The sequence below is a fragment of the Arthrobacter sp. MYb229 genome, from assembly GCF_002975405.1.
Taxonomy (GTDB): Bacteria; Actinomycetota; Actinomycetes; order Actinomycetales; family Micrococcaceae; genus Glutamicibacter.
On sequence record NZ_PCPS01000001.1, the window covers coordinates 1,259,484 to 1,317,154 of the forward strand.

General features: G+C 57.8%; 46 protein-coding genes and 1 pseudogene (1 of these 47 only partly in view). 13 read left to right on the top strand and 34 right to left on the bottom strand.

What is annotated here, in order from left to right:
- Nucleotides 1-62 precede the first annotated feature (62 nt).
- The gene (locus CQ019_RS05965) at nt 63-1,586 is read right to left on the bottom strand and encodes a SulP family inorganic anion transporter (RefSeq protein ID WP_105569148.1); all 1,524 of its coding nucleotides are present in this window, start codon (nt 1,584-1,586) and stop codon (nt 63-65) included.
- A 189-nt stretch (nt 1,587-1,775) separates the two neighbouring features.
- Between CQ019_RS05965 and CQ019_RS05970 the strand changes: the two genes are divergently transcribed.
- Together CQ019_RS05970 and CQ019_RS05975 are read left to right on the top strand one after the other, a co-directional pair.
- On the top strand, nt 1,776-2,171 hold the full coding sequence (locus tag CQ019_RS05970; RefSeq protein ID WP_105554622.1) for a MerR family transcriptional regulator: 396 nt from the start codon (nt 1,776-1,778) through the stop codon (nt 2,169-2,171).
- A 91-nt stretch (nt 2,172-2,262) separates the two neighbouring features.
- Nucleotides 2,263-3,054, top strand: coding sequence for an acyltransferase (locus CQ019_RS05975; protein ID WP_258134050.1), 792 nt, complete (start codon nt 2,263-2,265; stop codon nt 3,052-3,054).
- Between the two features lie 9 nt (nt 3,055-3,063).
- On the opposite strand, the gene CQ019_RS05980 is transcribed toward CQ019_RS05975, so the two are convergent.
- The 3 genes from CQ019_RS05980 to CQ019_RS05990 all read right to left on the bottom strand — a co-directional run bounded on the left by CQ019_RS05980 (nt 3,064) and on the right by CQ019_RS05990 (nt 5,599).
- The gene (locus tag CQ019_RS05980) at nt 3,064-3,312 is read right to left on the bottom strand and encodes a hypothetical protein (protein WP_105569149.1); all 249 of its coding nucleotides are present in this window, start codon (nt 3,310-3,312) and stop codon (nt 3,064-3,066) included.
- A gap of 46 nt (nt 3,313-3,358) precedes the next feature.
- Nucleotides 3,359-4,618: a hypothetical protein gene (locus CQ019_RS05985; protein ID WP_146113330.1), complete on the bottom strand. Its 1,260-nt coding sequence runs from the start codon at nt 4,616-4,618 to the stop codon at nt 3,359-3,361.
- Between the two features lie 111 nt (nt 4,619-4,729).
- A complete protein-coding gene (locus tag CQ019_RS05990) occupies nt 4,730-5,599 on the bottom strand; it encodes a VOC family protein (RefSeq protein ID WP_105569151.1) in 870 nt (289 codons plus the stop codon).
- A 232-nt stretch (nt 5,600-5,831) separates the two neighbouring features.
- Here CQ019_RS05990 and CQ019_RS05995 point away from each other — a divergent pair, with 232 nt between their 5' ends.
- Together CQ019_RS05995 and CQ019_RS06000 are read left to right on the top strand one after the other, a co-directional pair.
- Nucleotides 5,832-6,923 carry a thermonuclease family protein gene (locus tag CQ019_RS05995; protein WP_181148264.1) on the top strand — a complete coding sequence of 364 codons (1,092 nt, stop codon included), beginning with the start codon at nt 5,832-5,834 and terminating at the stop codon, nt 6,921-6,923.
- Between the two features lie 220 nt (nt 6,924-7,143).
- The gene (locus CQ019_RS06000; RefSeq protein ID WP_105569152.1) at nt 7,144-8,856 is read left to right on the top strand and encodes an AMP-binding protein; all 1,713 of its coding nucleotides are present in this window, start codon (nt 7,144-7,146) and stop codon (nt 8,854-8,856) included.
- 1 nt (nt 8,857) lies between these two features.
- Here the strand turns inward: CQ019_RS06000 and CQ019_RS06005 are convergent, their stop codons facing one another.
- Nucleotides 8,858-9,874, bottom strand: a complete 1,017-nt coding sequence (locus CQ019_RS06005) for an iron chelate uptake ABC transporter family permease subunit (protein ID WP_105554618.1) — start codon at nt 9,872-9,874, stop codon at nt 8,858-8,860.
- A complete protein-coding gene (locus CQ019_RS06010) occupies nt 9,871-10,818 on the bottom strand; it encodes an iron ABC transporter permease (protein ID WP_258133774.1) in 948 nt (315 codons plus the stop codon). The genes CQ019_RS06005 and CQ019_RS06010 overlap by 4 nt, the downstream gene beginning before the upstream one ends.
- Before the next feature lie 206 nt (nt 10,819-11,024).
- Here CQ019_RS06010 and CQ019_RS06015 point away from each other — a divergent pair, with 206 nt between their 5' ends.
- Entirely contained in the window at nt 11,025-12,026 is a 1,002-nt protein-coding gene (locus CQ019_RS06015; protein WP_105569153.1) for an ABC transporter substrate-binding protein, read from the top strand.
- A gap of 126 nt (nt 12,027-12,152) precedes the next feature.
- On the opposite strand, the gene CQ019_RS18695 is transcribed toward CQ019_RS06015, so the two are convergent.
- Entirely contained in the window at nt 12,153-12,281 is a 129-nt protein-coding gene (locus tag CQ019_RS18695; protein ID WP_258133772.1) for a hypothetical protein, read from the bottom strand.
- 456 nt (nt 12,282-12,737) lie between these two features.
- Between CQ019_RS18695 and CQ019_RS06020 the strand changes: the two genes are divergently transcribed.
- Complete coding sequence (locus CQ019_RS06020) at nt 12,738-14,015, top strand: Fic family protein (RefSeq protein ID WP_105569154.1); 1,278 nt, start codon at nt 12,738-12,740, stop codon at nt 14,013-14,015.
- 45 nt (nt 14,016-14,060) lie between these two features.
- Here the strand turns inward: CQ019_RS06020 and CQ019_RS06025 are convergent, their stop codons facing one another.
- From CQ019_RS06025 to ffh, 5 genes are all read right to left on the bottom strand, one after another.
- Nucleotides 14,061-14,246: a hypothetical protein gene (locus tag CQ019_RS06025; protein ID WP_146113331.1), complete on the bottom strand. Its 186-nt coding sequence runs from the start codon at nt 14,244-14,246 to the stop codon at nt 14,061-14,063.
- Nucleotides 14,247-14,276: 30 nt separating this feature from the next.
- On the bottom strand, nt 14,277-14,495 hold the full coding sequence (locus CQ019_RS06030) for a DUF6308 family protein (RefSeq protein ID WP_105569156.1): 219 nt from the start codon (nt 14,493-14,495) through the stop codon (nt 14,277-14,279).
- Nucleotides 14,496-14,955: 460 nt separating this feature from the next.
- The gene (locus tag CQ019_RS06035; protein ID WP_105569157.1) at nt 14,956-16,164 is read right to left on the bottom strand and encodes a hypothetical protein; all 1,209 of its coding nucleotides are present in this window, start codon (nt 16,162-16,164) and stop codon (nt 14,956-14,958) included.
- 252 nt (nt 16,165-16,416) lie between these two features.
- Nucleotides 16,417-16,545, bottom strand: coding sequence for a hypothetical protein (locus tag CQ019_RS18700; protein ID WP_258134051.1), 129 nt, complete (start codon nt 16,543-16,545; stop codon nt 16,417-16,419).
- Nucleotides 16,546-16,729: 184 nt separating this feature from the next.
- Nucleotides 16,730-18,295, bottom strand: coding sequence for a signal recognition particle protein (gene ffh, locus CQ019_RS06040; RefSeq protein ID WP_105569158.1), 1,566 nt, complete (start codon nt 18,293-18,295; stop codon nt 16,730-16,732).
- Between the two features lie 1,010 nt (nt 18,296-19,305).
- Between ffh and CQ019_RS06045 the strand changes: the two are divergent.
- Nucleotides 19,306-19,970: pseudogene (locus CQ019_RS06045) on the top strand (transposase); the annotation flags it as partial.
- Nucleotides 19,971-20,162: 192 nt separating this feature from the next.
- On the opposite strand, the gene CQ019_RS06050 reads toward CQ019_RS06045, so the two are convergent.
- The 14 genes from CQ019_RS06050 to CQ019_RS06115 form a co-directional block, all read right to left on the bottom strand.
- Nucleotides 20,163-20,489 carry an EthD family reductase gene (locus CQ019_RS06050; protein WP_105569159.1) on the bottom strand — a complete coding sequence of 109 codons (327 nt, stop codon included), beginning with the start codon at nt 20,487-20,489 and terminating at the stop codon, nt 20,163-20,165.
- Between the two features lie 47 nt (nt 20,490-20,536).
- On the bottom strand, nt 20,537-21,610 hold the full coding sequence (locus tag CQ019_RS06055) for an ABC transporter substrate-binding protein (RefSeq protein ID WP_105569160.1): 1,074 nt from the start codon (nt 21,608-21,610) through the stop codon (nt 20,537-20,539).
- Nucleotides 21,611-21,698: 88 nt separating this feature from the next.
- Entirely contained in the window at nt 21,699-22,481 is a 783-nt protein-coding gene (locus CQ019_RS06060) for a GntR family transcriptional regulator (RefSeq protein WP_105569161.1), read from the bottom strand.
- A 63-nt stretch (nt 22,482-22,544) separates the two neighbouring features.
- The gene (locus CQ019_RS06065; protein WP_105569162.1) at nt 22,545-23,345 is read right to left on the bottom strand and encodes an SDR family NAD(P)-dependent oxidoreductase; all 801 of its coding nucleotides are present in this window, start codon (nt 23,343-23,345) and stop codon (nt 22,545-22,547) included.
- A complete protein-coding gene (locus CQ019_RS06070) occupies nt 23,345-24,835 on the bottom strand; it encodes a pyruvate carboxylase subunit B (RefSeq protein WP_105569163.1) in 1,491 nt (496 codons plus the stop codon). The genes CQ019_RS06065 and CQ019_RS06070 overlap by 1 nt, the downstream gene beginning before the upstream one ends.
- A gap of 8 nt (nt 24,836-24,843) precedes the next feature.
- Nucleotides 24,844-26,220, bottom strand: coding sequence for an acetyl/propionyl/methylcrotonyl-CoA carboxylase subunit alpha (locus CQ019_RS06075; RefSeq protein ID WP_105569284.1), 1,377 nt, complete (start codon nt 26,218-26,220; stop codon nt 24,844-24,846).
- 5 nt (nt 26,221-26,225) lie between these two features.
- Nucleotides 26,226-26,771: a biotin/lipoyl-containing protein gene (locus tag CQ019_RS06080; RefSeq protein WP_146113332.1), complete on the bottom strand. Its 546-nt coding sequence runs from the start codon at nt 26,769-26,771 to the stop codon at nt 26,226-26,228.
- Nucleotides 26,772-26,786: 15 nt separating this feature from the next.
- On the bottom strand, nt 26,787-28,853 hold the full coding sequence (locus CQ019_RS06085) for an acetate--CoA ligase family protein (protein WP_181148266.1): 2,067 nt from the start codon (nt 28,851-28,853) through the stop codon (nt 26,787-26,789).
- A 28-nt stretch (nt 28,854-28,881) separates the two neighbouring features.
- Entirely contained in the window at nt 28,882-30,018 is a 1,137-nt protein-coding gene (locus tag CQ019_RS06090) for an acetyl-CoA acetyltransferase (protein WP_105569166.1), read from the bottom strand.
- A complete protein-coding gene (locus CQ019_RS06095; RefSeq protein ID WP_105569167.1) occupies nt 30,015-30,410 on the bottom strand; it encodes a Zn-ribbon domain-containing OB-fold protein in 396 nt (131 codons plus the stop codon). Before CQ019_RS06095 ends, CQ019_RS06090 begins: the two co-directional genes overlap by 4 nt.
- Before the next feature lie 2 nt (nt 30,411-30,412).
- Entirely contained in the window at nt 30,413-31,237 is an 825-nt protein-coding gene (locus tag CQ019_RS06100; protein ID WP_105569168.1) for an ABC transporter permease, read from the bottom strand.
- The gene (locus tag CQ019_RS06105) at nt 31,237-32,283 is read right to left on the bottom strand and encodes an ABC transporter substrate-binding protein (protein WP_105569169.1); all 1,047 of its coding nucleotides are present in this window, start codon (nt 32,281-32,283) and stop codon (nt 31,237-31,239) included. Before CQ019_RS06105 ends, CQ019_RS06100 begins: the two co-directional genes overlap by 1 nt.
- Nucleotides 32,280-33,311, bottom strand: coding sequence for an ABC transporter substrate-binding protein (locus CQ019_RS06110; RefSeq protein ID WP_181148267.1), 1,032 nt, complete (start codon nt 33,309-33,311; stop codon nt 32,280-32,282). Before CQ019_RS06110 ends, CQ019_RS06105 begins: the two co-directional genes overlap by 4 nt.
- Before the next feature lie 59 nt (nt 33,312-33,370).
- Entirely contained in the window at nt 33,371-34,171 is an 801-nt protein-coding gene (locus CQ019_RS06115; RefSeq protein WP_105569171.1) for an ABC transporter ATP-binding protein, read from the bottom strand.
- A 267-nt stretch (nt 34,172-34,438) separates the two neighbouring features.
- Between CQ019_RS06115 and CQ019_RS06120 the strand changes: the two genes are divergently transcribed.
- Both CQ019_RS06120 and CQ019_RS06125 read left to right on the top strand, forming a co-directional pair.
- Complete coding sequence (locus CQ019_RS06120) at nt 34,439-35,668, top strand: aconitase X catalytic domain-containing protein (RefSeq protein ID WP_105569172.1); 1,230 nt, start codon at nt 34,439-34,441, stop codon at nt 35,666-35,668.
- Nucleotides 35,665-36,114 (top strand): aconitase X swivel domain-containing protein, encoded by a 450-nt coding sequence (locus CQ019_RS06125; protein ID WP_181148268.1) that lies wholly within the window; start codon nt 35,665-35,667, stop codon nt 36,112-36,114. The genes CQ019_RS06120 and CQ019_RS06125 overlap by 4 nt, the downstream gene beginning before the upstream one ends.
- A 264-nt stretch (nt 36,115-36,378) precedes the next feature.
- On the opposite strand, the gene CQ019_RS06130 is transcribed toward CQ019_RS06125, so the two are convergent.
- Both CQ019_RS06130 and CQ019_RS06135 read right to left on the bottom strand, forming a co-directional pair.
- Nucleotides 36,379-36,579: a hypothetical protein gene (locus CQ019_RS06130; RefSeq protein WP_105569174.1), complete on the bottom strand. Its 201-nt coding sequence runs from the start codon at nt 36,577-36,579 to the stop codon at nt 36,379-36,381.
- A gap of 101 nt (nt 36,580-36,680) precedes the next feature.
- A complete protein-coding gene (locus tag CQ019_RS06135; RefSeq protein WP_105569175.1) occupies nt 36,681-36,875 on the bottom strand; it encodes a hypothetical protein in 195 nt (64 codons plus the stop codon).
- A gap of 190 nt (nt 36,876-37,065) precedes the next feature.
- On the opposite strand from CQ019_RS06135, the gene CQ019_RS06140 reads away from it, so the two are divergent.
- The gene (locus tag CQ019_RS06140; RefSeq protein ID WP_105569176.1) at nt 37,066-38,223 is read left to right on the top strand and encodes a hypothetical protein; all 1,158 of its coding nucleotides are present in this window, start codon (nt 37,066-37,068) and stop codon (nt 38,221-38,223) included.
- A 177-nt stretch (nt 38,224-38,400) separates the two neighbouring features.
- Here CQ019_RS06140 and CQ019_RS06145 read toward each other — a convergent pair whose 3' ends face one another.
- Nucleotides 38,401-39,621, bottom strand: coding sequence for an ammonium transporter (locus tag CQ019_RS06145; protein ID WP_105569177.1), 1,221 nt, complete (start codon nt 39,619-39,621; stop codon nt 38,401-38,403).
- A gap of 551 nt (nt 39,622-40,172) precedes the next feature.
- Between CQ019_RS06145 and CQ019_RS06150 the strand changes: the two genes are divergently transcribed.
- On the top strand, nt 40,173-40,814 hold the full coding sequence (locus CQ019_RS06150) for a DNA-3-methyladenine glycosylase (RefSeq protein WP_105554606.1): 642 nt from the start codon (nt 40,173-40,175) through the stop codon (nt 40,812-40,814).
- Between the two features lie 201 nt (nt 40,815-41,015).
- On the opposite strand, the gene CQ019_RS06155 is transcribed toward CQ019_RS06150, so the two are convergent.
- Nucleotides 41,016-42,344 (bottom strand): M23 family metallopeptidase, encoded by a 1,329-nt coding sequence (locus tag CQ019_RS06155; protein WP_146113333.1) that lies wholly within the window; start codon nt 42,342-42,344, stop codon nt 41,016-41,018.
- A 731-nt stretch (nt 42,345-43,075) separates the two neighbouring features.
- Here CQ019_RS06155 and CQ019_RS18225 point away from each other — a divergent pair.
- Both CQ019_RS18225 and CQ019_RS06160 read left to right on the top strand, forming a co-directional pair.
- On the top strand, nt 43,076-43,693 hold the full coding sequence (locus CQ019_RS18225) for a hypothetical protein (RefSeq protein ID WP_146113334.1): 618 nt from the start codon (nt 43,076-43,078) through the stop codon (nt 43,691-43,693).
- A gap of 439 nt (nt 43,694-44,132) precedes the next feature.
- A complete protein-coding gene (locus CQ019_RS06160; protein WP_181148269.1) occupies nt 44,133-45,980 on the top strand; it encodes a glycosyltransferase in 1,848 nt (615 codons plus the stop codon).
- Nucleotides 45,981-46,090: 110 nt separating this feature from the next.
- Here CQ019_RS06160 and CQ019_RS06165 read toward each other — a convergent pair whose 3' ends face one another.
- From CQ019_RS06165 to CQ019_RS06180, 4 genes are all read right to left on the bottom strand, one after another.
- Complete coding sequence (locus tag CQ019_RS06165) at nt 46,091-51,586, bottom strand: peroxidase family protein (protein WP_105569179.1); 5,496 nt, start codon at nt 51,584-51,586, stop codon at nt 46,091-46,093.
- 339 nt (nt 51,587-51,925) lie between these two features.
- Nucleotides 51,926-55,792, bottom strand: coding sequence for a CDP-glycerol glycerophosphotransferase family protein (locus CQ019_RS06170; RefSeq protein ID WP_105569180.1), 3,867 nt, complete (start codon nt 55,790-55,792; stop codon nt 51,926-51,928).
- Nucleotides 55,793-56,095: 303 nt separating this feature from the next.
- Complete coding sequence (locus CQ019_RS06175; RefSeq protein ID WP_105569181.1) at nt 56,096-57,148, bottom strand: XcbB/CpsF family capsular polysaccharide biosynthesis protein; 1,053 nt, start codon at nt 57,146-57,148, stop codon at nt 56,096-56,098.
- Nucleotides 57,132-57,671 carry the final stretch of a glycosyltransferase gene (locus CQ019_RS06180; protein ID WP_181148271.1) on the bottom strand. Its footprint extends 825 nt past the window's final position, so the window shows 540 of its 1,365 coding nt (coding positions 826-1,365); the start codon falls outside the window, past its right edge — the gene reads right to left on this strand; it ends in the stop codon at nt 57,132-57,134. The genes CQ019_RS06175 and CQ019_RS06180 overlap by 17 nt, the downstream gene beginning before the upstream one ends.

Sequence of the window (57,671 nt, forward strand, 5' to 3'; positions counted from 1 at the left end):
CATCACGCCATTTCCGGCTGCGCCCCGCGGGCGCCGACGGGCTGTGGAGAACTTCGGCCGGGCTAGTGCCCGCCGCCGAGCTTGCCGCCCAGGCGTTCGCGCATCTTCAGGCTCGCCGCGTTCAGCCCCTCGATTTCCACGGTCTTGCCGTACTTCTCGTACTTCGCGCCGATGGCGTCCAGCGCGGCGCTGGTGGAGGCGTCCCACAGGTGCGAGTTGTGCATGTCGATGACCACGCGGTCCGGATCCTCGGCGTAGTCGAACTGGGTGTAGAGGTCGTTGGAGGAGGCGAAGAACAGCTCCCCGTTGACCTCGTACTTGGCGATCTGCACCCCGAAGTGCTCCTCCAGGCGGCGTTCAACGGTGACCAGGTGGGCCACCCGGTTGGCGAAGAGCACCATCGCGGTGAGCACCCCGACACCCACGCCGATGGCCAGGTTGTGCGTGGCGACGGTGACCACGACGGTGGCCAGCATGACGGTGGTTTCGCTCTTGGGCATCATGCGCAGGGTGGCGGGCTTGATGCTGTGCCAGTCGAAGGTGGCCACCGATACGAAGATCATCACGGCCACCAGCGCGGCCATCGGGATCAGCGCCACGATGTCGCCCAGGACCACCACCAGGATCAACAGGAACACCCCGGCGAGGAAGGTGGAGATGCGGGTGCGCGCCCCGGAGGCCTTGACGTTGATCATGGTCTGCCCGATCATCGCGCAACCGCCCATGCCGCCGAAGAAGCCGGTGATGATATTCGCCGCGCCCTGCCCCCAGGACTCGCGGGTCTTATTCGAGCGCGTGTCGGTGACGTCGTCCACCAGCTTGGCGGTCATCAGGGATTCGAGCAGGCCGACGAAGGCCATGGCCAGCGCGTAGGGGAAGAGCACCTGCAGGGTTTCGAGGTTCAGCGGCACATCGGGGAAGAACAGCGCCGGCAGGGATTCGGGCAGCTGACCCTTGTCCCCCACGGTGGGCACGGCCAGCGAGGCCAGCACGGTGATCAGCGTGAGCACCACGATGGCCACCAGCGGGGCCGGGACGGCGGTGGTGAGCCTGGGCAGGCCGAAGACGATGAGCAGGCCCAGGGCCACCAGCGGGTAGACCAGCCAGGGCACGCCGAGCAGTTCGGGCACCTGGGAGAGGAAGATCAGGATGCCCAGGGCGTTGACGAAGCCGACCATCACCTGGCGCGGGATAAAGCGCATCAGCTTGGCCACGCCGAGCAGCGCGAGCAGCACCTGGAAGATGCCGGCCATGATCACCGCGGCGATGAAGTAGTCGATGCCGTGGCTGGCCACCAGCGGCGCGATGACCAGCGCGATGGCGCCGGTGGCCGCGGAGATCATCGCCGGCCGCCCGCCGAGGAAGGCGATGGACACCGCCATGGTGAAGGAGGCGAAGAGCCCGAGGCGCGGATCCACCCCGGCGATGATGGAAAAGGCGATGGCCTCGGGGATCAGCGCCAGGGCCACCACCAGCCCGGCGAGCACCTCGGTCTTGAGCAGCCGCGGGGATTTGAGCGTGCGCAGCACCGATTGGCGCTCTTCCGGCGTGGGAACCGGGGGTGCTGCCGTGGTTTTTGTCGCCATTACCGGCTCCGTTCAGGAAAGGGGGCGAGCGCGGTGGCACCGCGTTGCATAGAATCAGTGGGGTGTGCGCGGCCCTGGCCTCGGGCAGACCAAGGCCGAGACCGGGAATGGCCCCGGCGGCGCAGCAACCGATTCAAACTTACCTTAACGTAAGGGTAGAGTTTAAATCCGAGGGACAAGGAGCACCACATGGACGAATCCACCCCGGCCCCGGCCGAGGCCGCACCGAGAATGCACATCGGGGACATCGCCGAGGCCACGGGCCTCTCCCAGCGCACCATCCGCCACTATGACGAGGTGGGCCTGCTTCCGGCGACCACACGCAGCGAGGGCGGCTTCCGGATCTACACCCCCGCCGACCTGGCGCGCATGCTGGTCATCCGCTCGATGAAGCCGCTGGGCTTCACCCTGGAGGAGATGGGCTCGCTGCTGGACACCGTGGACACCCTGGCCGGCGATCCGCAGAACGCGCCCGCCCGCGCCCTGCTCGCCGACTACCTGCAGCGGGCCACCGAGAAGCGCAATAAGCTCGCGCTGAACCTCGAACGCGCCGATAAGTTCATCGAGGACCTGCGCGGCCGCTAGCCTGCACGCCAAGGGTGAGACAGCTGGCAGTGCCCTGCGAATCAGCCGGGTTCCGGCCCGCCGGCCGGGTTGAGCGCCTAGAGTCGTGAGCGTGATTGAACTTACCGCGCTCAGTAGCTACGAGGACGAGCTGGGCAACCGGATCGAGTCCCCCACCGTTTTCGAGAAGAACATAGCGATCAAGATCCGCGGGAAAAACAACCGCGTGCTGGTCGACCCGGACGCCAAGATCGGCCGGCTGGACCTGGTGTTCGACTGCGACAACGGGACGCTGCTCATCGGCCCCAGCAAGAAGAAGGGCTGGCAGCTGAACATCCGCATCGGGCAGGATGCCACGGTGCAGATCGGCCGCGACCTGACCACCACCGCCAAGGCCTTGGTCAGCGCGGTGGAGGGGGTGACCGTGCGCTTCGGCGATGATGTGATGATCGCCAGCGGAAACCAGTTCCGCGCCGATGACGGGCACCCGATCTTCGACGTGAAAACCGGCAAGCGGATCAACCCGGCCAAGGACATCACGGTCGGCAGCCATGTCTGGATCGGCGCGCAGGCCGCGCTGCTGGCCGGGGCCAGCATCGGGGACGGCTCGGTGATCGGCTACCGCAGCCTGGTCACCGGCAAGATTCCGAACAATGTCATTGCCGCGGGCACCCCGGCGCGGGTGCTGCGCAGGAATATCGCCTGGGAGCGCCCGCACCTCTCCTTCCACAAGCCGCCCTATAAGCCCGATGCCTCCACGGTCACCAAGAGCGAGGCGTACTGGAACGACACCGTCGAAGCGCAGGAACACGCGGCGATCGCGATGCCGCAGGTGCAAAGCCAGCTGCCGAAAAACCTCATTCGGCGCGCCGCGGCGAAACTCGGCCGGATCACCGGCGCCTAGCCCCTTGCGCTATTCGACGGTCCAGCCCTGGGCCTCGGAGCTTTCGCCCGCCGAGAGCCCTCCCAGCTTTTCCATAAGCTCCACGTACTCCGCGACGCTGTCCAGATCCTTGTATACGCCTTCGATGGGCATCTTCCGGTAGCTGTCAACGAGATGGGCCGCGTGATTGTCGAGAGTGGATTCGGCGTAGGAGATCGCCAACTGGTTGCTGCTCTGCGGCAGTCCGGTTTCCGGGTCCATGCTGGGCAGAGGGCTCATGGTGATCTCCTTTCGGCTACCTTCAGCATACGAGCTTTGTCCTAGTTCAACCATGGCCGCGGGGAGAAAATTTCCTCGGCTTGCGCACGGCCCGCTCGGCCAACCAGAACCCCAGCGCGAAGGCGCCAAATGCGTAGGCAATCAGCCAGAGCAGGGTCCACATCCGCGGCGACCACTGGACGGATAGGGCTCCGGCCATGGTCAGCATCGACAGGGCCAGGAGAATATTGATCAGGCGGAGCCGGTATAGGGCCCTGGCCACAACCCCCGGCTCGGGCGCCCGTGCCATCCAGGACATGAAAAGCGCCGGCGCAACGAGTATCACCGAGGAGGAAATTGAGCCCGACCAATTCCGGCTCAGGTAGTAATCGGTCGGACCCAGCCAAATCGCGAAGCTGGCGAGGATGAATACCCAGACTAGGAGCAAGGCCCACCGGGTGAACGCGCGGATCCCCGTCGGAGCGGGCCGGATTCGGAATTCCACTCCGGCTTTGGCGAAACGCGGAATGAAAATCAGGTTCTGGATATGGGATATCGGACCCAGGGTGGTTGCAGTGGCAATGCTTCTGACCACGCGTCCGGTCACGCTGCCGTGCTCGAGGCTGGTTTCGAAAATCGCAAGCTCTGGCGGGACCAGCACCTCATGATGCAGGCTTCGCGAAAAACCGGGATCGGACACGTCGAAACTGTAGACGTCGTTGTCTTGGAGAATCCTTGGCGGTGGAACCGGGTTCATGGGCAGGTCGTACCCATAGCTGAGAATGGTTCGCTGCCCCAAGGCGCCCTCGGGGACTTCCACGAGCACAACCCATGAGTTCGCGAGCAAATGGATGAAGTCGTTGATGAACCGGATCGTGGGATTGGCCGCCTGCAACTGCGGATAGGCCTCAAGCAATGCGGTCGGTGGAACCGGAGCAATGGCTTCGGAATTATTGACAAATTTTAGCTGCGCCCGGCGTTCGGCAGCATTGGACGTGAATTCGATTCCCGCCTGTTCAACGACGCTGACCAGCATGTCCGCCACCAGTCGGGTTGACCGTTCCTGATTAATCACGGCCAGCGGAGCTCCCGAACTGTCCCTGACCCAGAATCCGGTTAACACCTTCTTATCGAGGATCGCGATGGGAATGACCACCCGGGAAGTACTGCCGGCTATTCGTGCCGAAGCCGGCGGGGTCAAATCCAGGGAATTCTTCAGCAGTACCCGGCCAGGTGTTGTGTGGTCACTGGTCTGGATTCTGCGGTGCACCCACTTGGGCGAGGCGATAACCATGCTCCGAAGCCTGTCACCCTCATTCGAGGCCATCGCCGGTCACCCCTCTCCGCATCCGATGACTGGAGATTACCACCGCGCAACGAATCTGGATATGCGCAAGGCGAAAACGGCCGGTACTCCGCCGATCCGGCGGCGAAATAGTTAGCCGACCGCCACGCGCAGCTGGTTGTTCCAGGGATCCATGAAGCGCAGTTCGGCTCCGGTGTGGTGGTTTTCCACCTTTGCGAAGCTCAAGCGTTCGGCTAGCTTGCCGACCTCCTCCTCGGTCGGGACGTTGATCAGCACCTCTCCCAATCCGAGGGTGTCCTTGCGCGGCCCGGCGCCGCGCGAATTCCACACGTTCATCGCCATGTGGTGGTGGTAGCCGCCGGCGGAGACGAACAACGCCTGGTTGCCCAGGGAGGTGGTCTCATCGAAGCCCAGGGTATTGACGTAGAACGCCCGGGCGGTGGCCACGTCTCCTACCTGCAGGTGCACGTGGCCGATTTCCGCCTCCGCGGTGCGCTGCGCGGCAATGGCCTGCTCGCTCAGGTGCGAACTGAGGAACGCGTTCGGGTCCAGGTGCACGGTGTCCATGGCCACCTGGCCATCGGACCACGACCACGCCTCGCGCGGGCGGTCCCAGTACAGCTCGATGCCATTGCCTTCCGGATCGGTGAAGTAGAAGGCCTCGGAGACCAGGTGGTCCGAGCTGCCCACGAAGCGGCTCTGGTCGAATTGCGCGGCGGAAAGCACCGTGGCCGCGAGATCCGCCTGGGTTTCGAAGAGCAGTGCGGTATGGAAGAGGCCGGCCTCGCCGGCGGCCGGCAGCTGGAGCCCCGGAGCGTGCTGCAGGTTCACCAAGGTCTGCGTGCCGCGTCCGAGGCGCGTGCCCTGGGCCGATTCGCCCAGCACCTCAAGCCCGAGGGCCTGCTGGTAGTAGCCGCTCATCGCCTTCATGTCCCCCACCTTGAGCTGCACGGCGTTCATCTGGAGGTCTGCGGAGAGCTTGTCTGCTTGGAGGATCGTCATGGTGAGAGGCCTTTCTGGGTACCGGTCGACTGTTCTTGATTACTACCCTACTCCAATTTAGTTGAAGCTTCAAGTGTTTTGCCGATTGCTCGCAAGTGATCTCCAATACCCTCGGGCCCGCCACCCGCGGTTCACAATCGGATTTAAGTTGACGCGACAATGTTTCTCTTCTTGAATGAGCGAAGGGAGCTCATCACCCCACCCCACTCGCAGCTTCAAAAGGAAGTCATCAATGAGCAAGAAAAGAACCGCCTGGATTTCGATCGGCGTAACGGCCGCCCTGGTCACCGGCGGCGCGGTATACGCGGGCACCTTGAATAGTGACTCGCGCGGCACGGTAGTCCGCGTGATCGACGGGGACACCGTGGATATGCGCATCGCCGGCGAGGAAACCCGCGTGCGGCTCCTGAACATCGACACCCCAGAGACGGTGGACCCGGATAAGGCCGTCGAATGCATGGGCCCCGAAGCCTCCGACTACCTCAAATCGCTGCTCGCCCCGGGGGACAAGGTGAAGCTCGAGTACGACATCGAACGCACCGATAGGTATGGACGCACACTGGCCGGTGTCTACAAGGATAAAAGCCTGATAAATGCCGAGATCGCGGCCGCCGGTCTTGGCATCGCGGTCAAATATGAGCCGAACGTCCGATTCTATGACGAAGTGCTTCGGGCAGAGAAGGAAGCATCGACCACGACCGCCGGGCTCTTCGACCCAAACGCCGAATGCACTATCCCAGCAAAGCTGGAAGAAGCCACGCAAGCTCTGGGCCAGCTTGGCGACGCTCCGGCGGACTCGATCAACGAAGCCGAAAGCCTGGCCGGAGAGGCCGCTGCCGCCATAGCACTCGGACAAGGCGCCAAAAGCGCACTGGACAAGCTCACGCCGAACACGCATCCCGTTGCTTATGCGCTACTCGCCACGCACTTTGCCAAGAACGTAGCGAATCTCGATACATCAATATCGCGTGCAAACGGCATCGAACAAGCACATCAAGACCATAAGACCGCTCTGATCAAGGCCGAGGAAGAGCGAAAGGAAGCCGAAAAGAAGAAAAAAGAGGAAGCAGCAAAGAAAAAGAAGGCAGCGGAAGAAAAAGCAGCCGAAGAACAGCGTCGCGCAGCCATAGAGCGACAGCAACAAGCTGCCGAACAAAAGGCCGCCGAGCAACGTCGCCTCCAGCAGCAGAAACCGAAACCGGCCGCACCCAAGGTTCAGCAGCCGCGACCGAAAACTCAGCAGCCGCGCCAGCAGGGACCCAGCAACTACACCGGTCCGCGCTGCTACGCACCCGGTGGCAAGTCATGGAAGCCGTGCCCCTAGAGCCCGCCACGGCGGCCTGGCTTCACCCAACCCCTCGGATTCCCCGCTGGTACGCGGTGGCCCCGAGGGGTTTGCCATCTCCATTCCCCTCGGACCCGCCACTCGGCTGCCGCGAATTCAAAAAGCAGCGCGCGGGTGCTTTGAAATGCTTTGACATCCAAGTAGATTGGCACGTAACGCAGGTCACCTTTTGAAACCACACGGAAGTTGGAGGACATCTATGAACGTCAGCGAGGAATTCCGCGCCGCCCGCAATCAACTCTTGGAGCTCCGCAAGGACTACTCGAAGGCCAAGGAGTCCTTCAGCTGGCCCGAGTTCACCCACTTCAATTTCGGCACCGACTGGTTCGACCACCTCGCCGCGGATCCGCAGCGAGGCGAGGAACCGGCCCTGATCATTACCGAACTCGATGGCAGTTCGACGCGGCGCACCTGGCGAGAACTCTCGGCCCGCTCCACCCAGCTCGCGCGCTGGCTCAGCGACCAGGGAGTGCAACGCTCGGATTCGATCGCCGTGATGCTCGGCAACCAGGTTGAGCTGTGGGAAACGATGCTTGCCGGCATCAAGCTCGGGGCGGTGCTCGTCCCCTGCACCACCCAACTGACCCCGGCTGACCTCGAAGACCGGATCGAACGCGGCCACGTGTCCTGGATGATCACCAATGAGTCGGAAATGCACAAGTTCGAGACGGTGCGCGGAGACTACCGGCTGATCCAGATCGGTGGCGCACCGGACGCCGGGATCCTCAGCTACGAGGACTCGCTCACCGCCGAGGCCGAGTTCGAATTGAGCGAGCCGACCCGGGCCGATGAGACCCTGCTGCGCTACTTCACCTCGGGCACGACCTCCAAGGCAAAACTCGTTGAGCACACCCACACCTCCTACCCGGTGGGGCATCTGAGCACGATGTTCTGGATCGGCCTGGAGCCAGGCGACGTGCACCTGAATGTGGCCTCCCCGGGCTGGGCAAAACACGCCTGGTCAAATCTGTTCACCCCGTGGATCGCCGAGGCCACGGTCTTCATCTACAACTATGAACGATTCGACGCCGCGGCGCTGATGGGCCAGATGGCCAAGGAGCAGGTCACCAGCTTCTGCGCGCCGCCCACCGTGTGGCGGCTGCTGATCCAGGCGGACCTGTCGCTGCTTCAAACTCCCCCGATCAAGCTGGTCTCCGCCGGGGAACCGCTCAACGCCGAGGTCATCGATCAGGTGCAGCGCGCCTGGGGCCAGGTGATCCGCGACGGTTTCGGGCAAACCGAAACCACCGTGCAAATCGCCAACCCGCCCGGAGAGCGCATCACCATCGGCGCGATGGGCCGCCCGATGCCCGGATACGAGGTGGTGCTCCGCGATCCGGCCACCGGCGCGGAAGGCGATCTCGGCGAGATCTGCCTGGTAACCGCTCCGCGGCCGCTGGGGCTGATGAAGGGCTACTTCGAGGACGCGGAGAAGACCGCCGAGGTGTTCCGGGACGGGGTTTACCACACCGGAGACATTGCCGAACGCGATGAACACGGGGTTCTCACCTATGTGGGCCGCGCCGATGACGTGTTCAAGTCCAGCGACTACAAGCTCAGCCCCTTCGAGCTGGAATCGGTGCTGATCGAGCACCCCGGCGTCGGCGAGGCGGCGGTGGTCCCGGCGCCGGATGACCTGCGCTTGACGGTGCCCAAGGCGTATATCGTCCCGGCGGCGGGCTATGAGCCCTCCCCCGAACTGGCGGAGAGCATCCTGGGCTTCTGCCGCGAGCATCTGGCGGCCTACAAGCGCATCCGCCGGATCGAATTCGCCGACCTGCCCAAGACGATCTCGGGCAAGATCCGCCGGGTCGAACTGCGCCGGGCCGAGGAAGACCGGCACCGCACCGGCGTAGTCGCGGGCACCGAATTCCGCGATTCGGACTTTCCCGCGCTGCGTCCGCGCGCCTAGCTCAGGCGCTGCGCACCCGCGTCTGGCGGATCACCAGATAGATCAGGTACGGCGCGCCGATCACGGCGGTGGCCACGCCCGCGGGAAGCACCACGGAGAATAGCCGGGCCGCGGCCAAATCCGCAAGCAGCACGAAGATGGCACCGACCAGCGCGCTATGCGCAACCGGCGGCACGGTGCTGCGCGCAATCAAGCGCGAAGCGTGCCCGCTGGCCAGCGCGACGAAGGCCAGCGGCCCGGCAATCACCGTCGCGGCCACCGCCAGCGCGGTGGCCAGGCCCAGCATGATGATGCGGTCCCGGCCCAGGTCCATGCCCAGCGCGCGGGAGGTATCCGAGTCCAGGGCGAGCACTTCGCGCTGGTTGCGCAGCGCCGCGGCCAGCGCGACGCCTATGGCGATGACCAGCGGGGCGATGGCCAGATCCGCCCAGGAAACGCCGTTGACGGTGCCCGCCATCCAGGTCAATGCCTGCTGCGCGTTGTACACGTCGCCCAGGGTCAGCATCCACGAGGTCAGCGCGGCGCAGAGCCCGCTCATGCCCAGTCCCACGAGCACCAGCCGGTTGCTCTCCAGCGAGCTGTGCCAGACCAGCGAGAAGACCAGCGCCGAGACCAGCAGCCCGCCCAGCGTGGCGGCGATCGGCAGCCCGTAGGCGTGCAGGAACATCGGCAGGCCCTGCACCTGGCTGGTGAGCGCCAGCAGCGCGACGGCGCCGAGCGCCGCACCGTTGGTCACGCCGAGGATATCCGGGCTGGCCAGCGGGTTGCGCGCCACGGTTTGGGTCAGCGCACCGGCCACGCCGAAGCCGACGCCGGCGCATAAGGCCGCGAGGCTGCGCGGCAGCCGGAATTCCATAATGGCCAGCTCGGTGCGTGGATCCGGGGATATGCCGAGCAGGCTGCCGACCACGTCGGGCAGCGGAATTGGGGTGCCGCCGATGGAAAGATGCAGGCAGAGCACCGCCAGCGTGGCCAGGAACAGCAGCAGCGCCGTCGGCGCGGTGCGTCGGGCGCTCATACGGTGACCGGCTTGCGTCGTCGGGCCACGTAGATGAAGAAGGGCGCCCCGAGCATGGCCACCACCACGCCGACCGGGAGCTCGCCGGGACGCGCCAGCATGCGCCCGAGCACGTCGGCGACCACCAGCAGCAACGCTCCGCAGACCGCGGAGCCCGGGATCACCCAGCGGTAGTCCGCGCCGAAGATCCGCCGCGCCACATGCGGCACCAGCAGGCCGAGGAAGGCGATGGGCCCGGCGAGGGTGACGGCCAGACCGGAGAGCATCACGATCGCCGCCAACCCGATGCCGCGCGCCCGGGGCGCGGTGATGCCCAGGGCCCGGGCCGAATCTTCACCGAGGGTCAGGGCATTGAGCCCGCGCGCATTGGCCATGGCGAGCCCGGTCCCGGCCAGCAGCAGCGGCCAGAGCGCCAGGAACGAATCGTAGCCTTGGACCACGGAACCGACCTGCCAGAAGCGCAGCGTCTCCAATGCCGCCTCGCTGAGCAGTACGATGGCGGAGACCACTCCGGCGCACAGCGCGGTCACCGCCGCTCCGACGAGCACCAGGGTGATCGGCGAGGCGCCGCGTCCGTCCACCCGGCCGATGCCGAAAACTATCAGGGACGCCGCCAATGCGCCGCCCAGCGCCAGCAGTGCCTGCGGCCAGGGCTGCAGCGGTCCGGAGAACACGGCCACCGAGACGATGGCCAGCGCGGCTCCCTGGTTGATGCCCAGCAGGCCCGGTTCGGCAATGGGGTTGCGGGTATGGCCCTGGATCAGGGTTCCGGCCATGCCCAGCGCGGCCCCGGCGGCCAGCGCAGTGACGGTACGCGGCCAGCGGATCTCCCGGATGGCGATGTCGCTGACCCGCTCATCGGGGCTGAAGAGGGCATGGCGCAGTTCGGCGATGCTCGAGGTGCTGCTGCCGATCCAGAGGCTCAGCAGCACCGCGGCGATCACACCGAGGGAAAGGGCGAGGAGGCTGGCGGCCCGTGCTGTGCTACGTGAAATGACTCATTACCCTTCGTGCGACGCGGGATGTTGCCCAAGTGGGCCAGAACCATGCTACTGTACATTTCGCAGATTGAGTTTACCCTTACCTAAGCTCGCGTCTAAGAATTAGACTATGCGCCAATAAGTAAATCATCTTCACGGAAAGCACTCGCATGCATACTTCGCGCTTGATCGGCCTCACTGCAGCCTTGGCCGCCGCAACCCTCACCCTCGCATCCTGCGGCGGCGCCGCAACCTCCGAGACTCCCGCCAAGGAAAATGCATCCGCAGATTCCGGCTTCCCGGTCACCATCGAGCACTTCCGCGGAAAGACCGAGCTGGCCGAACGCCCGCTGCGCGTGGCGGCGCTGGATCCGTCCTATGTGGACGCCACGCTGCTGCTTGGCGCCGAACTGGTGGCGTACACCGAGTACCGCAAGTCCGGCAATCCCTTCCCCGAATACCTCGGCGACGTCACCGAGCTGACCGAGGACGCGGTGAACGTTGGCACCACCACCGAGCCGGATCTCGAAAAGTTGCTGGCCGCAGACCCGGACATCATCATCTCGGCCGACGTGCGCCAGGGCGGCATGTATGACCAGCTGAACAAGATCGCCCCGACCGTCTTCTCCGAGTCCACCGGACCGACCTGGAAGGAGAACGTCGTGCTGCTGGGCGAGACGCTGGGCAAGAAGAGCGAGGCGGAGCAGGCAGTGGCCGACTACGAAACCCGCGCGGCCGCCGTGGGCAAGGAAATCCTTGCGCAGCAGGCGGATACCACCTACTCGCTGGTGCGCTTCGCCGGCGAAGACACCGCCCGGCTCTATGCCACGGATTCCTTCATCGGTGAAATCATGGCGGATATGGGCATCCCCCGCCCCAAGGACGCTCCGGACACCACCGAGTCCATCTTCGTACCGCTGTCTTCCGAGGAGATCCTGAAGGCCGACGCAGAGGTCATCTTCCAGTCCACCTGGGCACCGGAAGGCGCCGAGGGCGACGCGTCGCGGGATCAGGAAAAGAAGTTCACCTCCAACCCGCTGTGGAAGAAGCTCACCGGCGAGGTACTGCCGGTGGACGACTCGATCTTCCTTTCCTCGGTCTCGCTCCAGGGCGCCAACGAGGTCATCACCCAGGTGGCCGAGCACTTCGACGTGGATCCGCAGCTGTCCTAAGGCTGCTTGCCGCCAGCAGCTGGCGGCAGAACGCCATCGAGCCCCTGCCCGGCGATCATTCGCTGCGGTACAGGGGCTCGATTGGTGTTTAGTGCTTAGTGCACAGCGCTCATGGCTGGCTCTTAATTATTTGGCTGACTTCCGCACCGGCTCGGTGACCGTATCAGCGTGCTTCAAGCGCTTTTCGGCGCGCTTTTCCTTGATGGACTTGCCGGGTTTTTTCGCATCGCTCTTGCGTGGTGACTTGTTCGACATAATGTGCCGTCCTTGCCGGAAATGCCGCGCATTTCCAAAAATGGGGAGGGTACCCCGTTAGCCCTAGCCTAGGATATGCGGCAGTTTTTCTCTAGCTTTCGTCCGCCAGCGAAATGCGAATGTACGGTGTTGCAGCTGGATACCGGAAAAGCAGTCCGTAGAAAATCCCCATCCGGCATTCGGGTTCGGACCTGCATCGGCGGATTCAACACAAGACGCTTGCGAGTTCTTTCCCCTGGGGATCCAGAATTCTTCGAGACCGTCGGGAAGATATCCCTAAATGATAACCGGTGGGACACTTTCTATCAGATAACCGGATAAACGATAGAAGGTACGCCGCCGGCAACCAGATAGCAGGGTCGCAGAGACTAGAGGTGAAAGCCAGGAAGGACTTTTCTATCAGATAAATTACTAAGTGATAGAATCCAACTAGAAGAGTTGCAGATGGAGGCATCGATGAATCAGCAATCACGCCATATGGATGGGAAGTTCGGTCACAGCCACAGAGACGAGGCCAACAACTCGCTATCGTCCAGCAATTCATGGCCAGAGGCCGAATATGACGAGGTCACATGGGAGGGTGGGGCCCAGGATTTCAACGATCACAGATTCATGTCCGGAATGCGGGGCCAGAACTACAAAGCCTTCGTCTCTCCGACCATCGCAGAAACTGGCTATGCACCCTCGCCTCAGATCGCATCTCTCGCCGAAGAAGCGAGCCGGGAAATCAGCCGCTTCGATGAAAAGTATGGTGCGCGGGTCGGTCCATTTGCAACGATCATGCTCCGGTCCGAATCCGTTGCCTCGTCGCAAATCGAGAACCTGACGGCTAACGCCCGCAGCCTGGGCGAAGCCGAGCTCGGCGTCGAAGAGGAACTGAACGCCACACTCGTGGTGCGAAACGTTAGGGCGATGGAATCGGCTCTGGCGGCCTCGGAAAATCTTGACACTGGTAGCATCCTCGACATGCACAGAGCGCTGATGAAAGGTACGAGAGACGAGGCTACTGCAGGCTCATGGAGGCAGCAGCAAGTCTGGATTGGAACCAGCTCAAGCAGCCCTATCGGCGCAGAGTTCATCCCACCCCATCACGACCGAGTCCCTGCATTGATGGAAGATTTGATGGTCTACGCCCGACGAACTGACGTGCCCGCGATGGCTCAGGCAGCTATAGCTCACGCCCAGTTTGAAACCGTCCACCCCTTCACGGACGGAAACGGCCGAACTGGGAGGGCTCTGATCCACTCGATGCTCAAACGCCACGGCGTCGCGCGCAACGTGTCAACGCCCGTTTCTGCTGGTCTCCTGGCGGACATCGGCGCCTACCACCGCTCCCTTGATGCGTACCGCGCTGGAAACCCCGAGCCGATCATCACGCTCTGCGCGGAAGCCTCATTCCGGGCAATCTGGAACGGCACACAACTTGCCGAGGACGTCACATCGATTGCAGACTCCTGGAAAGCCAAAATCAAGGCTCGCAAGGACGCCGCAGTGTGGCGAGTCCTTGAGCTTCTGGAAAGCCGACCCGTGGTAAATGCCGCGGTGCTGGAAGCAGAGCTGGGACTGGACTACCTCAGGTCCAAGCGAGCCATGGACCTTCTAACCGAAAATGGGGTGGTTATCGGTGTCGACAAATACAAACGGGGCAGATTCTGGCGCGCTCCCGAGATGCTCAATGCCCTGGATGCCTTCGCAGAACGGGCAGGCCGCCGACGGCAGTCAGGTTCCGTCTAGGGCACTTACGCGATCAAGAGGACTGCACGAGCTACGGCCGGACACTCAACCGCTGCGCGGTGCTCGGCCCAGATCCCAGCCCACAATATCGAGGGCACGAAGCACCGTGATGGGCACCGAGGGGTCGACCATGGTTACGATTTCTTCCCACACGGGCAACTGCTGCAGCACGTCCCGTTGTAGTGCCGGCAGCCAGGCCTCGGCGAAGTCACGATGAGTCTGAGTCTTCACCGGTGGCACCGGTGCCTCCCCGATCAGGCATTAGCAGCGGCGAATATTCTCGTCGAAGAACGGGATGAGCTCGGGACGTTTGCGGTGCAGCACTTTCATCGGCTTGGTCTTTCCGACGTGCTTGGTTGGCTTGTCATTCAGGATCCCGAACAGGTCGGCGATGACGTCGAGGGTTTCTGATGATGCCTCAGCAAAAGACTCCTCTTTTGGGAGACGCGAAAGGACGGGCGGCCCCCGGGAAGTGGACACCGGGAGCAAAAACGCTAAGCAGCGAACTCCACCACAACCCGAAAATCACCCTCAAAATCAACAGGCGACTTATAGCCTAACGCCGAATGCTTCCACCTACGGCGCTTTTTGTGGCAGCTTGCTCGTATCGAAACGCAGATCGACAGCTCCCGATCTAGTTGCCCGCAATAAATTGCTGTATCTCGCACAGCAATCGACGTGGCCAATCCCGATCCGCGGGTAAGCTCATCCACCGCGAAATGCTCCGTTTCAATCCGGGAAGTCACATAGGACCGCGGCTCCATGCAGCCGTTGGAAATGAACTTGAGAAGGCGCGAATCACAGCGCACGGTGACTTGCTGGATCACTCCCGCAGATCTGGGATCCCACTGACTGCGACCTTGCCTTCCAGTCCTCGCAGCTTCAGTACCCGTCTACGGGTGGCTAAATCAGGCTGGGATTCGACGCCGAACCAGTCGATTCAGGAAGACATGGCTTTCTGCAGTTTCGGTTCCAACGCTTCCTTGACTCCCCTGGCAAGGTAATACACACCGTCCGAGTACCAGAAGAACATGAGACCCCGGCGCAGCGGCTTAGGTATACGGGACAGGCTTGGCGAAGTCTTCATCGCCCGGTTTGCGATGGCTCCGGCGGCCAGGACGGCCACGCTGGAGGAAATCAACGCCCGCGGGCTCCACCCGGTGCGGGAGAGCAAACCCATCAGGCCGGTGGCCTCGCGTTCGAACTCTTCGAAGGTGACTCGGATCGAGTTCAGCACCCCGTGGACATGGATTTCCCGTGCGTCCTCGGGAACCGGTGCGCCCGAGAGGAAGTCGATGCTCCGCGGGTCATAACCATGAAGAGTCAGGAACCTTTTGAGATTGTTCGCCGAGCGTGGCGCGCGCAGAATCGATTTTGCTTCTTCCCGCGCCGGTCCGGCTGCCAGCAGCTGATCCACGATCTCATAGTCGTCCGCGTAGACCCCGTCGTTCCACTCGTCCATAGCATGCAACAGCAACTGCGCATCGCTGCCGGTACTGGCCTCCAGGATCCTCATGCGTTCCAGATCGATCTGGTAGGACACGTGGTCGGGCAAGAGCTGCGGACGCAGCGGGCCTTTGGAGTGGATCGATGCGGTGAGCACGCTGCCGCTGCGCGTCAGCGTCAGGTACGGCCGGCTGGACCGCGAGATGTTGGGCTCTTCCAATGGATTACTGGGCAGGACCGTCAGCCCGGCGAGATTTCTGAACACCGTGAAGGTATTGCCTTCGAGGCGCGGGGAAAGTGTCAGATCCGAGACTTTCAGGGTAGCGCCCTGGAATAACTGCGCGTCCGGAGCGTACTGGCCAAGCTGTTCTTCTCCCGGGACCGGGCCGTCCAATTCCTCGCCGTTGATCAAGACGAATCGCGCACCGCTTGCCGCCTTGAGGTTATGGGCCAGCTCCGTGAGCCGCGGGCCTTGGATAAGTGCAGCTTCCGGGCCGATCTGGCACAGCACCGGGTCCCGGGCATCGTTCAATGTCGCCAGTTCGGCGAGCACCTCCGTGGCGTGCTCCCGGGATCTCGCACCGTCGATAAAACCGACGAGCCGGTGTTCGGCGAGGACGGCGTGGACATCGGCGGCCGCTTCAGGCTTTGAACCGGTGAAGATAAATTCAAGGTTGATAAAGCTGAACTCATTATCGTCCACGATCTAGGACCCCTTTTTCACGCTTTGATCAATCGATTTCTCACTAGTTTAGGCATGGGCAGGAATCACGCGAAATCCTGTCTCATTCGGGCATGGCCTCGGGGTGAAGCAGATTCGGCCCGCGCTGCGTGCTCGAGAAAATCTTGGAAAGCAGCAAGCCTCCGCCGGACGGTGGCTGACCGAGAGGCAGAGGCTTGGCTGGGCGCTGTTCTTAGGCCGCTGATTCGCTACCTAAGGATCGGACGCTGATGCTTATTTGGCGTTTTTACGTGCTGATGCGGTGATGGAATCAGCACTCTTCAGCCGCTTCTCGGCGCGTTTTTCCTTGATGGATTTTGCGGGCTTCTTCGCTTCGCCCTTGCGTGGTGACTTGTCGGACATGATGTGCCGCCTAGCTGGAAATGCCGTGCACTTCCAAAATACGGGGAGAGTACCCCTGCCTTCCATCCTACGGCGCGTGAACTGGCGCCGAAACCAGTGGCTCTGAATACTGGCGTAGCGCAAAGAAAACTGCGCCCCACGAACCGAAGGTCCACGAAGCGCAGTCTGGTAAAAAACCGAAGAATTACTTGTTGCCCAAGTACTTCTCAAAACCTGCTGGCAGGTTCAGGCTCGACGGATCGAAGTCCTGCTGGGCGCCCTGGCCGAAGGCCGAACCGGCAGGTGCCGAGGCCTTCTTGTTCTTGGCTTCCAGCTCGGCCTGCGCGGCCTTGGCCGGGTTGCCGAACTTCGCCTGCTTCTTGCCCTTGCCCTTGGCTTTCGCCTTGCGCGCGGCGCCCTTTCCGGCGCCAGGCATTCCCGGCATGCCGCCGCCGGCGGCCATTTTCTTCATCATCTTCTGTGCTTCGGTGAAACGCTCGAGCATCTGGTTGACCTCGGAAACCGCGACACCGGAACCCTTGGCGATACGTGCACGGCGCGAACCGTTGATGATCTTCGGAGCCACGCGCTCGTGCTGGGTCATCGAGCGGACGATGGCCTCCACGCGGTCGATCTGGCGCTCGTCGAACTGCTCTAGCTGCTGGCGGGAAATCTGCGAGCCGGGCATCATGCCCAGCATCTTCTTCATCGAGCCCATCTTCTTGATCTGGGCCATCTGGGCGAGGAAGTCGTCCAGGGTGAAGTCTTCCTGGTCGGCGAACTTCTTCGCCATCCGCTCGGCTTCGCCCTTGTCCCAGTTCTTCTCGGCCTGCTCGATGAGCGTCATCACGTCGCCCATGTCCAGGATGCGCGAGGCCATGCGGTCCGGGTGGAAGATCTCGAAGTCGTCCAGGTTTTCGCCGGTGGAGGCGAACATGACCGGCTTGCCGGTGATCGAGGCGACCGAGAGGGCCGCGCCGCCGCGGGCGTCGCCGTCCAGCTTGGAGAGCACCACGCCGGTGAAGTCGACGCCTTCGTGGAAGGCCTGGGCGGTGTTGACCGCGTCCTGGCCGATCATCGCGTCGATGACGAAGAGGACTTCATCCGGGTCGATGGCCGCGCGGATGTTCGCGGCCTGGGCCATCATCTCGGTGTCCACGCCCAAGCGGCCGGCGGTGTCGACGATGACGATGTCGTGCAGCTTGGCCTTCGCCTCGGCGACACCATCGCGGGCTACGGCGACCGGATCGCCGGTGGCGGTATCGAACTCCGAGGAGACGCCCGGGTGCGGGGCGTAAACCGGAACGCCTGCGCGCTCACCGTTGATCTGCAGCTGCTTGACCGCATTGGGGCGCTGCAAGTCGCAGGCCACCAGCAGCGGGGTGTGCCCTTCGGACTTCAGGTGCTTGGCGAGCTTGCCGGCCAGGGTGGTCTTACCTGCACCCTGCAGGCCGGCGAGCATGATCACCGTCGGAGGGTTCTTGGCCAGGTTCAGGCGGCGGGTTTCGCCGCCGAGGATGCCAACGAGTTCCTCGTTGACGATCTTCACAACCTGCTGTCCCGGGTTCAGCGACTCGGAAACCTCCAGGCCCAGTGCGCGTTCCTTCACCTGGGCTACGAAGGCGCGAACCACCGGTACGGCGACGTCGGCGTCCAGCAGGGCGCGGCGAATTTCGCGAGCGGTACCGTCAATGTCGGCCTCTGTCAGGCGACCCTTGCCACGCAGGTTCTTGAAGGTAGCTGTCAGGCGATCGGAAAGTGAATTAAACACGTGCCGGGCACTTCTTTCGATAGGTCTTACGGTGCGCATAGAAAATCACACAGGACTCGACTTATAAGAATATCAACAAACGAGCCATCGGCTAACCGAACCCGCGTTGATGAGATGAATATCTTTGGATCCCCCAGCCCGCAGCAAAGAAGGTTCACCGCGCGGGCCCGCGCGAATCAGGCGCCGAACGACCGGCAAGCGGCGCCGTTCCGCCCCGGGAATCGGGACCATGACGCTGGCGGGGCAGCATTCGCTTTTCCGCCGCCCGCCTCATCCCACCTTGGCCCCAAATATTGAGCGGTGCGCGCCGGATAATCGCTTCTCCATCCTCCTAATTCACGAGGGTGAAATCATTGACGCGATCCATTAGTCCTGAGTATTGTCATAAATTGGCCTGGTCCTCGGGGATATTTGGGAATACGGCAGGGTAATTTCCGGTAGCGCAACATCGGATTGCTGGTAGATCCTCAAAAGCGAACCAAGGTTTACCACAGCCAAAATCGCCGCAAACGGCCTGCCTGCTGCATGGGTTGCTTTGGCTCAGAGCCCACTAAGGATACGGAGAATTCATGGCTGCTTCAGTAGATGAAGACACACCCCTTAATAAAACGATCGCAATTTTCTGGGCGTTCCTGATTCTGTACTTTGTTCTTGTATTTGTTTCCCCGACGCTCTCGGCGGACATTTAAAGGTTACGGCCCCGACTCTGGGTCAATGCACGATGTTGGCACCCGCCATGAAATAAGAGAATTTGCACAGTAGCACACCCAGCAACCTAGAGGAAGCACGAAAACAGAACAGCAGATGCTCTAAAAAGAGGCTCTCCTTACGAAAATGTGGGTCAGGGAAAATGTGGCAAATAAGAGATTCCGCCAACACAGGGCCAACCACGAGGGCTGGTATGAACGCCAGCGTATTTAAGTCCGACAGGTGGGTCATTGAAGAGTAAGGCAGGCACAGCAACAGCTAAACACGAAATTGTCTAGAACTCATCGTCAACAGTAACGCTTGTGCTTGCCCTGCCGTATTGCATCATGAACCCGTTCTGTAGCCGATTCGGGGCACTGATCCACGAGATTATTTACACCCATCCATGGGGTGCCACCGCCCACGGATCTGCGACCGGCTCATCGGCCTAGAACTCGAGGACTTCAACGTGGACGGGTGCATTGTCAAAGCACCGTGCGGTGGTCAGGCCGTCGGGAAGTCCCCGGTAGACCAGGGCCAGAGAGGCGCCAAAGCTCACGGATGGTCGACGGCCAAACCTTCCCGATCGAGTATGTGATCACTCTTGCTAATCGGCACGGTTTACCCCTATTGCTCCCGACGCTAGAACGGCCCTTCCGCTTCGCCTATTTCCTGCCAGAGCGCATCACGGTTTACCTCGATGCCCGGGTACGACAGCGCCAAGACCCGCGACAGACTCGAATAACTGGGCTGCGACTGGGTACTCAGCACCAAGTACACACACTTGCAGGCCAGAGCCAGATGGGTGGTAGAACGCACCAATTCATGACACAACCGATGCTTCAAGAAACTAGGAATCTGCACCGAACGGGTCACCGAGGTTACTGACGCGTTGATCAGCTTTGCGAACAGCATCGTCGTGATCTGCCAGTTGGTCAAGGAATCCGGGGGACGATATCGCTGGGAATCAAGGCCAAAACGACAGTCTAAATATTCTGCCTCTATTGGCGCAATCAACTTGGACTATCCATGGCACAGTTCGGGTCGGCCCAAAGACTACAACAAGAATTCATTCAAACACTGGACCACGCTAAGTTGACCTACTTGATTTTGATCCCTGGGGCCGGAGCCGGGGTTGCCCTATGGTGCGTGGAAGACCCCGGTGACAACCAATACTCAGTTACTCCCCTACCAACATTTTCTTAGTCCCCGACAACCAGGTTCGAATGGTTGTGGCTCCGCTTTCAGCCGTGTCTGCCCGAGCGGCCGCCCACTCGGGTGAGTTGTAGGCGCGCAGGGCAGCATCCTTATCGGCAAACTCAAGATAGTCGGTTCCCGCAATTTCCGGGTCACCACCATTTTCGTCCGTGTCGGCCAAGTTGATGGTGTAGCTCATCAGTCCTGGCATCTTACGTGCAATTGGTGCGTGGTGCTCCAGCCACCAGCGGTGCTGTTCTTCCAAAGTCATCTGGTTCCTGAAAAGGATGATAGCGATTTTGACGCTCATGATTTTCCTAGGGGTCGGTAGTTGATTAGACAGGTAATACTTGGGAGCTAGTTTTGGCAGCCGGTGGACAAGTACTCTTCCAGCGGAGCTGGATCGATCATTGAATCCAGTTCTTGGGTGGTGAACGCTTGGTCGAACACCTCCGCCTCGACCAGGGCCTCGCTGGCAAGGGACAGCCGCTTTGCCAATCCTGTTTCCGCGTTGGTCAACGACCACGGCGAATCCTCACTGAGTTGTTCTTCCAGACCCGGGATAGCGAGGGTATCATAGGTTTGCTGGGCAATTTTAGGAGTGAGACCCAGTTCTTGTTGCAAGGTTTCCGGCCCAAGTTGTGGTTCCTGACGTGCAACTTCCAAAGAGCGCTGATGCACATCGATGAGTTTGCAGGCCACATCGGGATGCTGTGCGGCGAAGGCCGGGCGGATCGCCATATTGGTTGCACAGAGCCCTGCACCGCCTTGGTAATCGGCATCCCAATTCACAATCTTGTACCCGGCCTGTTCCAAAGCGATACTCCACGGACCCCAGATGAACGTACCGTCGATATCCCCGCTGTCCAGTGCTGTCTGCAGGATGTTGGGATCAACATTGACAATATTCAAGCTCCCGGGCTCAAGTCCCGCTGCTTGTGCTGCCGTCACTGCCGAGATGTGTGCGCAGGATGCCGTAGGCACCCCAATGGTGTCCAGCTTGTCCAGATCCTCATAGGACTGCACTTCCGAGTTCTCCGGGACGATAAACCCTTCCTGACTGGAAGAATCCAAAGGGGTGAGGATGTATGTCAGCTCAATCCCTTGTCGCACAGCAAATAACGTGGCCAACCCGGTAAACACCGAATCGACACTCCCGCTTTCCAAAGCAGCAATAAGTGGCGCACCGCTGTTGAAGGAGATGAACTCCGGGTCCAGCCCTGCTTCCTCGTAGAGTTCTCGCTCCCGTGCAATATACGCGGGCCAGTAGTTCGAGGATGGTAGTCCAACTCGGATAGGTGTCAACTCTGCGGACTGTGTTCCCTCATCCGTTGATCCACCACAACCGGCCAACAAGCTGGTAGCCAGCGTTGCAGCTACCGTCAGCGCAAACCCGCGACGGGTTTTTCGTGCCTTAGAAAGATATTCCATTATTCAAAGCTCCCTTGAAATGTAGCTTTTAGGTACGACGAAGCGACCGTCGACCATCCGGCCGACAATGAATTGAAAGCGGTATTAGTTACTTGTCGCTGCGACTAAAGGTGTAGGAAATGTTCTGCGGAATCTCCGTGGCGACTTCAGCTTGCAGTTCGAAAGCCTCCGGCAAGAAATGCGTCACCGTGCACTCGAGGAACTCACCAGTGTCACTAAATGTCATGCGCTGCAAGCGCGGAACATAGGTCAGTTCGCTGACATCCAGCAGCACACGAATCTCTTCTCGAGGAGGCACCAAGGTTACTTGCAGCTGTGCGGTCTTGAAGGTCTTTCCCACTTGCTCCTGCAAAACCTGATACACCGGGTGGTTTTGCAGGTCAGCAATTGTGACCTCGGCACCGATGTTCCATGGGAGGTAGATCTCCGCCACCGCGACACGCAGTCCGTCCGCACTGTAAATCCGCCGGGCCAAAAGGAACGAGTCGCTGAGCTCCCTGATCCTCTCGGGCACCTCTTCTTTAGAGTCCAGCCAGGCAAACGCTTGAAGTGAGACGGAGGGACAGATCCCTGCAGCGGTGAACGACTCGACAAACGGTGCCAGCTTCGTCACGCTTTGGACCGGCCGGTTGCCAAGTACGAAGGTCCCCTTGCCTTGACGGCGAATCAACAGACCCTGTTCCACCAGCTGCTGCACCGCGCGTCGAACCGTAGTACGGCTGAGCCCGGATTCTTTGATGATGTCTTCCTCGGTACGAAACCGGTCCCCTGGACTCATTCCGTCGAGTTCGTCACCTAACTGGACGGCAAGCTGCGCATAGACCGCTACCGGACTATCGCGTTTGATCGCATTCGCCAAGATTACCTTCACCTCATTTGTCCTACGTATCCAAATTGTATCGGATTTGGTGTAATCGCTTTTTGTGGCGACTATTTAGTCCTCCGTTCTAGCCAAACCGTCGGTGGCCGTCCACCCGCCATCAACCATCAAAGTTGCACCGGTCACGAACCCACCGGCGTCGGAAGCCAGTAGCAGCACCGGGCCCACGAAGTCCTCTGCGGTGGCCCAGCGGCGAAGCATCGAACGCTGCGTGACAATGTCCACCCACTCCTGTTTGGACCGCACATCAGCGGTTAGCGGAGTGGCCACTGGTGACGGGGCCACGGTGTTGACCCGCACACCTTGCGGTCCAAGTTCCACAGCGAGGGACTTCATCACCGCCACCACTGCGGCTTTGGTTGCCGAATACATGCCCGAGGCGGGTTCCACGACGAACGCGCGGATACTGGAGAAAGCGATGATGCTCCCCTTACCGCGTTTGGCCATGTTCGCACCGAACGCCCGCGCTAACAGCAGCGTGTACTTCACGTTCATCGCCAACTGAAAATCGATTTCACTTTCACTTTGGTCCATGAGCTTTTTGCGCACCATCACCGCCGGCATAATCACCAGCACTTCGGCATCACTGTGGCGTTCGGCCAAATCCTCAATGGCCTCGGTGTTCAACATATCGCAAGCCTCGGCCGAGCTCTGTTTCCCGTCCTGGGTGATTGCTTCCACCGCGCTCTGGGCGATTTCTTCGGTACGGTCCACGCAGACCACTTGGGCCCCATGGGCCGCAAAACCGCGGGCGAGGGTAAGTCCAATGCCGCCGCCGGCACCGACCACCACGGCTTTGCGACCGTTCAGTTGGAACAGCTGGCCAAGGTCCTGTTTTGCTGAAAGAGTTTGCATCAGTGCTCCTGAATTTTCGTGGTTTTATTGTAATTGATGCCAAGCGGCTTGGACTTGTGGCTATAACTGAATTGGCTAATCGAGGGGTTGTTGACCACCCCGGCCACCAATAAGGAGAAGGCATTCTTGGGGGTGGAGCGGTAGCCGTCCCAATCCAGCTTGTTCCAGCTGGAAAGGATCGGTTTGGAGTAGAACAGCGCCAACGCCAAGGCCTCGTCATCGGCAAAGGGGCCGTTTTTGGCACGGAAGGACTCCACCATGGGTTCAAGGATTTCGCCGGGTCGCTGGGTGATGGCTTCCTCACCGCGAGTGACTTTGTCCAGCACGTTGGGATCTACCGGCCCCGGTGTCTGCCCGTAGTAGCCCAACAGGTAACTGCGGATCTCGTCGGGAACTACCGAGTAGCGGTCCCCAGTCACCACGTTGAGCACCGATTGGATCCCCACATACTGTGCCATGGGGCTGACCAGCAACGGATAACCCAGTTCGGCCCGGACCCGACCCACTTCTTCCAAAACTTCCGGAAGCCGGTGAACCATCCCCTGGTCGGTAAGTTGCTGGCGTAGATTGCTGAGCATCCCTCCGGGGACTTGATGGACCAGCATCTCCGGGTCATCAAGTATCGGGTGGGAGGTAGGCATGCCGCGGCGACGAGCCAGTCCCACAAAGTAGGACTCCATTTCCTTTAGTGCTTGCTTATCGATATCCACCTGGAATCCGCGACTTTCAAGCTCTTCAATGAGGAACTCGTGTGACGGGTGCGAGGTGCCCCAGGCAAAGGGTGGAACCGCGCCGTGGAATACGTCGGGTCCGGCATCCCCTAGGTCCATCGCGGCCCGGTGAACATCCGGAGCGGTACCCGTCGAAGCGTGGCAATGCAGTTGCAGGGTCTGCCCCTTGAGGACCTGGCGCATCCGTAGCAGCAAGCTGCTGGCACGCTGCGCGGTGAGCAACCCGCTGGGGTCCTTCAAAGAAATGGCGTCCACCCCCATCTCCACCAGTTCCTTAGTCTTCTCAATGAAATGCTCATCGGTATGGTATGGACTAATAGTGAAGGTCACCGACCCGATAATGTACAGCCCCAACTCCTTGGCCACCTGCGCGCTGAACACTAGGTTGCGCATGTCGTTGAGCGGGTCGAAGAGCATCACCGAATCGATCCCAGCCCGAGCAAAGGTCTGCAAGGTCAGGTGAGCTACGTCGTCGGGGTATTGTGTCCAGCGGAAGACGCTCTGCCCACGGGAGTTGAAGTTCAGCCGGGTGTTTGGCATCAGCTGACGCAGGATTCGGATTCTTTCGAACGGATCTTCCTGAAGATACATGATGCTGGTATCGATGGCCGCCCCACCGGTGACATCGACAACGTCGAATCCGGCGCGTTCCATGGTGCTGGCGATCGGCACGATTTCGTGGGTCGACAACCGTGTTGCCCAGAGGCACTGGGCTCCATCACGGATCGTAATGTCTTCAAGCCTGATAATTTTGGCCATGTTCTTTCCTACCTTCCGGCTGTTTCGAGAACGGGCATCAGTTCTTCGCGTTGGTGCTCCAGCCAGCGGGTCGAAATGTCATTGTGCTGGAAGTCTTCGTGGCGCAGCACGCGCTGCAAGAACTCGATATTTGTGGTGACTCCGTCAATTTTCATTTCTTCCAGGGCGGCAATTGCCCTGGAGATCGCACTGGGCCGGTCGCGGTCATGCACGATCAGTTTGGCGATCATGGAGTCATAGAAGGGGGAAATAAGCGTGCCGACTTGGCAGTGGGTATCGATTCGCACGCCCGGGCCCCCGGGCAGGGTTAATGCGGTGATCCGCCCGGGCATCGGCTGGAAGTTCCGATCCGGATCCTCGGCGTTGATCCTTAGTTCAATCGCCGCCCCGCGCACTTGCACCTGCTGTTGGGTAAAGGACAGCTCATTGGCTGGATCAGCGACCCACAATTGTTCACGCACCAGGTCGAGTCCCGATAACATCTCGGTGACCGGGTGCTCGACCTGGATGCGGGTGTTCATTTCAATGAAATGGTGCGTATTGCGCTCTAAGTCGACCACAAATTCGACGGTTCCTGCACCGACATAGTGCAGTTTGGATACCAGTCGCACCGCGTCGTCCTCGATCCGGCTGCGCAGCTCATCCGAGATCGCGTTGGCCGGGCCTTCTTCCAACACCTTCTGGTAGCGGCGTTGCACGGTGCAGTCACGGGTTCCCACATGCATCACATTTCCGTGGTGGTCGCCCAAGATCTGCACCTCGACGTGCCGGATACGCTCTAGGAACTGCTCGGCGAGGATCACATCCGAGCCGAAGGACGCCAACGCTTCACGGCGGGCATCTTCCAATTCGGCCTTCACCTGATTTGGTTCGCGCACGATGCGCATTCCCCGGCCGCCACCGCCGGCGGCAGCTTTGAGCAGTACCGGATAACCTGCGCTCTGCCCCAGTGCGTGCACATCGGCTTCGCTTACATTGTCATCACCACTGCCAGCAACCACCGGGACACCGGCAGTGGTAGCAATCCCACGACCGTAGACCTTGTCACCAAGTTTGGAAATGATCTGTTCGCTGGGTCCGATGAAGATAATGTTTTCTTCCTGGCACATTCGAGCAAACTGCGCGTTTTCGGCCAGGAATCCATAACCCGGATGGATAGCATCAGCCCCGGTGGACAACGCAATCTGCACGATGACATCCCCACGCAAATAACTTTGACCGGGATGTGAGGGCCCCACTTTAACAGCCTTATCGGCGAGCCGCACATGCAATAGGTCCGCATCGGCTTCCGAATATATGGCCACCGTTTCCAGCCCAAGCTGACGGCAAGCCCGGATGATTCGCACAGCGATCTCACCACGGTTTGCCACAAGTACTCTCTTCATCGAGCTCACTTCGATTCCTCATCGGCTGTGATTTCAAAGAGCACCTGGCCATGCTCGACAAGTTGCTCATTGTTCCCGCGGATGGCGCTCACAGTGCCGGAGACCGGCGAGGAAAGTCGGTTCATCAGTTTCATGACCTCCACGATGGCCACGACGTCTCCTTCATTGACGTGCTGGCCCACAACCACGAACGGTTCAGCATCCGGTGTGGGTTGCCGGTAAAATACCCCGGTCATTGGCGCCTCAATAACTGTCACGCCTTCTGCCGCTGGGGCTGTGGCTGCCACAGCGTTCTGGGCTTCCGACTCTGCGGCAGCCGCTGGTTCTGAAACTTCAACCGGTGCCACCGCTGATATTGACTGAACGGGGGTGCCGGGGGCAACATCACTTTTCCCGTTGGAGCTGATTTCCTTGGAAACTTTCAAATTCATCCCGCCCAGGGTGATATCTACCTGACCACCGTGCGGCGTAGCATCGATGATGCGTAGGATGGCTTCAACTTCTTGGAAAGTCATGGATTCTGTTGAGTTCATTGTGGCTTGTCCCTTCAAAGTAGAGTGCTGTAGTTAGATCGCCAAGGCGTCAACGGCAGTGACATTCTGGCCTGTAATAATGACTGGGTTGATCTCGATTTCCCGCAGCTGAGTATCGGAGGCGGCCACGACGTTCTGCAGGCTCAATGCCACCTTCGCAATCCGCTCAATGGCTTGTTCCTCGATGTTGCCCTCGACCGTGACGCGCAGCGAACGGATCTTGGCAATGACGGTTTTCAGGTTCGCTGGTGTGGGCACAAGGACCCGGTCATCCATCTGTTCGACCCCCGAGCCGCCCTTGCCAATTAGCAAGAAACCGCCCAGAGATTCGTCACGGATATAACCCAGAATCAGTTCAACGCCCTGGTTGACCATCCCCTGCACCACCAGGCCACGCGAATCAATGTCACCCATCTGGGCGACAATACTTCGGATCTGAGCGACGGCAGAAACAACTTCCTGCTCACTACGTAGACCCAGATGCACGCATCCGGCGTCGACCTTATGTGGGATATCCGGGGACTGGGCTTTGATGACCAACGGAAAACCAAGCTTGCGGGCCGCGGCCACAGCCGACTCCTCGTCGGAGACCATCAGTTGTTCCGGAATGCTCACTCCGTGGGATTTGAGTTCATTGAGTACATCAAACTCCACCGAGCGGGCCCAGCTACGGTTGCCGCGACTTCCGGGGGCCGCATGGCGCGGATCCGCATCATCGTGCAGTTCCTTGCGGGCCCGGCTGAAGTCAGCCATTTTGTCCAAGGCTTTCAACGCCCGTTCCGGACTGGCGTAGACCGGGACCCCCGCCTCCCGCAGGATGTCGAAGGCTTCCTTATTCAGCGATTCACGGGCAGACCACGAGACCACGATGGGCACCCCGGAGGCGTGCTTGGCACTGGCAATGGCCTGAGCGATTTGGGTTCCGACCGCGCTGTGGACGGAGGCGACGCAGGCCAAAACCTGATCGACAGTGTCATGTTCGGTCAGTGCGGCCACTACCCGCTCAAAAAGATCCGGTTCGTTGAAGATCTGGGCGGTGACGTCAATCGGGTTGCGGGCTGTGGCAAAGGAGGGCAGTTGGGCGGCAATGTCCGCCACGACCGAATCATCGAATTCGGCCAGCGACAAGTTCTGCGATACAGCCAGGTAGTCCGCCGCGATCACCCCGGCACCACCGGACACCGAAACCACCCCCACCCGGCCGGCAGCAGCATGAACGCCGCCTTGGGCCAGCCGCAGCACATCGACCATATCGATGGTGTCATTGACCTCAATCACACCGTACTTCTCGAAGACCGCACGGTAGCGTTCCATGTTGCCGGCCATGCGGCCGGTATGCGAGACCACGGCCGAGGCGCTGGACTCGTGCTGTCCGGCCTTCCACACCAGTAGCGGCTTGTTGGCACGCAATGCTTCATAGGCGATCTGGGAGAAGCGTCCCGTGGTGCCCAAACCTTCGACGTAGGCCAGGAGGGTATTGATCTTGGGGTCCTCGATGAAGGCTTCCAGCAAGGTCTCGATGTCCATATCGGCCGCATTGCCGGTGTGGACAAAGTGCCCAAAGTTCACCCCCGCCTCGTCGGCAACGGTCAGCAGCGAACCTCCCACCCCACCGCTCTGGGTGACGAATCCCACCGAGCCGGGGCTGAACTCGTAGTCGAAGAAGGCACCGAAACCGGCATACAGGTTATTGTTCATCCCAATGAATCCGACGCAGTTCGGTCCAAGCAACCGCACCCCATGGTCCCGAGCGGTAACTAGCAGATCTTCCTGCGCTTGTTGTCCCGCGGCTCCGGCATCAGCGAACCCTGAGCTGAGAATAACTGCGTAGGGAATTTTCAACTGCCCACACTCGGCGATAACCTGTGCCACCCTCGTCGCGGCAACGGCAACGATCACCAGATCTACCGGGCCGGGAACCTCACCCAGCGAAGGGAAACACCGGAGGTCTTGGACCATCTCGCGTTTCGGATTCACTGGATAGATTTTGCCGCCGTACCCGTGCGCCAGCAACTGCTGGATCGGCTTACCGCCAATGGCTGCAGGGTTCGCGGACGCGCCGACCACGGCAATTGCTTGCGGATCAAAGAATTTTTTCACTTGGCTACCTTTCAATGGATTTAATACTTCACACGGTCAACAGCACTGTGGAATGGCTGGACATGGTCCCGCCAATACCGTGGGCCAGCGCGGTCTTTGCCGGAACCTGGCGTTGACCTGCCCGGCCGCGCAGCTGCGCAACCGACTCCAATATCGTGTAAATCCCGAACATCCCGGGGTGTGTATAGGCCAGGCCACCACCACTGGTATTCATGGGTAGTTTTCCGCCCGGTGAGGTGTGTCCGTCGGCGATGAACCGCCCAGCTTGGCCGCGATCACAGAATCCCAAATCCTCGAGAATGAGAATGGGGTTGATGGTGAAGGCATCGTAAATTTGCACGGTGTTCACCTCATTGGGACCGAACCCAGCCTGTTCGAAGGCGGATGCACCGGTGAGTCTGGCCCCGGTACTGGTCAAATCCGGCATGGCCATCATGCCATCGTGTTCGGTCACGTCGGCCACCGCCGCAATGGTGACGGTCTGTGCCAGCCCCAATGATTTGGCTTTCTGCTGGCTCATCACCACTAGGGCACCGGCCCCATCGGTAATGAGACAGCAGTCAAGGGTGTGGAAGGGTTCTGCGACGGCCGGTGAGGCGAGGATCTCCTCATGGCTGAGCAGCTCGCGACGCTGAGCTGCGGGGTTCAGGGCCCCCCAGCGGCTGGCGGCAATGGCTACCGCGCTGAGATATTCACGGGGGACTTCCCATTGGTGCAGGTATCGCGAAGCCATCAAGGCATAGGAGGTGATCGGGTAGCGCGGGTTCGCCATGGCTTCTAGGGGCGGGGCAGCGGCGACCATAGGACGGGTCCCGGTGGCCTTCAGCGCGGTACGTTGGGTGCTGCCATAGGCAATCAACGCCACCTCGATTTGTCCGGCGTTAATGGCTGCTACCGCATGTTGGAGATGAGACAGGTTGGAGGCACCGCCGTGGACCGTTGAATCCAAATACCGTGGTGTGATCCCCAAATATTCGGCGAGCGCAAGGGTGGGCAGTGCTACCTGCGCGGTTGCCGTGAAGATCGCGTCGATATCACGCAGCTGGATTCCGGCATCCCTTGTGGCTTCGATACAGGCTTGGGCCATCACATCCATCGTGTCGCGGTGTTCGTCCGCACGGGTCGGGGCGACCCCGGTGCCAGCAATAACTACTGAAGTGCTCAATTTTCCACCAGCTTAATACTTGGAATCAGTTGTCCCTGGTCCACGGCGTCCATACCGCTGACCGTGCATTCAGCCAAGGTCAGTTCCACTGGCTGCCCGATCTGTGCTTGTTGGTTTCCCGGGCCCACCAGTTGACCGTAAAACCGGGTGCCGGTGTTCAGTACTTCGAATTCGCACAGGGCGACGGAACCTTCGTTGGAGTGGCGACTGATTGAGTAGATGGTTCCTTGGGCCCCACCGACCGGGGTCCAGCCCAGTGCGTCGGTGCCGCAGGCGGGGCAGGCCGCCCGCGGTGGCATGAAGACCGCAGCGCATTCTTCACAACGCGGGAAGACCAGTTCCCCTGCGGCGGCACGTCCAAGGTAGTGGCGTAGGTGTTTGTTCATGTTCATGGTTAGCCCCGTCCCAGCCAGTGCACAAGCTTGGACTCAACGAGGGCCAACGTGAGGTTCATCAGCAAACCGATGATGCCAATCAGGATGATTCCGATAAACACCGTTGGGATTTGAAAGAGCAGGGCGGCATTGTTGATCATGTAGCCAAGTCCCTTCTGCGCACCAACAAGTTCTGCGGCCACCACCACCGCCCAGGACAGGGCCAGCGCGACTTTCAGGCCTGCGAAGATGCTGGGTAGTGCGGCGGGAAATATCACATGGAAGAATTCTCGATACTTTCCAATGCCCAAGGTGGCCGCCGCGCGGCGATAGGCGATGGGTACACCGCTGGCTCCCGCTTGGGCGTTAACCACCGCATAGTTGAAGGCGGTCACGGTTATCAGGACAATCTTTCCGGTCTCGCCCAAACCGAAGTAGAGCACCACCATGGGAATGAAAGCGATCGGTGGGATCGGGCGGATGAAGGCCATGATCGGTGACAACGCTGCGGAGATCACCCGATTGGAGCCAGCCGCCAATCCGATGATGACACCAATCAAGGAGCCAATCGCGAATCCAACCAGGGTGCGGGTCAGGCTCGCGCCAATGTGCTCCCAGAGGGAACGACCCTGGTAACCATCTTGGAGTAGCACCCCGAATTGTTGGAGTAACGCTTGCGGCGACGGTAAGTAGTTCGGGCCAACGAGCCCGGTATTGGTGACCAAGAACCAGGTCAGCAACAGCGCGACGATGGTCGACACCGAGATCACCATTGAGGGAACGGACCGCAGTTTCTTGGCACGAGTGCCAACCACCTGGGGTTTACCAAAGGATGTGAGTGTCATTATTTTGCACCGACTTCAGCTGCTTCAATGTACTGGGGGTCAATGGCCGTGCGTAGTTGTACTTCGCTGAGCGCTTCTTCAATGACACCCATCTCTGCGAAGGTGTCAGAAGCCAGTTTGATTTGGGCGTAAAGCCCTTCCTCGCCGACCATTGCATAACGGTTATTCTCATCCAGCTGCTCTGCCAAGGTTGGTTGGACTGACATGTAGCGGTCGGCGACCTTGTCGCCGACTGACGCGGAAACGCTCAGGTGTTTTTGTAGCATCTGGGAGCCCAACTCGGGTTCGGCACGCAGGTCCTCCCACGCCCGGCTCAAGGCATGCAGCATCTTGGTAGGCACCTCGGGGTGCTCGTCTAAGAACTTGGCCCGTCCAGCGTGCATTTCGGGGCAGGTTCCGCCGCCGGGAACCCAATCCTGATCGAAGCCGATAATTTTGTTTCCACGTTCTTCGAGGTCAAAGAGGTACGGCGACCATGAGAACCCACCTGCTACGGAACCACCGGCGAAGGCGTTGGCATATAAGTTGGGAGTGATATCCACGGTGTCAACCTCACTGAGGTCCACACCGACGGATTGTGCCGCATAGTACGCCGATACCTGAACGCAGGTTCCGGTGGCCACACCGATGGGTCCGCTGTTGACCAGATCTTCGAGACTGTCGATGCCACTTTCTGCGCTGGCGACAAAGCCTTCCGCGGCCGAGGCATCGCCCTCCAGTGAGATGTAGCGCAGGTCGATGCCCTTGCCCAGCGCAAAGACCGAAGCCAGTCCGGTGGTCACCAAGTCCAAGCTTTCACTTTCTAGCGCCGCCAGCATGGGTGCGCCGGTTTGGAAGACCTGCATCTGCGGGTCTAGCCCTTCGTCGGTGAAGTAGCCTCGTTCCTCGGCTACGTAGAACGCTAGGTATGATCCCTGGGCGCGTCCCCAATTGAAGGTGATCGTGTCCTCATCGTCGGCGGCACCGCTCGATGCTGCCGTGCAAGAAGCCAGTAGGCCTATGCACGCCATCCCGAGGACGGCTTTGGTTAGAATCTTCCTATTCATTGTCTTGCTCCTTGCACTTCGAGTACGTACTGCTCGTCCACGGCAGCATCAAGTTCTTCGATCGTTAGCTGTTCCTCGATGACGCCAAGGGCCGCGAAGGCATCAGAAGCCAAGCCAAGTTGTTTGACCAGCCCTTCGGTGCCAACCATTGAGTAACGATTTGTTGGATCTGTTAGCTGCTCACTGGTGGGCTGGGCGGCAACGTATCGGGCCACGACTTCGCTGGCTATTTCCTCGGATATTGATAACCGGGAGGCCAGTGCCGCGACGGCCACCGACTCATCGTCCCGAATGTCCTGCCAGGCACGCTTCACCGCACGAACAATTTTGCTACCGACCTCGGGGTGCTCTTCGAGGAAGGCACTGCGTCCGATATGCGTTTCGGGGCAGCTACCACCGCCGGGAACCCATTCTTCGTCCCAGCCGATGATGTTGTGGCCGTTGCGTTCAAGTTCCACCAGGTAGGGGGACCAGGAGAACCCGGCGTCGATGGATTCGCTGGTCAGTGCGTTGGCGTATAGGTTCGGTGCAATATCCACCGCGTTGAGGTCGCTGTAGTCCTTGCCGAGGGATTCCATGGCGTAGTAGGCCGAGACTTGGGCGCAGGTACCGGTCGGCACTGCAACAGGCGCGCCCCCGGCGATATCTTCTAGCGTTGCGACCGCTCCGCCTTCGCGGGCCACCAGGCCTTCCACCGCTGCGGCATCACCTTCAAAGGTGATGAACCGGATGTCGATTCCTTTACCCAAGGCGAAGACCGTTGCCAGTCCCGTCGTTGCAATGTCGAGACTGTCGCTTTCCAAGGCGGCCAATAGTGGCGCGCCAGTGGTAAAACTCTGAAATGACGGATCCAATCCCTCATCTTGGAAGTAACCCTGGTCCTGCGCTACATACAACGCGAGGTAGGACGCAGCCGGAACGCCCCAGTCAAAGCTCAGAAGGTCTTCGTCGCCGGCGCCGGTCGGTGCCCCAGTTGTGCAGGCGGTCACTCCCAGCAGCGCCGAGCAGCCTACCGCCGTAGTAGCCATGGCTCTGGAATAATGTCTTGTAGGTCGTTTCATCGTGCAGTCTCCTCAGGGTCGGCAGGTCAAGCGGCGGCCCGAGCGGCCATAATTTCTTGCTGAACGGTCTCCAAGACTTGATGTTCCAGACCGACAAAGTTCTCTGACGTCAGAAATTCCAGATGTCGTGGCTTAGGCTCATTGACGGCAACTTCCAGACGAACCCGGCCCGGGCGGGAACTCATCACCACAACACGATCAGAGATAAAGATCCCTTCGCTCACGTCGTGAGTGATGAACAGGATGGTCGGTTTGAACTCTTGCCACAGTTCCAATAGCAATTGCTGCATCAGAATGCGGGTTTGGTAATCCAAGGCACCGAATGGTTCATCCATCAGCAGCACTTCCGGGCTTCCGATCAGCGCCCGGGCAATCTGCACGCGTTGTTGCATGCCACCAGAGATCTGGTAGGGGTAGTGTTTTTCGAATTTCCTGAGTCCCACCGCACGAAGGAACGTGTTGGCCTTCTCTTCATACTCTGCCCGTGGCATTCCCTGGCTCTTGACGCCGAACACGACATTTTCATAAACATTCATCCATGGGAACAACGCCGCGTGTTGGAATACCACGGCGCGATCCGGGCCTGGTGCGAAGATTTCATGTCCATCCAACAGCAGCGAACCAGTGCTGGGTTTGTCGAACCCGGCGACCATGTTCAGGGCAGTGGACTTTCCGCATCCGGTGGGACCGACGATGGAAACGATTTCTGACTGTTGTATTCCCAACTCGAGCTTCGAGATCGCGGTAATTTGCTCGCTACCCCTAGCTGGAGAGTCAAAGACTCGCGATACATCGGAGAAGTGAATCTTGTATTGAGACTGCGACATTGTGGCTCCTTCGGCCCTAACTCGACAACACGTTTCTTCGTACTGCTGACTGAGAAAGATACATTTAGATACGTCCTCAATCCTCACTAAAAGTGAATCTAGTCACTCATAAGCATTTACGCAAGGGGTTACCGGAAAAATGACTATTTCCCCGAGAAGACGGCGCCATTTGTCATGCTGAACATCAGAAACTTTTCCTTGCCCAATCGCCAAGCACCTAGTATAAGTATTAAGAACGTCTCTTAACGTATACATGAAAGGTTCACCATGCAGCTGAGCAAAGTTGAGCAGGAGATGCTCGATCAAGGCGGAGCGGTCGCGCAGGCGCTTCGCCAGCAGATTGCGGTCGGCGATTTTTTTGACGCACCGCATATGGTCGAAATCGCCAACGCCCACTTCACAGGGGATCCGGAGGTTTTCGGCGAAGCCGGGTTGGAGTATTTGGAGGGGTTGACGCTAAGTGGCGTTTCCTGTCGGGTGCCCACTACCCGCAATGCAACATGCGTCGACTTGGAGCAGCTGGAGTCATTCAATCAGCTAAGCCATCTCAGCGAGCAGGAACTTGAGGTACGCAGAACACTCACCAAATTGGGAGTTATGGTCGTCAATACCTGCATTGGATACCAGACGGTGTACCAACCGCAGTTGGGCGAACATGTGGCCTGGGGAGACACGGGCACCGTCGCCTACGCAAATTCGGTGTTGGGGGCACGCTCAAATTACGAAGCGGGCCCCTCCTCCCTCCTTGCCGGAATCACCGGGCGCACCCCAGCATATGGTTTCCATCTCGACAAGAACCGGGCGGCTCAGTATGTCGTTACCGTGACTGCCCCGCTAACGGATCCCGCAGATTGGGGAGCGGTCGGAGCGATGATCGGCTCTCGCTATCGCGGGTATGACAATGTGGTGGCCATTGTGCTGGAGAACGGCTCCTCACCGAACAGTGACGACCTGAAATACCTTTCTGCCTCAATTTCCAGCTACGGCTCCATGGCCATGTTCCATGTTGTGGGCATTACCCCGGAAGCATTCAGCCTTGAACAGGCAACACAAGGCCAAGATCCACGGGAGACTTCAGAAATTACCGCGAAGGACTTAGCCGAATTCCTAGGATGGGATGACACCGACATCCCAGATGTCGTGGTCTTCACTGCACCGCAACTCTCACTATTCGAGGTGGCGCGTCTTTCCTCGTTGTTGGAGGGGCGTGAGGTGCTGGACGGGACCACAGTTATTGCCACCACCAGCCAGATGGTGTACCAGGAAGCTGAACGTCAGGGATACATCGGGGTCCTCCTTCAAGCCGGAGTACGGGTAATCAAAGATACCTGCTGGTATCTTATGGATCCAGCCGGCCAACTCAGGGATTTTGGCTGGCAGACATTGATGACCAGCTCTTCCAAATTGGCAAACATTGTCAAGGCTCACGGCTACACCCCCACCGTGCTACCGGTAGCCGAATGTATCGTCCGATCAACCCGAAAGGTTACCCCATGACCAACCACCAGACCTCCGGACTTCAAATCAAGGCTTCCCCCAGCGAATTCATCCTCAAACACGCCACCGGCGAAAAAATCATTGCTAGGGCGCTGGTCAGCACCGCACCATTCAGTGCGCGATATGACCTGAACCGGGTCGAAGGAACCATTAGCCGCAAAGAGCACCCTTTGCGCGGACATCAGATTGCCGGACAAATCTTTGTGGCCCCTGGCGTACAAGGCGGAGTTGCCGGTGGATGGGCGCTACTTGATATGGGAAGCCGGCAGGTGGGATTTGCTGGCCTGATCCTAGGACGAACCAACCCGGTCATGGTCCAGGGAGCAGTCACCGCAGGAATACCCATTGCTGCGGGAATATCCGAGGCGTTCTTCGCGACAGTAAAGACTGGCGACTTAATCGAATTGTGCCCAGACGAAAAGACGGTGAGAATCCTCGAAGGCTAAGTACCCAGCCGGTTCCAGCATCGAAGCTTACCCACGGAATATACGTTGATTAAACGTTGGCTCCGGCCTGTTTGTGAAGAGAATCGAGTAGGTGGGGGTCTCTAACCCCCACCTCACACCACTGTGACATGCGGTCCCGCATCCGGCGGTTCGCAAGTGCCCTGCTTTAGCAATTCCTGAAGGGTTGGCCCTCGCCAGAACTTCCTCAGCCGATTTGGTCTTCGGCCATTTCCGCCGCGTTGTTCTTGGTGCTGCTATGGGTAGTCAAGAAATTTCCGGCGCCAAAACGACCTGCGGCATAGCCGGATTCTGAATTCCGGGCCACGGGGACCATGGGCCGGCGGCACCTCGACGCTGGCGCTCGAATCGTTCCAGCCGCTGGTCAACGAACTGGTCGAACACCGGGGCGCAAGACAGGCCGGCCGTGGACTCACCGTCCAGGGAATCAGCAAAGAGCACCGGCATCTGTTCAACGGCCTGTCCTGTGCCGCATTGGGGAGACTGAACGAGGCCTTAGCGACCCCGCACCTTGGCCATGGAGAAGATTCCGGGCGGGGTGCCGGTCATCACCTGGTTTCGTATTGATCATCGTCCGAGGCGTTCAGATCCGGGTCTTCTCCGATCGCGGGATCGTCTTCGTCGAACAAGCCGTCATCCCCTGTCACGTTGCGGGTTTCCTGCTCGATGTCCTCGTCCTCCGGCGGCTTCACCTTTCCGAGCAGGTTTTCAATCTTTTCCTTGGCCTCTTCGAAGAATGACATGATGCTCCTCTTCCTTGCGCACGGCGCCGATTCTGCCCTTAGCGGGATAATTGCGAGAATTCCACATCGGCTCGGAGATCGCAAGGAAATCCGGATAAGGAGGAAGTCTTTCTGGCTCTGCACTGGCGTGTTTCTCCAAAAAGGCTGAGATTGCTTGGCGATTGCCCCTGCAGTTCCTAGAGTGGGCATAGTGGCACCCGCCGCCGAAAAATACCATGCCGCACTTCGGAGGTCCATCATTCCAGAGCAACAGCCCGCCGTGCGTACCGTGGGATTGATTGCCGACCCGGGGATCGCTCAGGTGCTGGCAGGCAAGGTGCGCGAACGCTTGGAAAAGGAGTTGAATAACGAGGGGCAGGATCAGGTCCGCTGGTCGGTCAAGGTCGGCCCGCTCACGCTGCCGCTGGACGAATCTGGGCAGGTGATGCTCAATAAGCACGTCGGTGCGCTGCGTGAGAAGTTCGGCTGGGAATACATCATCTACCTCACCGATATCCCGCAATACGGGCAGGGCAAGCCGGTGAGTCGAAGCATCAGCCAGCTCCACGGGGCCGCGACGCTGGTGGTGCCGAGCCTGGGGATGGCCCGTCCGCGCAACCTCACCAGCTCGTTGGTTGACATCATGGGCGAATTGGCCAGCGATCGGAAGCCGATTATGCCGACGTCTCTGTCGGCTCGAGCCTTCTCGGTGAGCGGAAGCCTGGACGAGCCGAGCGAAGATGGCCAATCATCAACCAGATATGTCAGCCTCAAGGGTCTGCGTGGACGAATTTTCCTGGTCTGCGGAATGGTGCGCAGCAACAGGCCATGGCGGCTGGTCCCCCGGTTGTCCTCGGCCCTCGCCGGCGCCGCGGCCACCGGTGCCTTCGGCGTGTTCTACACCAGCATCTGGTCCATGGCCGACTACCTCAGCAGCCTCCGTCTGGCGCTGATTACCGTGGTCAGCATCCTATTGTTCGGGCTATGGCTGCTGTTCCATAACAGGCTCTGGGAACGTCCGCGCGGCAAGCACTACCGCGAGCGTCTGGTGCTCTACAACACCTCTACGGTGCTGACCGTAATGCTGGCGGCAGGCGCAATGTACCTTTTGCTGTTCGTCGCGCTCTTGCTCGGTTCGCTGGTGGTCATCGATCACGGATTCCTCGCCTACCAGCTGCGCCATCCGGTGGGCTTCGCCGAGTACTTCAACCTCGCCTGGCTGGCGGCGTCGCTGGGAACCCTGGGCGGGGCCATCGGGTCGAGTTTCGACCAAGTCGAATCGATCCAGCAAGCGACCTTCAGCCAGCGCGAATATGAACGCCGGAATATGGATTTCGGTGTGGACGGCAGCGGAACGCAGAAGCCTTGAATCACGCCGGCTGCGCTGCGCCACTTGGGTACCTGCCCCGGACGGGTCGGCCACAGGCCACGGACAGGATGTGGCAAACGCAGAGGAAGCCTGCCGCTGGCCCCATGAACCATTGGCAGGCTTCCTCCGGAACTTCCGAGTTGCCTCGGAGTTCTACCCCCTATTTATCCCTCATTGCTATTTGCTGACCCAGTGGTACCCGCTTTCGTTGTGCTCGGAGACGTCGATGCCTTCGATCTCGGTTTCGGCCGAGACGCGCCACGGGGCGATCTTGTCGATGACCGTGGCAATAATCCAGGTCATGGCCGCCGAGAAGAGGATCACGACGAGCAGCGTCATGAACTGCGCAAGCAGCTGGCTCAGTCCACCGCCGTAGAACAGGCCGCCGGCGTGCTCCTCGGTGGGCAGTGCGAAGAAGCCCAGGTACAGGGTGCCGATGATTCCGGCGACCAGGTGGACGCCGACCACGTCGAGCGAATCGTCGTAGCCGAGCTTCCACTTCAGGTTGACCGCCCAGGCGGCACCGGCACCGGCAATCAGTCCCAGCAGCAGGGCAGCCCATGGGGACAGGTCGGCGCAGGATGGCGTGATGGCCACCAGGCCGGCGACCAGGCCGGAGGCGACGCCTACCGAGCTCGGGCGCTGCCCGCGCAGCTTCTCAACCAGAATCCAGCCGAGCACCGCGGCGGCCGGAGCACCCATGGTGTTGATCCAGATCAGCCCGGCCTGCTCGATGGTGGTGGCGGCACCGGCGTTGAAGCCGAACCAGCCGAACCAGAGCAGTGCTGCGCCCAGCATCACCAGCGGGGTGTTATGCGGCTGCGGACGGTCGTGGAAGTTGTGGCGCTGTCCAAGCTTCAACGCCAGGACAAGGGCTGCGATACCTGCGTTGGTGTGGACCACGGCGCCGCCGGCGAAGTCGATGGCTTCACCGAAGAGCTGGCCGAGAACGCCGTCCTCGGAGAGCAGCCCGCCGCCCCAGATCCAGAAGGCCACCGGCGCGTAGACCAGCGAGACCCACAGCGGCACGAAGAGCAGCCACGGGGCGAAACGGCTGCGGTCGGCGATGGCGCCGGAGATAATCGCCACCGAGATCAGCGCGAAGGTGCCGGAGAACCCGGCCGCGAGCAAGCCGCTGGGTTCGGTGTTCTGCATGGCGATGTCGCTGAACGGGTTGCCGATGATCCCGGCGATGGCCGGCTCCCCGGCCGAGAGCGAGTAGCCCCAGAGAATCCAGACGATCGCGCTGAGCGCGGCCGCCGAGAAGCTCATCAGCATCATATTCACCACGCCGGTCGAGCGGGTCATTCCGCCGTAGAACAGGCCCAGTGCCGGTGTCATGAGTAGAACAAGCGCTGCGGCGATCATTATCCATAGGCTGGCTGTATCTAACTCCATGGGGTCCACATCTCCTCAAAGGTGTTAGGTGTATCGGTGAGTGAATCAATTGCTTTCAAGTACTAATTCTTGGCCACCGATATTTCGCCGGCCTCCACCTTTGGTTTCGGGGATGTGACATCTCACCGGTTGGCGTGACGTTTTGTTCTCTTCGGTGTTTCCGGCAGGTTTCCGGATATTTATATGCACGCTGAACGAGCCGGCAGCTGCGTGTTGCAGCTGCCGACCCGACGAATTGCGTTTAGCAGTACTTAGAGCCATACGTTGCTTACTGCTTGGATCTGGGGACCGGTGGTTGAACCGAAAATACTGGTTTCATAACTCGGCGAGCCGGAGATGATCGCGGCGGAAGCGCGTTCGGCGTCAAATTACCGTGTAGTAGCCCCCGGCAGTCAAAGACAACCAGCAATGCAAAAAATTGTTGGACCGGTCAGGAGATCTTTTATTGCCACTCAGTCGCGGGTGTGAGTTTCAGAGCATCACATGTTTCCGGAGACAGTCGGCTTCTGCGCGGCGACCAAAATCTAAGCGAGACTTGGCATACTTGAATGATGGACCGAGATCTTCTTACTCCGGATGCTTTGCACGTCGCCCCGAGGTTGCTAGGAGCCTTATTCTCCGTGGATTCCGCCGAGGGGACGGTGACTCTTCGCATCACCGAAGTTGAAGCGTATATGGGCTTGGGCAGTGCTGGCCCGTATGATCCCGGCAGCCACTCGAAGGATCGCCGCACCGAGCGGAACTCGTCGATGTTCTTAGATCCCGGGCATGCTTACGTGTATTTCAGCTACGGAATGCACTTTGCGATCAACTTCGTCTGTTCGCCACAAGGTGCTGCCTCAGGAGTTCTGGTTCGTGCAGGTGAAATTGTCGAGGGCGCGGAGATTGCGCGCGCTCGCAGGCTTGCGCGAAGAGTAGACAGCAGCTCGATATTCGCAGATACCCAGCTGGCTCGGGGTCCAGGAAATGTGGCACAGGCGTTGGGGATTAACCGCATTGATCACGACGGAAAGGACCTTTTCGCCGCGCCGTTCCAGCTGGAAGAACCACGGAAAGTGCCAACGCGCATCTCTGTCGGTCCGCGGGTAGGGGTGGCAGGAATCGCAGGTGGTCCCGAATTTCCCTGGCGGTTCTGGCTACCAGGAGAACCTACGGTATCTGCCTTTAGACGTGGCAAGAATGCCCCGCAATAGCACGGCGATATTCTGACTCCAGTCCGCGGCCCTTCGGCTGGACCTTCCTACAGTACTGACCTGTAAGCCAATTCCCCATGCGCGTGTCCAGGACCTTGCACCCGAAACCCGCAGTATGTCTCAAGCCCCGAGGATCTTGAGCTCTGCGGATGCAATCGAAGCTCAGGGCGCTAGGCATAAGCCGTTGCAAGCTCAACTGCTTCACTCTTCTGGATCAGTCGATTCTGGCCGCTTCGCAGATTTTTCTTGAGCTGACGAGTCTGGCGTTTTGGACTTATCGGACTTTAGCGTTGGCAGCACGTTTGAATCCGGCACTTTAAGCAGCGGCGCGGAGGCACTCGGACTAATCTGCGTTTCCGGGGTCACCTTAGGAGGCTGACTCGGCTTCACGCTGGGAGTCGGCTTTGCGGATTGCTTTGGCGCTTCGATGCTTGGAGCTGATTCCTTGGGCGAATCACTTGGAGATTGGGTCACCTTCGGTTTCACCGTGGGTTCTGCTGACTTCTCCGGAAGCTTCGTAGGAGAGGGAGTCACACTCGGCGACTTGCTAGGGCTTTGAGTTGGCTTCTGTTCTTCACTCTGGCTCGGTGAAGGAGAAGCTGACGGTTTAGCCGAAGGTGATTTGGAAGGCTCTTCCGACGCTGACGGAGTAGGTTTCGCTGACGGCGACTTCGAAGGCGAAGGAGTTGGTTTGACCGACGGCGTCTTCGAAGGCTTGGTGGATTCCGATGGCTTTGGCGAAGGCTTTGCCTTTGGCGTGGGCTCCGATTTCGGCTCGGGTTTCGGCACCACGGGGGTGTCGTCCTTCGGCACTACAACGTCAGGATTCTGTTCCTTGCGCGATTCCTTGCTTTGACGGTCGTCATCATTTTTTGAAGGGCTGTTTTTGCCGCCTTTAGGAGCGCTCTTGGCATCTACAGTCAAACGCGATGAATCGATCATCGCCTGACGTTGACCAGGGATCGATGGCAGATACAAACGTGGATCGGTCCAGCGCCCGTTGACAAGTACCTCGAAATGCACGTGACAGCCTGTGGAGTTGCCGGTCGTTCCTGCAAGCGCAATGACTTCACCTTGCTGAACTCTTTGACCCACCTTGACCAACAGCTTTGAGTTATGGCTGTATCCAGTTTGGACATTATGCTCGTGATCGATTGTCACGCGCATTCCGGAGTGCCCCGCCCATCGAGAAACGGTGACGGTTCCCGATTCGCTGGCGTAGACAGGCGAGCCGCAGGAGATTGGATAATCTTGGCCAATATGAATCTGGTTGCCAGGTCCCGTCGGGTTGGCACGCCACCCGTAAGGGCTGGAAATACGACGCGTCGTCACTGGGTGCATGAGTTGCAGGTTTCCAGGGAGCTGCCCGACTGAACTCAGCCTTCCCACGAGTTGCGCCCTTTCAGCGGGTACTTTCGTATCGCCTTGAGGCCTCTGGTTGACCGTGGCGTTAGAACCGGAGTTCTCGTCCGCACCGTTTGCTTCCCAGACATCGAGCGGCATGTCCACGGGACGTCCGTCGATGGCCAAGGCTTTGCCCGATCCCCCGAATATGGCCAGCGGTGCAAACTCGCTAACGACAATTGGGTAGCTATCTAGGCTACTGGCCTCCAATGAGCCCACCACTGTTGGAATGGTTCCGCTTCTGACTTCAGCCGGTTGGGCGAATAGCGGCCAGCCGAGTGCTCCCGTAAGACAGAGCGCGGACAGCGCAGAAGTTCCCCAGAGTACCAACGGTCTTTTCCGCTGAACGACTCTGTGTCTGGGCAAAAAATAGGTCACATGATGACGACGTTTCACAATAATCCGGTCCCCCCAAAGCACGAATTGATTGTAGGCTTCAAGACTATGCCGAATTCGAAAAGTAATCTAGATGTGGGATAAAATAATCCAAATTCCTACTCCCGATAAGCGGGTTTGAATTTAATCGCTTCAGATCAGAGGCACACATTTCTTCCTTTCTTGGGAATAAATTTTCACGAAAATATGCCGCATCACCTAACGCCAACTCTTTGGTGTCAAAATCGAAAATCCTGCTATATCTGGCAGGCATTGCGAAAACCAAGTAGTTGCACATGCCCACACATGGATTCTCCGAGTTGTTTACCATCCTCGGGCGCTCCTCCGTGAAAAGGATCAATTCTTGCACTTCTTACTTCACTTCTTTACAGGGTTTAAAGAGTAAAAATAGCGGCCGTATGCCGCGTTGCTAGGAGGAATTCTAGTAGATGGTCACAATTACGCTTCGATTCCTCTAATTCATGTTCAATCTAGTGATTCATTGGGATACTTCGAATATGGAATATTTTCGCTTGGGGGAAAAGATACTTGCTGCGGTTGGCATGCTTGCCTTATGCATTTCGACTGCTTCGTGCACAACTGGACCAACTTCGGATGACGGCGAACCGAACGCGCAATATAGCGTTAGCCCTTCAACCGCGAACACCACGAGTACAGACCCAACCCCGGAAACAAGCAGACCAGTTGCCACGGCGACAGATCAGCCGAATCTGACACCGAAAGCCAGCGCGACACCGACTTCTTCAACCACTGAGCCGGGAACAATAACTGGTTCAAATCAAGGTGAAATTTTCATCGACATCCAAGCTAGTCCAATGCCGCCGGATGTTAGGTGTGAAGGTTTTGCGTACAATTCCGATGGCGTGAATTCAGGCGGCGGTGCTTTAGTCGGTGCAACGCTAAAGCTTGGCTCAGTTTCCGCCACTGTGCCCACGCGGGTGACCCTGCTCCCTGGCAATTACGAGATCAGTATCGACTGTTCATTTGATAGCAGGCGTTGGAGCGGCAATAGTGAGCAGACCTCGGTCGCGGGCGGTCAATCCTCGGATCTCCAGATCACATTGAGTGAATCAAAATAACGTAATGTGCTTTTGAAGTTCTTCGGATTATGAGTCCAGGATTTCACCAACGGCAACTGCCGCCGCGGGTTGGTGTCCACACCATCGCAATGGAGCAGATACGGCTTCCTACTAGTTATGTCGCAGATCTGCCGACAGCTACGATGGGTTCTACGGAGCCAAGAGACTAATTTCGGCTTGGTGAACGACACAAACGCAATGGCTCTCAGGATTCGTCCCTTTCCATGACTCCTGAATACAGGACTTTTAAGTAAGCGCCTGAGAGAATATTTTACGGAGCTCACTGCAGTTCGGCTCAGCTTTCAATAAAGATCTAGGTTTCAGCCCAAGTCCATGGGACGTGGATTCACGAAACACCAAAAATGAATTTATTGCTGACGGTTCTTGGTTAGGCTGAAGATTAGAGACCGACATGCAACCATCTGTGAAAGTAGCTGTGATGATCAAGGAATACCCACCGGTTTCGGCAGAACATTTGATCAGTGTTCCTGACAATTACAAACCAGGTGCCCTACCCACGTTGATGGTGACTTGGACTGTTGACGAAATATTCGGTGGAATGACGAAGATGTGCCTCGACCGCGCCCATATTTTCCATGAGCGCGGAGTTCCGTCTGCCGTTGTGACATTTGCTCCGAATCCAGACTTCGAGGTGACGCGTCGGGCGCTGGTCGAGGCCGGGAAACTCAACGCGAATGTGCCCATCGTCAACTTGCATGAGTATTACGCCCGGCATTTTCCCGAGGACGCCGCCACCGGTTTCAAAGCCAGTGACGTGGACGGATTTCAATGGGTAGATGCGGAAGAGATTCACCGTTCTGATGACCAAAGCCTTTTATCCCGAGACTTCACAATTGATGCTGAGCCGGAACAACGCTGCCGGGAGTACTACCGCAGAGATGGCAGCCGCTACATGGTTGACTGCACGCTCCCGCAGCTCAACGATTCCTCCAAGAAAAGACGAGTCCTGCAGTTGTTCAGCCCAGATGGTTCGCCCGTCGCGGAGTTCCCAAGTGCTGCCAAATTGTACCGCCACTGGCTCTCGGAGATCATCGGTTCTGCCGACACCAACCTGATAGTCGATAGCAAATACTCAGCCGCATTCCTCGGCGTTTGGAAGCATCCGTCAGCAGTCAAACTGTACGCATTCCACAGCACACATGTTGCGCCCAGGCAGAATCTCCTTACCGGCAAGCTGACAAAATCGCACAGCCCCATCATTGAACAGCGCCAAGAGTGGGATGGCCTGGTCTTTCTCACGAAGTCGCAGCGAGATGCATTCACACGCAGGTTTGGCAACGACACTAATTCCTTCGTGATTGGCAATCCGACAGAAGGTCCTGCCTCCTATCCCCCAGCTGCTGAACGGGATCCCAAGAAAGTCGTTTACGTTGGCCGGCTATCAGCTGGAAAGAATGTCAACGAAGTCATCGATATCGTCCACTTGCTGGTTCAGTCCGGTGAAGCGGTGACTTTGGACATCATTGGCGATGGCGTACAGCGTGAAGCCTTGGAACAGCAGGTCCGAGATCTGGGTCTCGAAGGAGCAGTCAATTTCCTGGGCCACATATCCTCGGTTACCCAGCATCTGCAGAAGGCAACCGTCCTATTGCTGTGCAGCAGCTACGAAGGCCAATCGCTGGTGATGCTCGAAGCCCAGGCCAACGGTTGCATCCCGGTGACTTACGACGTTGATTTTGGGCCACGTGATGTCATTGAAGATGGGGTGTCGGGCTACCTGGTGCCTTTCGGAGAGAAAGACAGCGCGGCGGAAACCGTCTCGCAATTGTTGAAGGACGAGAATTTGAGGGCCAGAATTTCCCTTGAGGCCTTCAACCGCGCAGTGAATTTCAACAACGAGTCAACGTTCAACAGGTGGCAGCAGGCCCTGGGCGATACCCGACGCAGCCGGCAAGTGGCCCAGATGCTCGCTACGATCAAACCGGTTCTCGAAGGCATCAGATTCTGCGTCGATGGAAATCTAGAGCTCATGCTTGCGTGGGATGGTCTTCAGCTGGAATTCGATGCCATGGAATTACTGGTGGCTCCGCGAGGAGCCGCTGGGTTAGACACTCAGGCCGTGCTCGAGGCTTCGGCCAATGGGAACGGAACAGCAACGTTCACTATCCCAGGCAATATCCGTACGAATACCGATGCGAAGGAACCGCTGGATCTCAGCGTCCGGTTGCGCTCGGGCGATGCATCAGCCATCTTGCGGCTGGGTGTTCCTCAGGGCCACAGCCTCAGTCCATATCTGACCGCGTACGGAAACCTGAGCATCAAGTAGCCTCACATCCGAACCCAGCAAAAGGCGCCGCTTGCAATGTGTGAACATTGGAAGCGGCGCCTTTTTCATTCTATTTCTGGCTGGTTACTCCTTGATGCGGGTCAGCCCTTCTACTCGACCGGAGCTGGCTCGGGGGCCAGGTTGGTCGGGCTTGGGATCATGTTCGTCTCGTTGGAGTAGGCCGTTTCGGCGGTCCCTTGATCATCGGTGTATTCGATGGCCAAGCGGATGAACTGATTTTGCTGCCCGGTGGTTACCAAGAAGCTGGCCATAGTCGCTCCGTCGCCGGTGGCTCCGTCGATGTTGCTCCAGTCGCCACCTTCTGTCCTCTGCTGCCAGGTGTAAACGCCGCCTGGCTCTTCGAGTACGGATTCGGCGCCATCTTCATCCGACATCTGGGTGGTGATATGCAGGATATCTCCAACCGAGGCTGTCTGAGGAGCAATGACCGGACCGACCGGTTCGTCATTCACGTTGGCTACCGCTTCGGTTCCTGCCGAGGCGATCTGCTCGTGAGTGCCGTTGCCGTCAATGTAGGTCACCAGTACCCGGACCGGTGCGCCAACTTCGGCGTCGGTGAGGGTGAAGGTTCCGGACTCATTCGTCTGGGTGGTGACCCAGGCGTTGGAGAACGGATCGGTTCCGGCTTCCACGAAGGACTGCAGCGAGAAGGTGAAATCAGAATCGATGCCGTCGAGGTCTTCGACCCCATCGGCGTTCGTGGTAATCTCGCCATTTTCGGTGATCGGATCGGTGATGCCAAGCACTACCTCGCCTGTAGCCTGTCCACAGGTTTCAGTGGTTCCCAATGGCAAGCAGACGACTTGGTCATTGAACTGAATGCGTTCAATGTTCCGCAGTACGTTTGACATCTCTTCGCCTTCGAGAGTGTTGACTACCTTGACCACATTGTCTGCCAGCGCGGAGACCGTGTAGTCTTCCTCGATGCCTTCAAAGACCACCGTGTCGATGTTCTCTGATTCGTTCTCCAGCTGAAGAACTTCGCGAACCATGTGCAGTTCGCTTGGGTTGATGGTGCCGTTGAGCATCCGGGTGCTGAAAGCTGCAATCGAATCCTGGGACTCGACGGCTCCGCCCTCTGGCCGGTATTCAACACGCACGTTCAACCAGGCATCCCCGTCGACGAAGTTGCGTCCGTCGCGCGGTTCGATCAGATCAGAACCCGTGCCTCCGAGGAGGATGTTGTTATTGTGATCCCCATCGTAAGTGGTCGGGTCGTCCAGGAGGAACGGACGTGCGTATTCAGGCAAGTCCCCGCCACCGAGCAAGTCACGCAATCCGTCAATCCGGTTCAGGTGATCTTGGGTCAAATGGTGACCGTAGCCGATCGCTCCGCCGGCAGGATCGAAGGTGAGATCCACACCGCCTTGCGAACCGCGCAGGATGTCGTCTCCGTTCCAACCACTGGTTGCTTCGGTCTGCAGGAACCTGTCACGGATGCCTGTGATCGACTGCGGCATGCCAACGATAAATCCCATGTCGGCATTGACCAGTGTCCGGTGGCCCTTGTAGCTCACCCAGTCGAATCCCAGTACTCCCGAATACCTGTCGGTGGCTCCACCGGCAACCATGATGTCATCTCCGCCTTCTGCGTCGAAGTCGTTGTTGCCACCACCGCCGATGAGGATATCGTGCCCACCGTGGTACAGGTTCGGATCATTGAACATGGTATTACCCATGTCACCTTGGAGCAGGTCGCCGTTGCCGCCGTTGCCCTGAACCCAGTCGTTGCCCTCGTCTCCATAGAGGATGTCCGAGCCGGTGGAACCGAGCAGGAAATCATCTCCAAGGCCACCGTGTGCTGTGACTCGATCCTGGCCGCCGAGCATGAAGTCGGTGCCCGAACCGCCAAAGGTGAGGTCCCCGACTCCGGGCCCTGGGTTCAGCACATCGTTCCCTGCTTCGCCCTGCAACCTGTCTGCGTCGCCGAAGAGGTCGGTGATGATGTCATCGCCATCCCCGCCCATGATGGCATCGTTGCCGTCATCGCCTTCGATGCGGTCATTGCCGCCACGACCCCAGATGGAGTCATCGCCCAGTCCGCCGCGGATGCTGCTAGCCTCGTTGGTGTCCTGGATGACAATGTGCTCTGCTCCGGTGAAGCGCCAGCCATTTGCTGCCGACCCGGTGAGCCCGGCGGCGTTCAGATTCTCCTGCGTATCCGAGAGATCGAACGTCAGTTGCGGTGCGGCAAAGACATCATGCGGCACCTTCTCTGCGGTCGTGTTGCGGATGACCAGCTGCGAGAGTGAATTCGCTTCCAAGGAGTGGAAGAGCGTATTACCCAGGTTGCGGGTCAAGTAGTAGAACCTGTCACCATTTTGCAGATCCTCCAGTTGCGCCTCGAACACGTAGTTGAACGTGGAACCGAGCATGCCACCGAAGATGTATGGCTTTTCTGCAAGTCCACCCATCCACAGATCCACGTCGTTCAGTCCCGTTTCAGCTGCCGGAAGAGCCATATAGGCTGGATCAGCAGCCAATACTGTGCCGGCTGCGCGTTTTGCCTCCAGCGTATCCACCCCGGTTACCGACTCATGTGTTGAGTAGGCGGCCAGGAAGTTGCTGATTGATTCCGGGTTCTTCATTGAGAGCCTGAAATCTTCCCAGCTGGCGTATGGCTCAAGCTGCGAGTCACCGGATTCATTGAAGAACGTCTCACGAGCGGTCTGCATTGAAGGAACACCGGTCTCCCTTGCTCGGGCAAGGTTGATCGTTGGCAGGTCCAGTGGCAGACCCAGCAACTTGTTGCGCAGCGTGTCGGTGACAAACTCATCAACGCCGTTGGCCGTTTGATTGGCCAGGCCCTTGAGAATGCCGCCGGCAGATTCATCGGCAGTCAACGGAGTACCGTCTGGTGCCGTGGCGAATGCTTCAGGATTCAAGAACGCATCCAACAGTGGCATTTCGACTATCTGCCCGTTGTGTTCACGAGGAACAGTTTCACGCAACATGGAGTGCCCGAAGCGGTATACCGCGTGGGCGAATTCGGCCCTGATCGATGCATTGATGCCCGGCTGGTATGAATTCTCGTTCAGCACCGTCGGATCGATCGAAGGAGCGATACGGCGAGCGAATTCCTCGAACACCAGGTGCTGGTACTGCATTTCAGTCATGAAGCGTCCTGCTTGGTACAGGCGTTCACCATAGTTCCAGAATCCATCTTTCTGGAAACGCTCCAGCAGCTCGGCTGGCAGATTGTTTTCCAGTTCGTCACGGATCTGTTCTGTCACGCGGTTGTGCTCGGAGTGGAACACGTGGTGCACGGAGGTCAGCCCGATATTCTCGTTGCCTCGACCGTCACCGGTGATGTAGTGGTTTTCCAAGGCTGTATTATCGTAGCCCGGGATCTGCGGCCCATCCGGATCTGCGGGATTATCAACCAACAGCGGTGTCGCGCCATGGGCAATATCATCAAGGAATGATGCATTGGCCGTCAGCGCGCCGTCGGTGGATAGCGGAGCAGCGCGGTCACCGGACCGCATTCCATCCTCGAAGGCAAGCTGTGCTTGCCCATTGGTGCCCAAGACCAATCCACCATAGGGATCGGTGTAAAGCAGCGGCACGTCCAACACATCGAAGTCATCCAATTCGATGCCCAATACAGTGCGAGCCTGATCCTTGACATTCTTCCAAGTTGGAAGGCCTTCTCCGCCCTCACCATTGAGGATCTTCCCGGTTGGTACCGGAGAATCATTGACCAAGACGTACTCACGCATGAATGCATTGTGCGAAGCGTGCGAACCATAGGTTTGATTCTGATCCACGAACGGAGTGGTGCGGTTGACGTGTTCGCGCTGCCCATCGGTGTCATCGATCGTGGCACGGGTCAGCGTCAGGAAGTTCGTGTTGGCACCTTCCACGTACAGTGGATCATCGGGCTTCAGTGGAACAACTACGGTTCCGTTTCCACCCTTGGATACGAGATCCAATCCGTGATCGAAGAACTGACCGAAAATGGTGAAGAGGCTCGTAGCCGAAGCTGAAAGTCCCTCATCAGTCGCGATATCCGGGATCATGAAGTTCGAGCTGCCAACTAGCGGAGTAACCAGATCATCCAAACTGGTAGCTACTGCCAGATTACCGCCTAGGATCACGATCCTGGCCGGCTGCAAACGGTTGATCTCAGCCTGAACGACGTCCGGTAAGGTGCCGTTGCGTGGAACCAAGAGAATTGGTGCTCCTTGGGTTCCCGCGACGGAAGCAACTGACAATGCGTCAGGATAGTTCGCATTAGTGGTCAGGTAGACGACTGGAACCGGCGGAGTGAAATGTGCCGCTGAGATCATCGTTGCGGTCTCAACCGAGTTCGCACCACCAATTCGTTCGGTGTCCCAGGAAGCAGCCAAAGTCGACTCAACTGCGGCGGACACTGCTAGTGGGCCACCGAGCACGACGACCTTTGCCGGGTTCAATCGAACTAACTCGGCTTGGACTACTTCCGGAATGGAATCTCGCGCTACCAGCAACACAGGTGAATTATCGCGAGCTGCTGGCGCTGCGACGGCAAGCGCATCCTGGAAGCTTTGTCCGGTGGCGATGTACACGGTATTCACCGGTGCATCACTGACAGGATCGGGATGAGCGTACTTGCTGATCTCGACTGCCGTAGCAACTGAACTAGCACCCGCGATTCTGCTGACGCCACCAGGAGCGTAAGCTCCGAGCTGAGTTGCCACATCTTCGCTGATAGCAAGTGGGCCACCGGCGATAATGATGTTGTCCGGGCTAAGCCTTGTGAGTTCTGCTGCCGAGACCTCAGGAATGCTATTGGTGTTAATGAGCAGCACCGGCGCACCTGCGGACTTGGCAATAGCACTGACCGTTAGTGCGTCCGCGAAGTGATTAACGCGGGCGATGACAACGGTCGATACTTCGCCAGGGAAGTTCGCTGCACTGATTGCAGCGGAAGTTGCAACGGACGATGGACCGAATAGCCGCTCTGACGAGCCTCCACCTTCTCTACCAGCTCCCTCAACTCGACCAGCAACAGCGGCCGCAGCATCATTGCTTACGGTCTGATCAACAATCAAGTTACTGATGGTTCGTGGTTCGGAATCATAGACGAATCCATCGGTCTGAGCGTAACTCGTTTGGGCACCAGGTTGATTGCTGTCATTACCCGGAGCAAAGGGTGGCGTGACTTCGGCCTCGTTGTACTCGGCGTCCAACAGACGAGGGAAAACCTCTTGTGCCGTACCATATCCGTTCTGGTCAGGCATGAGGTTGTTCCACCGCCCATCAACCGTTCGCAGACCAAATGGTAAAAGCGGCGATCCAACACAAGGATCCCCGTCTAAATCAAAGTGAGTTTGCGTAGGAATATCAAACGTGGCAGTCGATTTGCATAGCGGAGACGAACTCGCATCCGCAAGCGTATCTTGAGCGTGAGCCTCAGAAATCTCGATTTGTTTGATGATGAATTCAAGGTCTCCTTGTGAGACGTTGAAATCCTGGCCTGGCGGCGGTGCTGCGACTGCTGCAGGAACACCTGTCATCGCCCCAGAAACAACCATCGTGACGGCTACAGCCAGTGCGCCGATTTTGGCGCCCGGAGATCCGGGCGCGCCTCTCTTGCGTGGCATCTTATTTCTCCCCAAAGAAATGGTCCAGCGCTATTCGCCATTGGACCAACGAGCCCCTGGCGTGTTCCCCCAAATATTTCCCCGCTTGGGATCCCACTCCCGAGTTGGCTTAACTATCATCGAAAATTCACTTTAAGTAAATAGACTTCTCAGGATTGTATGAATATGATCCGAATAAATATGTCAGGGTCGCTAAAAGATGAAATTTATCAACTAATAAAAAGGCGAGAAATCAACCAGAAAGCAACTTTGTTCCTTTCACCGGAAACATGGCAACCCGCATCAACGATCTGCGTTGATCGATTGTTACGCCCGCTCTCGTAGTAGCCGTGAGTACGTTTAGTGGCTCCCGGTCAGAAGTCCGACCATTTGATGTTTCGCCTTATCGTTGTATTCGATGCCATCAAAGTCACATGCACTAAAAGGGCTCTTCCCAAATTCCGCTAGTGCACGAGCAATGCTTTCCACGTCGTTGGCAACCAATTGTCCCAGTCCGCCTTGCAGAACACTGCGTGGACCCACAACATCCACACTAATCACCGGCAGATTTAGGACTAACGCCTCAAGAACGACAATCCCTTGCCCCTCATAGTCCGAGGAGAACGTAAAGCAATCAGCATGCCTCATATACGGATATGGGTTTGATGAGTACCCCAATAAACGTACGGAATCTTCAAGTCCCAACGCGCGCACATGGTCTGTCAGCTGATGAAGTAACGTCCCTCCGCCAACTATAAGCAGCCGCAGGTCCAGACCGGTCAATCGCCTTGCGGTATCCAGAGCATCGATCAATTTTCGATGACCTTTTTCAGGCGAGAGCCGCCCAACAGTTACAAAGCAGCTACTTCCAGATTGCATCCATGCTGCGACTTCGTCATCCAAAGGCTCTTGAGACTTAGCCAGGATCTCATCATTATTGATTAGATTGTTGGCGTATGTGAACTTTTCTTCTGGCACCGAGAAGTCAGCAGAAAGGTTATTCTGGTTAACTTCATGCGCACTCTCAGAAACTGAAATCAATCTATCGAACGATCCATATAGGCTAAACAGCCTGGTAAGACCGTTAAACCGGGTTTTCTGCTCCATTAACATATCGCTATGTAGCATTATTTGACGCTGCAAATCCTGCTTTCGGCCTGCGGCCAAAAGCGAGGCCCAAAATACCGAAAAGCCCTCGAAGCACAACGTGCTATCAAAACTTGCTTCGCCAAAAATACGCCGATATTCTCTCGAAAAAGCAGCGAAATAAATGTCCCTAAAACGCTCGTTACCCACGAAACCATGTTTGCTGAAGCGACTCAGCACATACATTTCTTCGATATTTCCAAGGTGCCGTCCAACTCTGGCTAGTGTCTTAAAACGATCACGGGATTTTTCAAATATTTCCGCTCGTTTCGGGTCACCATAGACCGCACCTGGATCAATAACAACTGTGATCTCAGGATCACTCAGATCGAGACTACTGATGAGATTACTAAAGGCAGATGTAATTCCATTTGGAATAAACGATCCTTGATAGACCAAAATCTGCTTACGGCTGGAATTCAGCTCGACTTCGTGCTTCGCATTGTCCTCAAAGAAAAATTCGATTGCTCTTCTCGTTGATGAGCCATCTTCCAAAGCCCAGAACTCCTCATGCGCCCATTTTGCCTTTTCACTTTGGACAGGAATATCCAGAGCTAGACAGTTCCGCACTTCATCTATCGAGTGACATACGTGCGAAGGGAACTCAGACAGCTCAAAATACAATCCGCGAGTTGATCGATATTCAGGCTCGTCAAATACGTACAGAATACTTTTTCTGCCAGTCGGTAGGAAATCGAAAAGGATACTCGAGTAATCTGTTATGAGAACGTCTGTAATTGAAAGCATGTCGTTTGTGTCGACATGCTTTGGGACCAAGTTAAGGATCGTGGTAGAAAAAGAAAGTTGTTTCTCCACCATCGTATGCCCTTTGAAGAAAACCCTGCGTCCAGTTTCTGCGAGGGCTTCTAGGTCTGACTTAATTTGTTCGACGTCGACCAGCTGCGACTGTAGGTCACCTCGCCAAGTTGGCGCATACAAAATGACTTCTTCCCCAGCCAGCACCCCCAGTTCAATTCGCAATTCAGCTTGCCTATCCGCTCGCGACTCCACTATCGTGTCGACACGCGGATATCCGGTTAAAGCCGCCTTTCCGCTGAAAATTCCTTGAACGTCGTTGCGTTCGATCAATATGTCAAGCGTGTGTTGATTCGGTGCAATAATGTGCGTCGCATGAAGCAAATTCCGGGCCGCATTCTTATGATCCAGAGTGCCTGTCTTAATATCACGGCCAAGAGTCTTCATTGGGATTCCATGCCATGTGTTAAGGTATTTTTGACCAACTCTCCGAGAAAAATAAGGAGCGAAAGTATTATTATTTATGAGGTATTTCGCTGACGCCAGCACACGCATATATCCGGTCGAGTTCCGCTTCAGAATAATTACGTTAGGGTTGCCTCGAATTTCATCGGGGATGGCCTCATCATCCGCCACCGCCCAAAAGTGCATAAATCGGCTATAAGTCTCATGCGCAGTTAACTCACGGAATAACGCCAAAGGATTACATCCGACAGCCTGTCCTGCATTCGATTCGTATAAGATCCACTCTTCTTCGAGAAGCAAAGTGTCGCAGAATTCGGCATAATGAACATTTCTTTTTGAATCCAATGATTTCAAGTACGGCGTTTCGTCAATACCGAAAGGACGTCCAATAATTCTAGATCCGATGAAAGCTTCAGCAGCCTCGAACGGTAAGTCTAGACTTAGAAATGACTGCGCCAGGTGAACATAATATTTTGCAGTGTGATCGTCAGCGCGCAGTACAGCGTCTTTGAATGCCTCAGTTGCTAAAGCAAACAAGCCTTCTTCTGCCAACGATACGCCCGCATCGAACGAGAGTTCTGCACTCTGGATTCCGAAAACTCTACGCAGCGTCTCTTTCTGTTCATCCGCGTTGATGGTCTGAAGATCAATTATTCTAGAGCCAGGCGCGGTTTCCGACGACTGTGAATCTCCGAGTGCATTATTTGTGTCGGACTCGCTTGGTGCTGGCATCACTTCCCGATGGAGCCCAAATGCTTCACAAGCCTCATAGTCTTTTCCAGATTTGTGCAATGACAGACCGAGTCGATAAGCCCAATATTTGTTCGATTTGCCCAACTTCTCCAGTGCCCGCCTATAGGCAGCTGCCGCAGAGTCAAAAATTTCAAGTCGTTCGCATACTAGCCCTAAGCGGTAGTGCCACCCCGCACGTTTCGGATCCACGAGTACGGCAACCTCGTAAGATGCCCTAGCTTTCTCCCATTCATAGATCCGTTCATAGCAAAGACCCATCCGATAGTGAAGTTCGGGTACCGCGGCGTTCCTATTAATGGCGCGTCCGTACCACTTCAAGGCGGATGTATAGTCTCCTTCTGCTTGGAAGAAGACACCAATGCCGAGTTCACTCGAATTAAGAACTTTGTCGTTCGCAATGGCAATCGCGTACTGAAGTTGAGCTTCTTTATGGCGCGCTAATTGCTCCAAGGCTCGTCCATGGTAGAAACTGTTTTTCGCATTGGGCGCAGTTTCGGGCTCTAAGTTTGCTAAAGCATTGACGACGTCCTCGTGTCGCTCCAGTGAAACGAGAACTTGTGACAATTGCTTGCGCCAAACGGCATTCGTCGGGAACTGTCGAATTGCGTGCTCAAGTACCTCAGCAAGCATCCACAACTGATTCGTTTTGCGTACAAGCGCAATCAATTTGTTATGGTGCGCCTCGACTTCCGGCGCAATTGAGATTGCCTGTCGAACAGCGGAAATAGCTTCAGACGAGTTACCTAATTTTTCCTCACATACGGCAATCCGGTAATGCCAATCAGCATTTGAACCGTTGATTTCGATCGCTTCATGATACGCACCAACTGCCTCCGACCAGTTTCCCAACTTTTGTTGGGTGAAACCGTATCGATACCAGTAATGTGCGGAGGGGTCTACCTGAACGAGCTGTTGAAAAGCCTCAGCCGCGATGTCGAAGCTCTTTATCTGGATAGCTGCGTGTCCCAGTCTGTAGAGGTCCTCGGGAAATTCATTACCGTTCTCTGAGACCAGATTCCGGTAAAGGTCGATTGCCCGATCCCACTCACCAGATTTCTCTGCTAACCGCGCGCGTATACGCTTCGATGCATCCGACAGAAAACTCATTACTCTCCCCAGTTTCACGGTCTAACGGCGTATTTCAACCATTTCCCGAACAGTCATCAAAGTATACCCAAAAGCAAAACATTGCTTTCACAGATTAAAGATATTCACCAATAGTTGTCGCTCTTCCCCGGACTCATTCGTTGCAACGGCAAGATCCATAGCACGATGTCTTCAGGCTGCTCGACGGTATTGAAGCGAAAGATACTTGGTGAATCGCTTAGACCGCAATTCTACGATTATCCCAACTTGGAAAATAACGCCATCTGCCGCCCGCAAAGATAGTCAAGTTTTCTTTAGATCGATTCAAATATAGGTCTTCCCAGCAGGAATTTCGATTCCGGCCAGTCCAGTATTGATGAGCCCAACTACCGTCCGCAATGTTTGTTGTGAGACATGTGGGTGATCAGTGATGTTTGGGCTATTACTAATCAGAAGCTGCACGCGCAACGGATCAATCCTGGTGCAATACTCGGAGATCGACGGCCACAAAGGGGAACCAGGAGAGGAAACCACTACTAAGTTTTCGGATCTCGGATTCAAGCCACCTGTTGTGCGGTCGAGCAAGCCGTCGAAGGCGGCTTGTTTGCGCTGAATGAAGATCGACTCGCTAGTCCAGTGGCTGTCGCTATAGCGACGCTCGTAATAATCGTCGTTGATAACTGGGTCAACGGAAATACACTTCAAACCCGAAATTAGCCCATGATAGAGGGCCCCGGTACCGCCTTTGGAAGCGCCGTAAAGTACAGTTCGAGAAGAAGCAACGTTCAGCTGAGAAATTGTTTTGCCAATGAGCCTACTAACTTTCGAAGCAGCGTCAGGATCGTAGACTGTTGGCATATAGAAGCCTCCTACGACACCTCCAACATCTGCAATTCTCAGTATGGCGGTTGTCTGTGGAACGTGCTTTGACGCTGACTTGAAATTCTGTTCGAAGTACCTCATCAGCGACGACTTGTTGTAGACGTCCGCCATAGATGAGAAAATAACAAGCAGCGATTCGGGAGGAGAACTGGCATCTGATTCCAGCGTATGAATAAGGCCATCCTCGGAAACTTTGTATTCACCCGAACGTACCTTGTGCCATAGGCTCGGAATTTCATCCTGGCGTACGAATTTGGTTCGGGTGCCAGACGCCTCATAAGCATGGAATCCATTGACCGCTAGTGTGGATACCAATCGCTTAATCTCAGGATTCTTCATCGATATTTGGATCAAGTTTGACTCTTCGTCGGAGAAGACGCCATGCTCTACCTGAATATAATCAATGTTTGACAAGGTCTTGATGGCGTTGCAAGTTTCAGTAAGATTTTCACGTTGAACGACTAGGCGCACAGTTTTCTTATCTAAACGAATCATGCTTCCCTAGGTGTTTATTGCTCTTGACCTTATTAAATAAGGCAATCCATGAGATCGCCATAGCTTCTTGGGTGAATTCCTCGACTGATTGTATTGAATTCTCCGAAAGATCGCTAAGTAGTTCTCGATCGATGATCAGTTTGAAAGCTGAAGATACTAGATCAGCGCTATCGTTCATATCTACTATGATCCCATTGACCATGTCACGAATGAGCATTCGAGGCCCATACTTAAAATCGTAGGCAACAGGGACACAACCTTGGGACAATGCCTCCATGAGCGAAATCGATTGACCTTCATACTGCGAAGAAAATAGTCCTACCTCAGCCCGAGCGTATTCGTTCAACGGCTCCTTAGTGAATCCCTTAAGTTTGATTCGATCTTCCATTTTAAGACCTATGATTAATTCCCGTAGCTCTTGCTCAAGAGGCCCAGTTCCCCAGATTTCTAGCTTCGCTTCTAGCTGGTCTGCAGCCAGACGGGCGAACTCGCGGATCACCACTTCGTGTTGTTTTTCTTTGGA

Bases quoted from the DNA above. Each gene is read 5' to 3' on its own strand.
- CQ019_RS05965 (WP_105569148.1), bottom strand. From the start codon at position 1,586: ATGGCGACAAAAACCACGGCAGCACCCCCGGTTCCCACGCCGGAAGAG.
- CQ019_RS05970 (WP_105554622.1), top strand. From the start codon at position 1,776: ATGGACGAATCCACCCCGGCCCCGGCCGAGGCCGCACCGAGAATGCAC.
- CQ019_RS05980 (WP_105569149.1), bottom strand. From the start codon at position 3,312: ATGAGCCCTCTGCCCAGCATGGACCCGGAAACCGGACTGCCGCAGAGC.
- CQ019_RS05985 (WP_146113330.1), bottom strand. From the start codon at position 4,618: ATGGCCTCGAATGAGGGTGACAGGCTTCGGAGCATGGTTATCGCCTCG.
- CQ019_RS05990 (WP_105569151.1), bottom strand. From the start codon at position 5,599: ATGACGATCCTCCAAGCAGACAAGCTCTCCGCAGACCTCCAGATGAAC.
- CQ019_RS05995 (WP_181148264.1), top strand. From the start codon at position 5,832: ATGAGCAAGAAAAGAACCGCCTGGATTTCGATCGGCGTAACGGCCGCC.
- CQ019_RS06000 (WP_105569152.1), top strand. From the start codon at position 7,144: ATGAACGTCAGCGAGGAATTCCGCGCCGCCCGCAATCAACTCTTGGAG.
- CQ019_RS06005 (WP_105554618.1), bottom strand. From the start codon at position 9,874: ATGAGCGCCCGACGCACCGCGCCGACGGCGCTGCTGCTGTTCCTGGCC.
- CQ019_RS06015 (WP_105569153.1), top strand. From the start codon at position 11,025: ATGCATACTTCGCGCTTGATCGGCCTCACTGCAGCCTTGGCCGCCGCA.
- CQ019_RS18695 (WP_258133772.1), bottom strand. From the start codon at position 12,281: ATGTCGAACAAGTCACCACGCAAGAGCGATGCGAAAAAACCCGGCAAG.
- CQ019_RS06020 (WP_105569154.1), top strand. From the start codon at position 12,738: ATGAATCAGCAATCACGCCATATGGATGGGAAGTTCGGTCACAGCCAC.
- CQ019_RS18700 (WP_258134051.1), bottom strand. From the start codon at position 16,545: ATGTCCGACAAGTCACCACGCAAGGGCGAAGCGAAGAAGCCCGCAAAA.
- CQ019_RS06050 (WP_105569159.1), bottom strand. From the start codon at position 20,489: ATGAGCGTCAAAATCGCTATCATCCTTTTCAGGAACCAGATGACTTTG.
- CQ019_RS06055 (WP_105569160.1), bottom strand. From the start codon at position 21,610: ATGGAATATCTTTCTAAGGCACGAAAAACCCGTCGCGGGTTTGCGCTG.
- CQ019_RS06065 (WP_105569162.1), bottom strand. From the start codon at position 23,345: ATGCAAACTCTTTCAGCAAAACAGGACCTTGGCCAGCTGTTCCAACTG.
- CQ019_RS06070 (WP_105569163.1), bottom strand. From the start codon at position 24,835: ATGGCCAAAATTATCAGGCTTGAAGACATTACGATCCGTGATGGAGCC.
- CQ019_RS06075 (WP_105569284.1), bottom strand. From the start codon at position 26,220: ATGAAGAGAGTACTTGTGGCAAACCGTGGTGAGATCGCTGTGCGAATC.
- CQ019_RS06095 (WP_105569167.1), bottom strand. From the start codon at position 30,410: ATGAACATGAACAAACACCTACGCCACTACCTTGGACGTGCCGCCGCA.
- CQ019_RS06100 (WP_105569168.1), bottom strand. From the start codon at position 31,237: ATGACACTCACATCCTTTGGTAAACCCCAGGTGGTTGGCACTCGTGCC.
- CQ019_RS06105 (WP_105569169.1), bottom strand. From the start codon at position 32,283: ATGAATAGGAAGATTCTAACCAAAGCCGTCCTCGGGATGGCGTGCATA.
- CQ019_RS06110 (WP_181148267.1), bottom strand. From the start codon at position 33,311: ATGGCTACTACGGCGGTAGGCTGCTCGGCGCTGCTGGGAGTGACCGCC.
- CQ019_RS06115 (WP_105569171.1), bottom strand. From the start codon at position 34,171: ATGTCGCAGTCTCAATACAAGATTCACTTCTCCGATGTATCGCGAGTC.
- CQ019_RS06120 (WP_105569172.1), top strand. From the start codon at position 34,439: ATGCAGCTGAGCAAAGTTGAGCAGGAGATGCTCGATCAAGGCGGAGCG.
- CQ019_RS06125 (WP_181148268.1), top strand. From the start codon at position 35,665: ATGACCAACCACCAGACCTCCGGACTTCAAATCAAGGCTTCCCCCAGC.
- CQ019_RS06130 (WP_105569174.1), bottom strand. From the start codon at position 36,579: ATGCCGGTGCTCTTTGCTGATTCCCTGGACGGTGAGTCCACGGCCGGC.
- CQ019_RS06135 (WP_105569175.1), bottom strand. From the start codon at position 36,875: ATGTCATTCTTCGAAGAGGCCAAGGAAAAGATTGAAAACCTGCTCGGA.
- CQ019_RS06145 (WP_105569177.1), bottom strand. From the start codon at position 39,621: ATGGAGTTAGATACAGCCAGCCTATGGATAATGATCGCCGCAGCGCTT.
- CQ019_RS06150 (WP_105554606.1), top strand. From the start codon at position 40,173: ATGGACCGAGATCTTCTTACTCCGGATGCTTTGCACGTCGCCCCGAGG.
- CQ019_RS18225 (WP_146113334.1), top strand. From the start codon at position 43,076: ATGTTCAATCTAGTGATTCATTGGGATACTTCGAATATGGAATATTTT.
- CQ019_RS06160 (WP_181148269.1), top strand. From the start codon at position 44,133: ATGATCAAGGAATACCCACCGGTTTCGGCAGAACATTTGATCAGTGTT.
- CQ019_RS06165 (WP_105569179.1), bottom strand. From the start codon at position 51,586: ATGCCACGCAAGAGAGGCGCGCCCGGATCTCCGGGCGCCAAAATCGGC.
- CQ019_RS06170 (WP_105569180.1), bottom strand. From the start codon at position 55,792: ATGAGTTTTCTGTCGGATGCATCGAAGCGTATACGCGCGCGGTTAGCA.
- CQ019_RS06175 (WP_105569181.1), bottom strand. From the start codon at position 57,148: ATGATTCGTTTAGATAAGAAAACTGTGCGCCTAGTCGTTCAACGTGAA.